The following is a 57671-nucleotide window of genomic DNA, read 5'->3' as shown; positions in this document are numbered from 1 at the left end:
ACCCAATACAAGGGCGTTGTAAATCTTTGGGACAACTCGTTTCGTTGGGTGCCTCTTGTGCAGCAGTATGAGTTGTGAAACATAGCGCTAAAAAACTTAATAAAAAGCGTTTCATTATAAGTTGTTTTTATCTTTGTTGGTGCAGGTATGGTTGAACAGCAATGCATTAACTATGACTAGCCTTTTTGACTATGGCAAGCGTGTTTTTATATGTAAGCGGTGAGTAAAAGTTAACCTTCCCGGGTAAAAGTAATGGTAATTAAGGAAGGTTGTTCTAGCTAAGTTTTCTAGTTGTATTAGAGGATCGTTACATCCTGTTTCAAAAATATCTTGAGCTGAACACAAAATAACCAATTCTGTGGGGCTTAGTAGCTGTTTTCTTTTCTAGACCTCATTAACCAGAATGGTGTCTTTAGTTACAAAAAATTGACTTTAGTGCGACGGAATCATTTTGGGAGTCTAGGTTTCACGAGGGCGTCATGAAATATATTGTTGTTCAGAATCTCAGCATACTCGTTGAGTTAGATAATGTAGATGGCACGTGGACCTTTACGCCAAATCTGCACGAGAACCAATCGATTATTTTTACGTATGATGTCGCCGACGATAGTATGAATGCTGCTATATACGGTATTGTCGGCGATCACACCCTTTCTAGCGGTATAGGAGATGATCTACTAGTAGGCGGGAAAGGTACCGATATCTTAACTGGCGGTGGGGGTGTAGACACATTTAAATTCGTGACGAATGATGAAAATACTACCGTAGAATTTTTACCGATACGATTGCTAATTTTGAAGTAGGCACCGACCATATCGATTTGACTAAATTCTTACCTGAAGACAGCTTAAACTCAGGCTCCTCTGACTTTATCGACTTGAGCGAAGATGAGGATGGCAACACCGTTCTATCGATTCATACAGGTGGCGATGGTGCTGATGTTGATCAAGAAATTAAGATTGAAGGCGTTTCAATGGATGAGATCTACGGTGCTGATACCACAGGTATCAGCGAAGTCGATATTTTGCAGAAGACGCTTGAAGATCAGAACCTGTTGAATGGCAGTATGTAAGTGCTTGATAGAAATCCGGAAGAAGCTAAATGACTTAGCTTCTTCCGAGTGTTTTGCGCGGTAGCTAAACACTAAGAAACCAAACACGCTACCAAAGACTCTTCCCAAGTGGCATCAACGTCATCGCAAATGATTTCAATGCGGCTTTCGTAGGCTTCGCCAATCTCGAACAATGACAGTTCATTGTCGGCGAGATTAAAGCCACAAACACCTTGATTGGTAATGAATACGGCTTTCATGCGCTCGACATTTAAGCTGCCCAAAAAAGCCTGCAGTTTGACTAGGTCGAATTCGTCGCTTGGTGGAATTGTCCATCCGACGCTTTTAAACCCTTCACCAGAATTTTCGGCTTTGTTGATTGCACCTTTGCTTGAATTAGGATTTGAATCATGCTGATGGTCGTGGTCGTGGTCGTGGTCGTGGTCGTGGTCGTGGTCGTGGTCGTGGTCGCAAGCCTCTGCTTGTGACTTTCCAAATGCGGTTTCGCCAACTAGCCACTCGGTCTTTAATTCTGCAAAGGCGCTGTATTCAATCGGCGTAAGTCCAAGACCTTGTTCGAATAAAAATGTCTTGAGCGTTTGCTTGTTGTTTGCGTCATACAAATCGCTTTTATTCGCTACGATTCGATCGGCAATGTGAAGCTGTTGCAAGAAGGTTTCATGGGTGGTGTAGCGCGTGTCATCCAATTTTCGCGCATCAACAAGTGTAATCGTTTGCTGGATATCGATCACTTTACGATTGAATTCATTAGAGAGTGTTTCGAGCACTTCTACTGGATGACCGAGTCCTGTTGGCTCGATGAGCAGGCGATCAGGCTTGGCGCGACTAATGAGCTGATTTAGCGCCATTTGCATGGGCAGACCATTCGTACAGCACATGCAGCCGCCGGGTAGCTCTTTAATGAAGATGGCGTTTTTGTCTGAGTTTAAGCCTTCGAGTAACGCGCCATCGATACCAATTTCACCAAATTCATTGACGAGTACGGCCCAACGTTCGTTCTCAGGTTTCTGCTTTAGTAAGTGAACGATAGCGGTGGTTTTTCCAACGCCTAGAAAACCGGTGATGATGTTGCAGGGAATAGGTGCGATGTGGTCGTGGCTGTGGTTATGATTACTGTCTTGCAAAGGTGTTTAGTCCGCGAAAGTTAGGCAGTCTGTGCGTTGCATACTGGGCAACGGCAGCTCATTTCGATTTGGGTACTTTCTAGTGTATAGCCCGCATCGGTAACATTGTTTTGGAGTTGCTGAATAATGTCATTGGGAATCACGACTTCGGTAACGCTATTACAGTTATTACAAATCAAAAACTGCGGGGTACCATGATCATGCCCACAGGTAATATGCGCGCAGGCAACATACTTATTGGCAATGTCGAGCTTATGAACAAGTTGCTCTGTCTGAAGGAAATCAAGAATACGATACACTGACATCGCGGGCAGAGGGGCTTTAAATTCATCTTTGAGGTAATCAACAAGCTCGTAAGCAGAGAGTGCTTTTTTTGATTCAATCAACGCAGAGAGGACTTGTTTTCGCTTATCGGTTAAGCGAACGCCTTTAGCTTTACACTGTTGCTCGGCGCTATTGATGATCTTGTTTATTTGGCTCATTAGAACTACTTAAGTCGTAAGGATGTTCACGATATAACATATCATTTATAGCCGCAATGACTCTTTTCTAATCAATGCTGAGACTTGTTTAAGTCTGATTTTTGATGGCTTTTTGAGGGAATCTTGGTACCACTGATACATCGCCTCGTATTCTCTCATTTGTAAGTACTCGTTTGATTTGTGCTCACACCCAAGAGTATCAATCCATATAAGTATCGCAATGTATTCAATGCTGTACTGCTCGCTTAGCGCATAAGTATTGTTTTGAAGCTCTCGCACCTCAATTATCTGATGGAAATCGTCCGCAAAGTATTGAATAACGTCGTTTCGCACAGCGAAAATGTTTTAAAAGACCAGTGTAGATTAGTTGCAATAATAGTAGGTCTGGCTATTTTGATAAGGTTCTGACCCTGCTTTCGTTGTGTTTTTTATCAGGACACAGAGCATGATAGCCAACTAGCTATTTCAGGATAATCTAGAGTCACGCTACAATCTGGAATCATAATTCTAGAGACGCTTTGATGAAAACCTTTATTCTTCGTGCTCGTGCAGCTCCTACCGATGCTAATAAATTTTTGGCGGGCGTTGGAAAAGATGCCCACACAGAAATTCTCGCCCATACTTTAATGAATGCAATGTTCGTTGCCAAGTCTCACCGCCATGATGTTGTTGTGCATTTGGTGCTTGAAAGTACGCAGGATTTTTCTCGGACTGTTACATTTACCTCATCTGAACTGAGTAACATTGGCGGATTTCACGAAGCTGCATTACTCGACAAAATTGCTAAGGCTTTAAAGATGTCTGCTGGTATGGAGAAAGAGAGGTTCAAGCAGGTAGAAGCAGGTATTTCCGTTCAAACCATGAGTTTTGAAAAATTAATCAAAGAGCTCGCTAAGACTAATGAGCTATATATGATGGATGTTAAGGGAAATTCGATACGTACGATGGACTTCAAAGAAAATCCTTGTTTCATTTTGACGGACCACATTCCGATGCCCAAGAAGAGCTTTAATAGTTTGAAGCGCCTAGGTACAGAGAAGATTAATGTCGGCCCTAAAATGCTTTTTGCCTCGCAATGTGTGGTGTTGATACATAATGAACTAGATCGTCTCTAGATAAGGGTTCTAAATACAATATTGACGGATATATTCGTTTAGAATGATGTCATTCTGAGAGATGTCATGATGATCGAAACTTGGTATTGAAATCAGTTAGTACATCACTAACTTTGATCACGTACATGTTTTTCATGCGTCTTTTCAATGGCAATCGATGCTATATTTTCTAATAAATCGCCCAATTTTAATAGTTAGGCAGCGAGTTAATTTCTTTGTAGTGCCATCATTGTTGGGATTTAAGTTATCTTATTTTTTCAGTCCTAACGCCTCGTTGGAGTTACTTCGTCATTATTTTTTTAGCTTTTATTGTTTGATTTTTATACTACTCTACAATTCAAGAAGTAATAACGATAAAAAGGAAGAAGGATGTCAATAGAGAAAGTTGCAGTAAGTCGGAAGCAAATCGGCGGTGAAGTACCGATGGTGGTCTCTGAGATTATCGAAGATGTGCTTTACACGGGATTGTTTGGGTCGATAGACTCAGCAAGAATGGCTCAGATCACTGATCTCACAACTCAAAAATGTAATGAGCTTCAATCAAAAATAGTAATCGTCGATTTAATGAATGTTGATGCGATTGATTCGGCTGTGTCCGCGCATCTGATAAGTCTTAGTAAGGTACTCACTTTAGTTGGTGTAGACCTCATCTTTTGTGGCATTAATGGCTCGCTTGCTAGAACTATGGTTGCCGCCGAGGTTCAATTTGTCGGTTTGAAAATTGTTCGCGACCTTAAGGAGGCAGTTTCTCAGGCACATGCTTTAACAGGCTATCAAGTTGTCAAAATAAGCTAGCTGTGAACGATAAATTGAATGCATCAGGCCTGGTTAGTTATTGCCTGGATATTTTAATTCCTTCCGATGCATACGCGGTAGCAAAATGTTCAAGAGAGATGGCCTCAGCAATAGGGTTTTCTCGGTACGAAGTTGGCATGATATCAATTGCTGTTGCGGAAATTGCCACTAATGTTATTCGATATGCCCTACCGGGAAAAGCATCAATACGCACGATATGTGCGGGAAAAGGAATTGAAATTACCATAGAGGATGCAGGGACTGGTATTCCAGATATCGATGCAGCAATGGTTGACGGTTTTTCAACGCACAGTGAGCCAAGTATTGGTAAGGGTTTGGGCGCTGCAGCTCGGAGTGTCGAGGAGTTTATATTTAATAAGAGTGACCTGACCGGCACCTCCATTACGCTTAGACATTTTTTGAAACCTGTGCTTGATGATACCGAAGTCTCGGTAAAATCTTTCCCTGCGGTGAACGCTTTTTTCAATCATGATCAATACATAATTAAGCCCTTTCATGCAGAAAATCTGCTGGTAGCTTTGTCAGACTTTAGAGAATTTGGTGCCCAATCTTCGTCTTATGCGTCAATATTTAAGACGGTTGTTGAAAGTAATTACATGGATTCGCTTGATACTCTGCTACAAAAATGTCAGCTTGCACTCAGGGAAAACAACGGGAAGTATTTATCGCAAACGTTGTTGATGAAAGTATTTCCTGACCGGTTTGAAGTGATTAGATGCGGAAATATTGGGCTTTATGTTGGCTCTGAGGTTATCCAAAGGAAGCCGATTGATCCAAGCCTTTTTTTATTGAACGGTGAGGTGGTTACCAATGGTTCGCTGGTTGAGGTCTTTCCAAGACGAACTGAAACTACGGTTCTAATACATTCCGATGGCATTAGTTTACCCAATATTTTGAACATGGAACGTAATACATCACTTGATCAACAAACGAGATCTCTTTTTGATTTGTCTGCTCTTGATGATGATGATGCGACACTGCTAGTGGTTCGAGGGAAATATGCATGCTAATTTAAATCAAACATCTACGTTAAGGCAGCAATTGTCAAGCATTGTTGGCGCGGTGCCGTTTGGAATTATTGTTATTTCACACCAAAAAGAGATCGAAATTATCAATGCGAGAGCATTGGAGTTCTTGGGTCTTGAAGATGCGCTTCCTTCAAATTTTGTGGATGAAAGCTATCAAATTTTAAAGGCAAGTATTCCTGAGGTCGTAGATAAATTTGAAAAACTAATTTTGTCACGGAAAAGGCGGCATTTTTCGCATCCATGCAGTAGTCCGCTGAATGACTTAGAATTGTTTATAACTTGCAAAAGTATGTTACACGGTACGCTCCTTATCATTGAGGATCGAACTGAAAAGAAGGCATTGATGCATCAAAATTCCCATGATCATCTTACGCAAGTATTAAATCGACAGACTTTCGAGAGACGCGTTGATACTGTTCTGCAAAGCTCGCTTGAGAGCACTAAGACTAGTGTGGTCGTGTTTATCGACTTAGATCGGTTTAAGCTAGTCAACGATTTGGCTGGCCATTCAGCAGGCGATGAAATACTTAAACAAGTATCTACGATTATTTTAAGTTGTGTCAGAAATAGAGACTCGGTCGCACGAATAGGTGGCGATGAATTTGCATTGTTACTCGAAGATTGTTCACTTAGCAAAGCACAAGACATTGTTAATCTTATTCTAAAAAAAGTAGAAAAGATTAATTTAGTTCACCTAGGCCGAGCATTAAGTGTGAGCTTATCGGCTGGCATCGCTCCAATTGATAAGGCACTTTATTCTGATGTCAGCCAACTTATTAACGGCGCCGACGCGGCGTGCCGTTATGCAAAAGGCGATAATGAAAATCGTATTCATGTCATGGATTCATCAAAAAGTGAGTATGCCTTATTCATGCAAGATAGGAATTTGCTAAGTATTTTAGATGAGGCTATTGCGAACGATCATTTTTTTCTGATGTTTCAGAGAATCAGCCCTGTAAACGACAGCAATAATCGATGCCATTACGAAGCGCTCCTGCGCCTTCAATCGGAGGATGGTGAGAACATTCCTCCCGGTTTATTTATACCAGTGGCTGAGCGTTCAAAGCTAATGCCGAAAATAGATCGCTGGGTAATCGATCGGGTCTTTTCGCAACTTACACCAAATATGCATGTGGCAATTAACTTGTCAGGGCAGTCAATTTCCGATCGGAAGTTGGGTGATTTTATTTTGTCCCTTGCCCACAAATATACCGTTAAACCTGAGCAAATTACGTTTGAGATAACAGAAACTGCTGCTATTGAAAATATTGAGAAAACTCAAGAGTTCATTGCCATGTTACGATGCGAAGGGTATGCCTTTGCTCTGGATGATTTTGGAACGGGGCTCTCATCTTATCAGTATCTAAAGAATCTGCCGATTGACTACATTAAAATTGATGGCATGTTTGTGAAAGAAATCGATGAAGATGAGTTCTCCTATGCAATGATCAAATCAATTAACAGTTTCGCACATACCATTGGTTTGAAGACTATCGCAGAGTTTGTTACTAGTGCACCTATTCATGAAAAATTAAAAGAAATTGGTGTCGATTTTGCGCAAGGCTTTTATTTACACAAACCCCAAATATTGGAACAAATAATAAAAAACACAGAATTGGATGTTCCCCCTGAAGATAATGTTGTTCTGGAGCTAAAGGGTAGTGTCCGTTGCGCCCCAGTTTGAGTTTTTTTAGGTGAGAGCTCCGGCTTCATAGTATGTCGGATAAAATTTTAATATGCCCTCATTTCTCTGAGTCACTTCTTGCGTTTTAAAAACTTTGATTTAGCACTGGATGGTTTTGTCTCTATGCATAGAACAAAATAATTGGCGCTGTCTTAATTATAGAATTTACAAACCTGACTATATCTAGTGATGCAATTGCTTATCAACTTAGTTATACATTTATTATTTCTAAGAGATAACATTCCTTATGATTCCCTTATATAAACAAACTGGAGATATAGATTTGAACTTATATAGGGCGGTAGAGAGCATGGTTTTGGTATTAAGTCTTCCTAAGTCTATGCTCTAACTTTCTTAACAAACCGTATAGCCTGCGAGCGCCGATTTGCTAGGAAAGCACAGGGTGCTTCGTTAATATGCTGCGGGTAATATAAATACTAATAAACAAATATGTAGAGCCTTATGTCTGATAGCCGACGTCACCCAAGAATCCCGATGAAAGCGCGAGTTAAAATCTCTCATGAGAGCTTTGGAGAGGTTGTCGCCTCAACCAAAGATATCTCTGATGGAGGGGTTTTCCTACTCACGGATAATTCTGATATGCCTGCCATTGGTACTGTGATTCAAGGGCAAGTTCAAGGCTTAACAGGTGATGCCCCGATTCTGAATATGGAAATCATGCGCAGAACAGAAGAGGGCATTGGCTTACGTTTTATTTTGGATTGATCGCCGAATTCACTTCTTAACTTTTTACATAATTGCATGGAGGTTGCGATGCGAGCGCATATTGCATTTATCTCTGCGACAGCAATGGTCGCTTCATTAGGTTTTTCCCATATTTCTCACGCCCAAGAAAATGTTCGCGCGAATTACAACGAGCCAACCAGAGGCTTTTATATCGAGCATGGAACGGTTGCAGATCATCGTGAGGCGTCTATCGAATTGCACTCAGGATCAGACAATATCAATGCGGGTGGTGGCGTTCGATTAGGTTTGCCAGGAGCAGAATTGATTCTGAATAGCGGCCTAAATAGCTATGACGAAAACCAAGTAATGTTGAAATATGCAATGCCTGACTTAACGCTCGATGAGAGTGGAGCGCATCCATTTAGATGGAGTGTGATCGGTGCGTTTTCGCATACTGATTTAGAGAATGAGCAAGGCCAGACAGTGCTCGATCAATCTAATTTAAAACTTGGCGCAGCCTTCACTGTTGATGCTGATGCGGGAACATTTACCATTGCTCCACGTTTTGTATATGCAGATGGTGATCAGAAAGACGATAACTTTTTGGAGCTAGATGTCGGTGCATATGTTGGCATTATTGATACGCAAGCGGGGTTGTTTTCTGCAGGTGTTGAAGCCTTAATGACAACCGCGGATAACACCGATAATACTTATACTTTAGGTGTGCGTTGGGCTTACGATCAGAAGTTGAATGTTGATATTGTCCCTGTGGTTTATAGTAATGACGAACTGTTTGGCGTACCGGGCTTAGTTCGTGTGAACTATCAGCTTTAAAATGAGATTTCATCAAAAAAGGCAGCCAGTTGGCTGCCTTTTTTGCATCTGAGCGTTTGATCAGTAATTAGTGCGCTACATCCCAGCTGTCGCCAATTCCCGCTTCGACAATCAGTGGCACGTCAAGATTTGCTGCGCCCATCATGAGCTCACTGAGTAAGCTTGCAATCTCTTCGACTTGATCTTCTCGTACTTCGACAATGAGTTCATCGTGTACCTGCATGATCATCTTCGCATCAAGCTCACTAGAGGCTAGTGCGGTTTCAACATCTAACATTGCGCGTTTGATGATATCTGCAGCGGTTCCTTGCATAGGTGCGTTGATCGCGGTTCGCTCGGCTGCTTGTTGCATCATTTTATTACGCGCGTTGATATCAGGAAGATACAAACGGCGACCAAACACGGTCTCAACATAGCCATCATCATGTGCTTGCTTGCGAATACGATCCATGTAATCGAGCACGCCTGGATAACGCTCAAAATAACGATCAATATAATCTTGAGCTTCGTAACGCTCTACCTTGATCTGCTTAGCTAGACCAAAGGCAGACATTCCGTATATCAAGCCAAAATTGATGGCTTTTGCCTTGCGTCGTTGATCACTAGTGACCTCTTCGAGCGCTACTTCAAATACTTCTGCCGCAGTTGCCTTGTGAACATCAGCACCGTGAGCGAAAGCATCTAACAAACCTTTGTCTTGAGAGAGGTGGGCCATGATGCGCAGTTCAATCTGAGAGTAGTCGGCTGCAATGAGCTTATAGCCTTGCTCTGCAACAAATGCTTGCCTAATACGGCGTCCTTCAGCGGTACGAATCGGTATGTTCTGAAGATTTGGGTCGCTTGATGATAAGCGTCCGGTGGCCGTAACTGCTTGGTGGTAAGACGTATGAATGCGCCCAGTGCTAGCATTGATCAGTTGCGGAAGTTTGTCCGTGTATGTGGATTTGAGCTTCGCAAGGCTGCGGTGCTCTAAAATCAGTTTTGGAAGAGGGTAATCGAGAGCGAGCTCTTGTAAGACCGGCTCTGCCGTCGATGGTTGGCCCTTCGGCGTTTTTTTGATGATCGGCAATTCAAGCTTTTCAAAGAAGATGGCTTGTAATTGCTTGGGAGAAGCCAAGTTGAATTCTTCTCCAGCAAGCTCATAGGCTTCTTTCTCAAGCTCGCTAATGCGTTGTTCTAACTCTTGGCTTTGTTGTGCAAGCTTGTGCGCATCGACCTTTGCTCCGCGACGTTCGATGTTAGAAAGCACGCGAACAAGTGGCTTATCAATTTCTTGGTAGACAGACAGTAAACCTTTTTCTTCTGATAATTGCGGGAACAAAGCTTCGTGAAGTTGCAAAGTGATGTCAGCATCTTCGGCTGCGTAAGGCCCAGCTTTCTCTATATCAATCTGATTAAAGGTAAGCTGCTTCGCGCCTTTTCCCGCGATATCTTCATAGTGAATAGTGGTTCGATTTAGATATTTTTCTGCCAAGGTATCCATATCATGGCGCGAGCCGGTCGAGTTCAATACATAAGACTCAACCATGGTATCGTGCTCAATACCTTCGAGTGTGATGCCATGATTCAACAGCACATTGCGGTCATACTTTAGATTTTGACCAAGCTTTAAAACAGCTGGATCTTCAAGTAAGGGTTTCAAGCTTGCGAGTACTGCATCTTGATCTAATTGTTGCGGTGCGCCGAGATAATCATGTCCAAACGGAACGTAAGCGGCCTTTCCGGCTTCGCAGCTAAATGAAACGCCAACAACGCGTGCTTGCATGTAATCAAGGCTGGTTGTTTCGGTATCGAATGCAAAATATGGTGCAGCCTTTAAGCGTGCAAGCCAATCATCGAACTGTGCTTGCTCAAGCACAATGTCGTATTCTTTTTTTACCTCGACGGCTGGCGCCTTGTTTTCTGAATCAGATCCTTCAGAGGGGGTACCCGTTGCGTCGAGAGCGTTTAGAAGAGATTTGAATTCAAACTCGGTATATAACTCACGCAATGCATCTAGGTTTGGTGACTCTTGCGTAATATCACCTAGATTTTGCTCGAGTTCGATATCGCATTTAATGGTCGCAAGTTCATAAGAAAGTGGCAGCAGTTCTAAGGCATTACGGAGATTCTCTCCAATTTTTCCGCCCACGCTATCTGCGTTTTCCATCACGCCTTTTAAGCTTTCATATTGCCCCAACCATTTCACGGCAGTTTTTGGACCACATTTTGGAACACCAGGAATGTTATCAACCGTGTCGCCGACGAGCGCTAAGTAATCGATAATTTGATTTGGTTTAACACCAAATTTTTCGACGACGCCTTCCTCATTCATATAGGTGTTGGTCATTGTATTCATCAGCGTGACATGCGGCGTGACAAGTTGCGCCATGTCTTTATCGCCGGTCGATACAACCACATCATGCTGCGTGTCTGTAGCTTGTTTTGCTAATGTGCCAATGACGTCGTCAGCTTCAACGCCCGGAATAACGAGTAGCGGTAATCCCATAGCCTGAATAATGTCGTGAATCGGCTGAATTTGGGAACGTAAGTCGTCCGGCATTGGGGGACGATTGGCTTTGTAGTCCTCATACATTTCATGACGAAAGTTTTTTCCTTTGGCATCAAAGACAACAATGATCTTAGAGTCAGGATAATCGCTTTGCAGACGCTTCATCATATTGATGACACCTTTGATTGCGCCTGTGGGTTGTCCTTTTGAGTTGTTGAGCGGAGGAAGCGCGTGATACGCGCGGAATAAATAAGATGAACCGTCAACGAGAACGGTAGGTGCCGATGTTGTCATGAAATTGGTCTGAATAAGTCGTTGGGAAAGTTTGCTATAGTAAGGAAAAACGTGCCAAGCTTAAACCTCAATTCCATCTACACTTTGAGTTAATTTCCTCTCGAGAACTTATTATGCAAACCCTATTAAAATTCTGTGCAGTCGCTGCAATTATGTTGGCTTCTTTTTCGGTTCCACATCTTAGTGCGGAAGACTTAGCGACTGGTGAGCAGCCTGATATCGTGATTCGAGAAGAAGAGGATAAAACGTTCTACGAGTATCGTGTAAATGGCATATTAAAAGAGATCAAAGTCGTGCCAAAAGTTGGCTCTGAGTATTACTTAGTTCCTGCCGATGGCGAGGGCTGGATTCGTGAAGAACGCTCACAAATGTTAGTGCCTAAATGGGTTCTTTTTGAATGGTAAGAGAATAATCTAAAACTTAGTATGATTATTCTAAACCTGCTTGTTACTCTGTCTTCAACTTAGGGAGTTGCTCGAAAAAACGAGACTGCCTTGTTATTACGAAATCTAGGGATGCTTAATAAGCGAGGAAAATATCATGGCGAATATCAAAAACTACCAAGAACAAGCTCAAGAAGTTGTAGCAAAAGCAATCGACGCAGTTGAAGGTCAATACAAGGCTCTTGCTGGTGCGTCTTTCGGTTATGCTGAGAAGTACTACAACGTAGAAACCGTTAAGACTAAGCACGATGAGTACTTGGCAATCGCTTCTGACAAAGCGCGTGAAGTAAACAAAACTGTTGGTTCATTCGCAGCAGATTTGATTGCTAAGTTTGAAAAAGAAGCTCCAGTTGCTAAGAAACCAGCGGCTAAAAAGCCTGCTGCTAAGAAAGCACCTGCTAAGAAAGCGGCAGCGAAAAAAGCGCCTGCTAAGAAAGCAGAAGCTGCAGCTTAATCTGTAGTCAAAACGAAAAAGGAGGCCTAAGCCTCCTTTTTTTTGTGTCTGAATATTTCCTATCTGTCTATTTATCTTTCTAGCGAGCGCCGGCTTGCTGCGCGGATATACCTTCAAACGAAACGCGTGCGTTTACGTTTAGCTCAGAGAGGTACGCGTTTATAGCGTTTGCGCGCTCCTTCTCTAGGGAGCGATGCATTTGATTATGCACGTATTCGTTTTGAACATTCTTCCTCATTAGAACAAACACCTCGACGTTCTGATCCGAATTCCAATCGGCAAACAAATCTTGGAATGCTGTGCTTGCAGAGCGATTCAATGCACTCGCCCCTTCAGAGAATAGCAAAGCACTATCAATCACTACTTTGGGTGTTGGCGCATTTTTTTGTATTTCTACATAGTGGCTTAAGTTGTATGAGCTCGTCCGCTCAATTAATAGCTTTGATATATCGGGCGCCGGTGTTGCAAGCTGTTTACTTATAGACTGGTCGCTTACGGTTGGAGCAGCATGCGTGGCATCTTCATTTACCAAGCTTGATTTGATTGAGCTCAGGTAGATGATCAAGCAGACAACTAACGATAGCGCTGCAAGGTTTATGATGCTGTTGTCGCTGGTTTTAGTTCTAGCATGAAAGCTGAAACGTGCTGAATCGATCGCGATGCTCATGTTATTTTTTAGGAAGCTTTACGTGTTGGGAAAATAAAGCTTGAAGGCTTTTTAGCTACTTTGTTTGCCGGCTTGACAGGCCCTTTGATGTGATCGAGCCCGTTTGTCATGGCTTCAAGCACGGATCGAATTTGTGCCGGCGTTTGGCCTTGGCTAATCATCATGATGCCTTCAGCGTGAATATTTAAGGCGTCATGATGTATTTCCATTTGACGATACAAGCGTTCAATCAAAGGTTTGCAAACAAAGCCCTGTACACACAAAGCGAACGCTAATGTTGTTAGCGGCGCAAGAGCTAATTCAGCTCCTTGTAGAGACATGAATTGAAGCTGTCCGATGAGCGTCATGACTGCTACAAATATAGCAATAGTTAGTAAGTTTGTATTAAGAAGTTCCAACTTATTGATATGCTGCTTTCGAGCTTGAATGGCTGATTTTAGCTGCCATTGAAGGGTTTTTTGCAATTCGTCTTCTCCGTATTCCTCACGCACAGCGATGAGTCCTGTGCGCAATAAACTTGGCGACATATTGATGAGTTCGCGATCGATAAAATTGAATTGTTTGCGAAACCAAAGCTTAGAAAATGCCACGATTTGTATGAGTGCTTGTTGCTCGTCGGCTTCAAGTTCTGCGTGATCCTGACGCAGCTCGGTGTAAGCGGACTTCGCTTCTTTCCATGAAAGTGTTGCGATAATAAAGATCGAGCACAAAACAATAAAAATAAAGATGCTCAGTAGACTTAGCCACATGGTCGTTGCTCCAGTGATATGACAGCATTTTGACAAAAAGAAATATTTGTCAAAATAAAGCAAAAACTAAGCCTGTTTTATGCGAGTCGATTTCTTAAGGTTTCGAGACGACTTGGTGTACCAACATCTAGCCAGTACCCATCTAATGTTGATGCCTGCAGTTGATGAGATTGCGCTAGCTCTTTAAGCATTGGTCCCAAGGGCGCTTTTCCTTCAGGCAGATTTTTAAACATGCTTGGCCGGTATAGGCCAATACCGGAATAAGTATGTGATAGAGGCGCGATGAGCGTGGCGAGTATCTGTTTGCTGTTAGTGCTATCGATTCCGAAATCACCCTTAGTATTGTGCTCCGGGTTTTCGCACAGAAGGATGTGCGCTTTTATCTCTTTACCGATCTTGTTTTCTAATAAAGACGTGAGAGGCGCTTCTGTGTAGACATCACCATTGATCAGCAGAAATGGCGTATCGGCCTCTGAATTTAAAAAAGAGAGGGCGTTACGGATGCCTCCAGCCGTTTCTAGCAGTGAGGCTTCATTGAATAATTGAATATTGAGTTGGTTACGCCAAACCGCATCGATATGACTTTCTATTTTCTCTCCAAGCCAATGGGTGTTAATAGCGATGTCTTTAATCCCAAGAGCTTCTAGTCGTTCTAAGTGAAGATCAATCAGGGTCTTGTCGCCGACTTTCAATAAAGGTTTTGGGCAAGTGTCTGTAAGTGGGCGCATTCTGGAGCCAAGCCCTGCCGCAAGAATCATTGCTTTCATGACGCTGTATTTTCTTGTGATTGTGCTTCGACGAAGGTCAGCATAGGTTCCTTGATGTGTTCCTCGAGAAGTTCTCCAAAGGCATGTAAGTCTTCATATGAATTGCACGCTTCGACAATGTAGGAGAATGTTCTTGGGATGTCTTTGAGATAGCCATACTTGCCATCACGAAGAGCAAGTCGCGCAAAAATACCTGCCGCTTTCATATGGCGCTGAATACCCATCAAATCAAACTGCTTTTTGAAAAGCTCTGGGGCAATGTTTGTGAGTGTTGAATGAGTGCCTGCAAATTCTGTCATGAGCTGCTCGACTAAGTCTTGATCAAGCTTGATATAGCAGTCTTTCAAAAGTGAAACCAAATCGTATGTGGCTGGACCGAATACGGCGTCTTGGAAATCAATGATGCCCACTTGATCTCCTTGCATTATGATGTTTCGTGAGTGGTAGTCGCGATGCACCAAACATTGTGTCTGCTCTAACGCACTTTTTATCAAAAGGGCTTGGGCGTTTTTCAGAGTAGTAAGTTGTTCTGGAGTTAAGGCGATTGAAAGAGCTGAGTCGATGAGCCAGTCACTGAATAAATCTAATTCGCGCTGCAAAAGCGCTTCATCGTAACTTGGCAGTGTCTTGTTGTTTGGCAATGTTTGAATGCGTTGTAATTCATCGAGCGCCAATGAATAGATGCGGTGTTGCGTTGTTTTGTCTTGTTGTGCAACACATCCATAGAACTGTACGTCACCAAAATCTTCAAGTAACAGAAAGCCATTTTCTAAGTCTTGTGCAAATAATTCGGGAACTCGAATTCCTTGAGCGCGCCATTGCTGTGTAATTTGAATGAAAGCCGTGCAGTCTTCTTTTTCTGGAGGTGCGTCCATCACGATATAGCTTCTTTGCTCTGCAGCATGACTTGCGCGGAAATAACGCCGAAAACTGGCGTCCCCAGCAACGGGTGTCAGTTCGATGTCTTGAGCGTTTTGTGGAGATAGTTGTGTCTTTAGCCAGCTTTCAAGAAGCTGAATTCTTTGAGGCATGATTTGAATGTCCGAATCGAGCGTGTGATATTTATATTTTGCGCTATGTTTTGCTCATTCTGTAACGCTCAGGCCAAGCATCCTAATCAAAAAGTTAAATGACATCAAAGGTGCCAAGGTTTATCATTTGCGCATTCAAACCCTCCCTCGTATTTTGCCTAGTTTTATTTGAGGTTCTACATGCCTTTTAGTTTGAAGCGTCCGAGCTTCTTTGTGTCGATGTGCGTAACATCGATGATGTTAGCGCATGTAGAAACGACATTGGCAGATTCCGCTAATTCAGCCTGTGCAACACCTGAAATTCCTGTGCTTTATCCTCAAGCTATGGGTGAGAGTTTGGGTGATCTATCGTTCGACCCAACTGTTACTGTGCATGCTGATTATGTCGAGTACAAAGAGAATAATCGTTTGGAGTTAGAAGGCCAGGTAGAGATTATTCGAGAGGGCTATTACGCAAGAAGTGACGCGGCGGTTATCGATCAAAAGCAGAACCAAGCCACCATGCAAGGCCATATTGTTATTCAAGGCCCGCAAATGCATATGACGAGCGATTCCGCGGATGTTGATTTGAACGAGGGAAGTGCGAAACTTCATAACGCCAAGTTTATTGATCCTGATACGGGTTTCCGTGGTGGAGCCGAACTGATTGATCAAAAACATGAGACGCTTCTAAGTATTGAAGACGGCAGTTTTACGACGTGTAATGGTGAAGAGCCTGATTGGTCGTTTTATGCGTCTGAGATTGAATTAGATCAAGAGCAAGGTTTCGGTACGGCAAGTCATGCTCGATTTACCATCAAAGATGTTCCAGTCTTTTATGTTCCTTGGTTTACGTTCCCGATTGATGAGCGTAGAAAATCAGGTTTTTTATATCCCACGATCGGCACCTCAAACGTAGGGTCGGGGCTTTATATCTCGGCTCCGTATTACCTGAACTTAGCGCCAAACTACGATGCGACTATTACGCCTAATTGGATTGGTGGGCGCGGCGCTTATGAAGAAGCTGAGTTTCGATACAAAAGTGCACTGCAAGAAACAACGCTGACTACCGGATACATCGACGAAGATAAGGCCTATATCAAAGATCAGGCAGCACTTGGTAATTTTGATGAAAGTGGCGAGCGCTGGGGTTGGAGTATTGAGCAAGATTGGTCGCTCGATACTGTGTATACCGACACCTCAGCTTATCTCAGCTATACCCAAATCAGTGACGATGATTATTTGGATGATCTTGATCAAGGCTTACAGGTCACGAGTGACGACCTACTAGACAGACGTTTGTCGCTGAGCCACACCGGCGAAAATTACCGCTTTGATGCCTTACTGCAACAATATAAATCTCTGAATATTAATACCTTGGCATCGGAGCAACCATATCAGCGACTGCCTGAGCTGAACCTTGATATCTATCAGGCATATCAGCATCTCGATGTCGACTGGAATAGCCAGTATGTTTATTTCTATCGTGAAAAAGATGACTTAGTTGGTACAGAGCGAGTGCGCGGTTCGCGCGCGCGTCATCAACCTCGATTGAGCGTACCTTTGCGTAATAGCTGGGCATATGCGACGCCAGCACTGAGTATTGACCATACCGACTATTATTTAGAAGACTCTGGTTTAGAGGATAAATACCAGTCTCGCACTGTTCCAACCTTAGAGCTCGACGCAGGCATGGCGTTTGATCGCACGCCAACGATATTGCCTGAAACCTACACAAACAGCCTCGAACCGCGTATCTACTACGTATATTCAGATTATGTTGATCAGAGCGATCTACCAAACTTTGATTCGACGATTCCGAGTTTTAATTACGATAACTTGTTTCGCGCGAATCGCTTTACCGGTGGTGATCGCGTGAGTGATGAAAACCGTTTGACCTTAAGTTTGACTAGTCGTTATACCGATTGGGAACGAGGCTTAGATGTATTGAGTGTGAGTTTAGGGCAGGTCACACAGTTTGAAGAGCAAAAAGTGGGTGCAGCTCAGAATCTTCGCGTATTAGATGGTGATTCCTTATTGGCATCAGAAGTCACTTTACGTCCTGATCACCTTTGGACGTTCCGTTATTCAAACCTATGGGATAGCAGTAAAAACGAGACGCAAGAAAGCGTGACGAGTGCGTCGTATTATAGCGAACACAGCAATACGATATTGAATTTAGCGCACCGCTTTCGACGTGGCGAAATCGAGCAAAGTGATACGTCGGTTATTTACCCCTTAAATGCTGAGGTGAGTGCGCTAGGTCAGTGGCGTTATGATTTAGGTTCTCATCGAACGATAGGCAGCTTGGCGGGTCTTGAGTACACGAGCTGCTGCTGGCGAATACAAGTTTTAGGACAGCGTTACCTGACTGACACGAGTGAAATGGATAATGCGATTTTATTCCGCTTCCAGCTCGGTGGCTTGGGTGGCTTGGGTGTTAATGATGCGAAAATGGACGGATTGATTCCTGGGTATCAACGCCGAGAAGACGAGATTAATTAAGGTAAAACTATGTTTGGATTGATCAAAATGAAGTGGCAGCAAAGTATCGCTCTAATGTTGACGCTTGCTGTAATGATGCCGAATATCGTGCATGCAAACGATGAACCGGAGCTACTAGATCGTGTACTTGTGATTGTTGACGATGACATCGTCATGGAATCAGAACTAAAACAACGACTGCGCCAAATTACGCAACGCTTGCAGGCGCAGGGTACCCGTTTACCTCCACAAGAAATCATGAATCAAAGAGTACTAGAGCAGCTTATTCTAGAAAGCATCCAGCTTCAAAAAGCTGACTTAGCAGGTATTCGTGTGAGCGATGCACAGCTCAACGAGACCTTAGTCAACATCGCAAGCTCAAGCGGTATGACCCTACAGCAATTCCAACAACAACTGGCGAAAGAGGGTGAAACCTATGTCGCAGCGCGAGAGCAAATTCGTCGTGAAATGCTCGTGTCGCGTGTGCAGCAGCGTGAGGTTGATCGTCGCGTCCGCGTGACAGAGCAGGAAATTAATAACTTCTTGAGTTCCAGTGAGGCACGTGAACGTTCAGGAACAGAATACTATATCGGTCATATTCTGATTTCAGTTCCTGAGGATGCTACGCCTGAACAAGAAGAAGCTGCGCAAGAACGTGCCGATGCCGTGTTAGCAGAGCTAAAGAATGGGGCAGACTTCCAACAAGTTGCGATTGCTCGTTCTGATGGCCGCCAAGCATTAAATGGTGGTGTTATTGGATGGCGTAAAGAGAATGAATTGCCATCGATTGCGGCCGATGTACTGCCAAACTTGGTGAAGGGACAACCTTCTGAGTTGATTCGTTCGGCAAGTGGCTTCCACATTATAACCGCTTTAGATAAACGCGGTGGAACAGAGCAGTGGGTTGAGCAGCGCAAGGTGCGCCATATCTTAGTGGCACCGAGTGCAATTCGTAGCGATCGTCAAGCTAAAGAGATTATCGACAAGCTCTACGAGCGTGTGATCAATGGTGATGATTTTGCAGAGCTAGCGAGATCTAATTCGGATGATCCTGTGTCGGCGATAGATGGTGGCGCTTTAGATTGGGTCAGCCCTGGACAAATGGTTCCTGAGTTCGAAGATGTGATGAACGCTACGAAGGTTGGTGAAATCAGTGAGCCATTTCGATCTAATTTCGGTTGGCATATCTTACAAGTTCAAGATAGTCGACAGCAGGATATAAGTGCCTTGGTGCAAGAAAACCAGGCAAGGCAGTTGATCTATCGCAGAAAATTCGAGGAAGAGCTCGTAATTTGGTTGCAAGAAATTAAGTCTGAAGCATTTATCGAGTTTAAAGATGAAACGCTTCGCGTAGAGGGCTTATAAGTGGGCGATACTCGAGCTCATTATCTTGCTGTCACGCCAGGAGAGCCTTCCGGTATTGGCCCTGATCTATGCGTACTTTTAGCACAAGAATCGTGGTCTACACCTTTAGTCTTCATTGCTGATCCTAAAGTACTAGTTGAACGTGCTGAGCAGTTAGGTGTGCCGTTTGAAGCGGTCGAGTATGTTCCGAATACCTCACACCAGTTAAGCTCAGGTCAAGCGTTTGTATGTAGTGTATTGGTTGATCAACCTGTTATGGCTGGGCACTTAGACGCTAACAACGCCGCTTATGTGCTTAGAACTCTCGATCGTGCTATCGAGGGTTGTCTTTCCGGAGAATTCTCTGCGATCGTAACAGCGCCAGTTCATAAGGGTGTGATCAACGATGCCGGAGTGAGTTTTAGCGGCCATACCGAATATCTCCAAGAAAAGTGTGGCGTCGATAAAGTTGTTATGATGCTTGCTAATCGTCATATGAAAGTATCACTTGCAAGTACTCACTTACCCCTTAAGGACGTCTCCCAGTCAATTACTCCTGAATCTTTACAGCGCGTTATTGAGATTTTACTTGCTGATATGCGCGGTAAGTTTGGTGTTGAGAAGCCTCGTATTTTGGTGGCTGGGCTGAACCCGCATGCAGGGGAAGATGGTCATATGGGGCGAGAAGAGATCGATGTCATTCAGCCCGTCATGGCTAGTTTTGAAGATGCGCCTTGCGAGTTAGTTGGTCCTTTACCTGCAGACACTCTGTTTACCCAAAAATATCTTGAAAACGCCGATGCAGTGCTTGCTATGTATCACGATCAGGGGCTCCCTGTTTTGAAGTATGCAGGCTTTGGCGAGTCAGTGAACATAACCTTGGGTCTACCGATTATCCGCACCTCTGTGGACCATGGCACCGCATTAGATTTAGCTGGAACTGGAAATATCGATACGGGAAGTTTGCGTACCGCGATCTCGATGGCTATAGATATGGTCAAAGCCAGTAACAACATTCTTAAATAGGTAAAACGAATATGGCTCAACGAAAGAAGCCCGTTGGTCATCAAGCGCGAAAACGCTTTGGACAGAACTTCTTAAGCGATGACGCGATTATTGCGCGTATTGTCAGTGGCATTAATCCGCGTCCGGGTGACCGCATGGTGGAAATTGGACCTGGGCTTGGAGCACTAACAGAGCATCTGTTAGATGGGCTTGATGGCAACTTACAGGTTGTTGAACTTGATAGAGATTTGATACCGGTTCTGCGTACCAAATTCTTTAATTACCCTGATTTCAACATTAATGAGGCTGACGCACTGAAGTTCGACTTTAATGCTTTAGCTGATGAAGAGCACCCTCTGCGCGTTGTTGGTAACTTGCCTTACAATATTTCGACACCTTTGATCTTCCACCTGCTCGACAATATCAAGCATCTGAAAGATATGCATTTTATGCTTCAGAAAGAAGTCGTAGAGAGAATGGCTGCTGTGCCAGGGCATTCTTTGTATGGTCGATTAGGCATCATGACGCAATATTATTGTCGGGTTCAGCCTTTATTTATTGTTGGGCCTGATGCCTTTGAACCTGCTCCAAAAGTTGATTCTGCGATCGTAAGATTAACACCGCATAAAGAGCTGCCGCATCCAGTCGAATCGCTTGAGCGTTTGCAGACGATTGTTAAAACGGCATTTACTAAGCGTAGAAAGACCTTACGTAATGCTCTATCGGGTGTGATTGAGCTGGAGGCGCTTGAAGAGCTAGATATTGATGCAGGCTTACGCCCTGAAAATTTAAGTCTTGCTCAGTATGCGGCCTTGGCCAACTGGAAGCCTTAGCTTCCAGTTTTCATCATTGCAGCCATTCCAATCACCTCTTCTGGGGCTTCGAATAATGGCAGCAGAGCCTCGTCGGCGTCCTCTTCACTCATACTAAAAAATTCGAACAAATCTTCAGGTGTCTTCTTGATCGTTTGTGGAATCACACCGTGTTTACCCAACATATACTGAGTGATGTGCAGTAACTTTGCGTATTGTGCGTGTTCATCATCATAATCTGGATTTTTCTGATGGCGCAGTGCCACGACCACTTCATCAGGTAAGGTCCAAACATTCATCAACATACTGCCGACTTGTTCACTTGTCAGCTCGAGACAGTAAGCTTCTAGAATCGATGGATCAACGTGTGCATTTGCCTCTTTATAACGACATAGAAGCGCGTGATGAGGTGGGAAAATATGCGCGAGTACTAAATAGCCAAAGTTATGAAGCAGACCAGAAAGATAGGCCATGCCATAGCTAGGGCGATAAGCAGGGCTGATTTTACGAATCAGCGCTGTTGTTCCTAGTGCCATCCACAATGCTTTTTGCCAATAGGGTAAGTAGCGTTCAGGCTCATCCGTGGGCAGATTAAGCGTGCGTCCCAGCGATAAGCCCATTGATAGGTTCATCACTAGATCAAAACCTAGTACGCGTACGATTGCATCGTGCACCGATTTAACTGAGCCGCTTGTACTATAAAACGAACTCGATGCCCAACTAACTACCTGTGCCGAAAGGCTTGGATCTTTTTCTACGATAGTCGACAGTTCTTCGCTGCTCGCGTCGGGATTTGCGCGTAAACGAATAATATCGCGTGCACTTTCCGGAAGAGGAGGAAGCTCTAGAGTATCTTCGATTCGTTGCTTGATACGAATCGTTGTGAACTTCTCAAGAGCCGTGACAATATCGACTTCATCTTTACGTGCGTCCTTGTGTTGATTGACTCTATCAATTGCTACCGAGAAGTCTCCGGTTTGTGCTTTCTGAAGCATCTTGTTGAAAATGCTTCGCTTAATTCGAATGAGATCTTTTGCTAAACCAATGTCAACGAAGGCGTACTCACTGGTATTTTCCTGGAGCGCATTATCAACGATTGTCGGTATGCCCGTGATGTCGGGGATGGCTGGGATCGCGTTAAGTTCATATTGGCTTAACAAGCTATTTTGATCGCTTTGCTCAACCACTTTAAGTTCACGACCCATACAATTATTGAGTAACTCCGGACAAATAAAGCGATCGGCTGGGAAAAGTACTTGGGCACGGCCTAGCATATCTGACATAAGCGTTAAGCAAACGCGATCAGCGTCATCTACATCGTGGCGTGGGATGATTTCTGGTGCCTCATAATCATTATGTTCTGCATATTGATTAAGTGAGTCGATGATAATAGCGGGAATGCTCATAGGCCTTGATACTGCTCCGTGAAATAAATATTGCCGGCATCGATACTGCGTAGCCGAACTCCATGTAGTTTTTAGTGTAGAACAAGATAATCAGACAGGCATAAAAAAGCGCGTCTTTGACGCGCTTTGTGAGCTGGTAAGGTGTTTTAGCAAAAAAACATCTGTGAAAGGTATTCAGAAAGAGCCGCTACATTGTCTGCTTCGGCTTCATTATGAGGTACGAAAATAGGCATAAAGCTCTCCAGTAATTATTGTTTGAAAGGGTTTGTGAACTTGAAATACTACGCAAAGTAAGAGGGCAAGGCTTGACTTGTTGAACCAAGTTGTTGACGATTTGTTTCAATCCTTTTGATGAGAGAAGCGTATTGAGTCAAGGTGTCGCGACTGAAGAATTAAAATCTGAGCTAAGCGTTCAGGCCGTCACTTGTCGCGCGTTATTCCTTCGCTTGATCGATAATGGTTACTCCGAATCCCTCTTACAATCTCGTTATGGGCTTTCCCTTTCTTACTTAGACGCTGAAGAAAATAGAGTTCCATTAGATCGCTATTATGCGCTTTGGCGTGACGCGGTATCGTATACAAAAGAACCGGATCTAGCCTTACAACTTGCCGCTGAAGAACTGTCTCAGAGCATGGGTTTGGTGGGGCATGTATTCTTTAACTGCAAGACCTTGAGAAGCGCAATTGAACACTACCAGCGCTATTATCGCATCGTAAACGAAAGTATTCAGATCGAATTGCAGAGTAACGATCAAGACTTTGCGATTTGTTATCACGTTAAAGAACCCGCGATCTATTCTTCCTATGAAATGGAGTACAGTCTTGCTCTAGCGGCATATCGTGCCAGAAGATTATTGCAGAGTGGTTTAGATATTCGTTACGTGAGTTTTCCTCACTCTAAGCCTGCTTATGCGGCTAGCTACGAAACCTTGTTCCAGTGCCCAGTAAAGTTTGATCAGCCAGTGGCCTCGATTGTATTTAACGCGGCATATTTAGATTATCCAATGCCTCGAAATAGCCCAACCTTGTACCGCGTGTTGACGGTGCATCTCGACCGGATTCTCGCATCTTTGAAAGCGAATCTTTCAATCAAAGAGCAGGTTCGACAAATTGTTGCTAAGAAGCTTTCTGATCCTAATTTAGATGCTGGCACTGTTGCTAGGCGTTTAAATATGAGCCGTAATACTCTATACAGAAGGCTAAAAAAAGAAGGTGTTTCTTATCATGAGATTGTGGATGAGGTTCGTTCTGAATTTGCGATTCGCAGTATAAAAGAAGACAAGTACAGTTTTACCGAGCTAGCTTTTTTATTGGGGTTCTCTGAGGTGAGTGCCTTTAGTCGAGCCTTTAAACGTTGGACGGGGGAATCTCCACACCAATATCAAATCCAAACAAAGTCCTTATAAAAACGAAAGATTTATTTCCATGGAATGGACAAACAATGCTTTTTAATCGAAAAACGCTCCTTAAATATATCGTTCTATTTTTACTTGGTTTTGGCTTAGTAATGAGCTTCCTTCCATTTGTTAAATCAATGAATCCTCCTAAAAATTCCATAGATAAATGGCAGGTGGAGATAGCCGCCTCAAACCTGGACTACGGGGAACTCAAAAAATTCGACAATGAGATTTGGGTGTACAGACGAACACCAGAGCAAATCGAATGGTTAGAAACCTATGAACCCGTCAAAACACAACCTTACATTCTGGAACGTTCCTGGTCAGAGAAATTTGATGGTAATTTTAGGTCGAAAGACAAAGAGTTTTTTGTTTTTAAAACTTGGGAGTCTAGAGGCAGAGTTTTTGTCCGTGAGCATGGTAACTGGGTTTTTTGTGGAGATCTTATTTATCATGGCGGGGCGATAGAGCTATCAAATGGCTTAGTATATGAGGGAGTTATTTCTTGTTCTTTTGGTCGCCAGTCTATCAATTTTGAAAACCATCGCTTCACTTACGATGTGGCTGGTATTTCTTCAAATGAGTATATAATGCCTTTGGCCGTCCCTTATTACGAAATAAACAGGAAAGGTAATATTGTTGTTGGTCCAAAGCCCTAATGCCTTTCTTAAAGGGTCTGACCCCTTGACGGGGTCAGACCCTATTCATACGATCGTTAAACCTCAGCAAATTGTTGTCTATTTCCAACCCAGCGTTCAATTAGCGCGCTTGATTGTCTTGGGTAGCGTTGCATTATTTGAGCAACCTGTTTGACGGTATCTAGCCAAGCCGCATCACGTTGAATGTCCGCAATTCTGAAAGAGACCAATCCGGTTTGTCGTGTCCCTAATACTTCACCGGGCCCGCGAATTTCGAGATCTTTTTCAGCGATCTTGAATCCGTCGTTGCTTTCTCTCATCGCAGAGAGTCTCTCTTTGCCGTTTTGAGAGAGCGGTGGGTGATACATGAGTGCGCAATAGCTCTTATGTTCTCCTCGACCCACGCGACCACGAAGCTGATGTAACTGCGCTAAGCCGAGTCTTTCAGGGTTTTCGATAATGATTAATGAAGCGTTTGGCACATCGACCCCTACTTCTATAACCGTTGTCGCCACGAGTAGGTCTATTTTTCCTGACTTGAATTGCTCCATCATGAACGACTTTTCGTCGGCCTTCATTCGGCCATGAACGAGCCCTACTGTAAGCTCTGGAAGTTGCTCGTTCAGCCATGCAGCGCTAGCTTCTGCAGCTTGGCACTGTAAGGCTTCAGATTCTTCAATTAATGTGCAGACCCAATAAGCTTGGCGACCCTCTTCGCAGATAGACTGTACGCGACTGAGGATGTCCTGACGTCGTGTGTCTGGCAGCACAAAGGTCTCTATGGCTTGTCTGCCGGCGGGTAGCTCGTCAATGACTGAGGTGTCTAGGTCGGCATAGGCACTCATTGCGAGCGTTCGCGGAATAGGGGTGGCCGTCATAATGAGCTGATGAGGTGTTGTGTTTTGCTTGCCTTTGTTTTTTAACGCTAAGCGCTGATGAACACCAAAGCGATGTTGTTCATCGATGATCGCTAATCCCAGTTCAGCAAATTGCACATCCTCTTGAAATAAAGCGTGTGTTCCGACCACTACTTGCGCTGATCCGTCTGCGATGCTGATAAGTTCTTGCTCACGTTTCTTTCCTTTCACTTTGCCGCTAAGCCAGCCAACCCTTATACCTAAGGGTGCAAGCCACGACTTGAAATTAGCATAGTGTTGTTCAGCAAGAATTTCGGTTGGCGCCATGAACGCGACTTGATGACCGTGGGACACTGCGCGCAACGCGGCTAGTGCTGCAACAACAGTTTTTCCAGAACCGACATCCCCTTGGACGAGCCTTAGCATTGGGAATGAATGAGATAAGTCGCCAGCAATTTCATCGCTAACACGTTGTTGGGCTCCCGTTAGCGAGAAAGGTAATGAATTCAAGAATTCATTTTTTATAGCTTCACTATCGCTTGTAGCGACGAATGCAGGTGATGCTTTGCTTTGAATGCTACTTCGAAGTTGCAGAAGGCTGAGGTGATGCGCCAATAGCTCTTCAAAAATAAGTCGTTGTTGATATGGGTGCTCGCCTTCTAGCAAGGCATGTTGATCAGCATCCGTTGGTGGCGCATGAAGGTAACGAACGGCTTCTTGAAGGCTTGGGAGTTGCAGATCTTTTAAGATCGAGCCAGGAATAAGTTCGGTTACTTGGTGTCTGTCTAGATAGCCTAAAGCGCTAGCGCATAGCTTACGTAAACGAGGTTGTTGCACACCTTCAGTGAGCGTATAGATAGGCGTGAGCTTTTCTGGAGGAGAGTGTTTATCACCAGGTTTTAAAACTTGATATTCCGGATGATAAAACTCTAAGCCTGTTTGTCCTAAGCGAGCTTCGCCATAGCAACGCACTCGTGAGCCATTGCTTAATTGTTTCGCTTGAGCAGCACTGAAGTGGTAGAAACGCAGCGCAACTTGCCCAGAACTATCTCTGACGTGTACTTCCAAACTTTTGCGTCGTCCGATAACCACGCGACTGCCTTTTACTTCTGCTTCAAACAGTACATGTTGGCCTACACGTATTTGTGACAAAGGTACAATGCGCGTTCTATCCTCGTAACGAAAAGGGAGGTGGAATATAAGATCCTGCACGCTATGTAAATCAAGCTTACTAAGCGTTAGAGCGAATTTTTCTCCAACACCTTTGAGTTGGGTAAGTGGAACTTCGTTGAGGCTAGCCATTATTGAATTTATTTGCTTGAAGCGTATGAGTATTGTTGGTCGCACATTTCTAGTAATGTTAGAGGGTTTTCATATGGAATGCAGTAGATAAAAGGGTGGGTATGCAGCACAAAAGTTTATTTGTTGGATTTGGACAGATCGCTAGTAAAGTCGCTTTGGGGTTTGAGTCGGAGCGATGTATCGATGTACTAAAGCGCTCGTCTATTGATGCTCCAGACCAATTTGCGTGTGTAGAGCATATGTTTTTGGGAGATATTAGTGAGGCAAGTACGTGGACGAATGTACCTGATAACTATAATGCGATTTTGTTTTGTGTCACGCCCGGCGGTCGGGGAGCGGAAGCGTACCGACGCGTTTTCTACAATGCCCTTACTCACTGCATAACGAAATTTAAAAGTTTAAAGACTCCGCCACACCTCTTTTTTGTCTCAAGTACGAGTGTCTATGCTCAGGATGATGACTCTGTGGTCGATGAGTTGAGTCCTGCCAACGGTATGAGTGAGACGAGTAAAGTGCTGGTTCAGGCAGAAAATTTATTGAGGGATAGCTCCCTGCCGAGCACTATTATCCGCTTTAGCGGAATTTATGGAGGTTCGCGTCGACGCATTATTGATCAAGTTTTGTCTCAAGAGCCTGTATTGAGTGACGCTCTTAGACGTAGCAACCGAATTCATGAAGAAGATGCAGTGGGTTTTCTAACATTTTTGATGAAGTCGCATGCGCAAGGTCAGGCACTGGATGAGCTCTATGTTTGTACTGATGATAATCCTGTCGATATGAACGAGGTGTATGCGTTTATCGCGAACAAACTCGATGTTAATCTGAACGACAGTCGCATTGAGGCAGTGAGGCGCAGGGCGGGAAATAAGCGTTTAAGTAATAAGAGAATGCAGGAGACTGGATATCAACTTAAATTCTCTTCGTTCAAGGAAGGATATGCAAATATGTTGGAAGTGATTGATCAATGAGCGCGCTTTTGTGAGGCGCGCTCACTCTTAATGTTTTATGAAAGGGTAACGATTCCATCCATTTCTACTTCTGCGCCTTTTGGCAATGCAGCCACGCCGATCGCAGCGCGCGCTGGGTAAGGTTTTTGGAAGTAGGTAGCCATTACTTCATTGACCGCGGCAAAATTACCTAAGTCTGTGAGGAAGATATTTAGCTTCACGATATCTTGAAGTGAACCACCAGAAGCTTCACATACTGCTTTTAGGTTTTCGAACACGCGCTTAATTTGATTCTCGATGCCGCCACCAACAAGCTCCATGCTCTGTGGATCAAGAGGAATTTGACCTGAAAGGTACAAAGTATTACCTGCCTTCACTGCTTGCGAGTAGGTACCAATCGCTGCTGGTGCAGCATCTGACTGAATAATTGATTTGTTGCTCATATCTAAACCTTACCTATTGTTGCGCCAAATGTAAATGAGCGCCTTTAGTGATTGATAATTCTTTGAATGCGAATCACCGCTTTAATGTTACGTAGTCGGCGAATCACACGAGCAAGATGGCGTCGACCTTGAATGTAGATGACGGCCTCTATCGTGCTCATATGAGGGTTCTGCTCGCTGACACCAATGTGTTCGATATTTGCCTCGGCGCGAGTGATTGCAGATGCTAACTCGGCAATAATGCCGCGCTGTCTTTCGAGCTCAATACGCAATTCAACCGCAAATTCATCCGTAATATCCTTGACCCAAGATAGATAAAGTCGGTCTGGCGCTTTGCTAAGGCGCAGTGCTTTTTTGCACTGTTCTGCGTGAATGATAAGGCCCGCACCAGAATTTGAATCCGGTAGCCCGATGATAGGGTCGCCCGGAATTGGGTAGCAGCAGGAACTGAAGCTGACTTGCATGCCTTCTGTTCCTTTGATGATCAGTTTTTGTTTTGCAGGCTCTTCGGTTTCGCTACTTATTTGACTTGCATCTTCTGCAGCGAGCTGACGCGCAATGATATAAGGCATGCGCAATCCTTGGCCGACTAGAATCAGTAGCTCATCAAGTGAGTTTGCTTTGTTATGATCGAGCACGTTGACTAAGTGGGTTTCACTGATGTTTTCCCAGCTTAGGTTGATGCTGCTCATTGAGCGTTCAAGCAGGCTCTTACCAAGAGATAGATTTTCTTCGTGTTGCTTCAGCTTGATAAAGTGACGAATACTACTTTTTGCCTTGCCTGTGGTGACGATATTTAGCCATGCAGGGCTTGGTTTTGCGCCTGGAGCCGTAATAATTTCTATCGTTTGACCGCTCTGCAAAGGCTCGCTTAATGAGGCAAGTTGTTTGTTGATGCGACAGGCGACGCATGCATTTCCAATGTCAGTATGAATGGCATAAGCAAAGTCTATCGGTGTTGCGCCAGCTGGTAGTTCGAGAATTGCTCCTTTCGGTGTGAAGACATAGATCTCGTCTGGGAAGAGATCAATTTTAACGTGCTCGAAGAACTCCATTGAGTCGCCAGCATTTTCTCGAATCTCTTTCAGGCCACTCAACCAGCGATCTATACGGGCTTGGTTTGCAAGCGCCATACTGGAGTCGTCTTTGTATTGCCAGTGAGCCGCGATCCCGTAGTTGGCAAGGTCTTCCATCTCTTGGGTGCGAATTTGCACTTCGATGTTCACATGCATACCGAATAGCGTGGTATGCAGTGATTGATATCCGTTTACCTTAGGGACGGCAATATAGTCTTTGAAGCGGAAAGGTAGAGGTTTGTAGAGCGCATGTAAGGCACCGAGAATGCGATAACAATCGTCTTCAGATTCAGCAATAATTCGAAAAGCATATACATCCATAATTTCATGGAAAGAACGATGCTTATACTTCATCTTCTTATAGATGCTGAAAAGATGCTTCTCTCGACCGATAACCTCGCCAGTAAGATGTCGCGTTTTTAGCTGACTCTCGATTTTACCTTGGATATCTTCGATGATTTCGTTATGGCTTCCGCGAAGCTTTTTGACCGCTTTGCGAATGTATTTGGAGCGCATTGGGTAGAGCGCTTGGAATCCAAGATCTTCAAGCTCGGTTCTAATGCTGTTAATGCCTAAGCGATTTGCGATCGGTGCGTATATATCTAGCGTTTCTGTGGCGATCCGCCGTCGCTTTTCATGATGCAATGGACCGAGCGTCCGCATGTTATGAAGGCGATCTGCAAGTTTAACCAATATAACGCGAATATCTTTCGCCATCGCCAACGTCATTTTCTGGAAATTATTGGCTTGAGCTTCAGCTTTAGATTTGAATTCTATTTGTGTGAGTTTACTCACCCCGTCGACCAGTTCCGCAACGGCACTGCCAAACTCTTCGGCTAATTCGTCTTTGCTAGTTTCGGTGTCTTCTATGACGTCATGCAGCAATGCTGCCATGAGTGTTTCGTGATCAAGGTGAAGGTCTGCGAGAATATTGGCGACAGCAATAGGGTGAATAATGTACGGGTCGCCACTGCGTCTATATTGCCCTTCGTGCGCCTCTTTTGCGACGTAATAGGCGCGTTCAATCAGTCTTACCTTGTTGGTGTCTAGGTAGGACTCGGCTCTCTCGATTAAGCCATCAATATCGGGCACGCTTTCTCTGCTCACTTGTGCGGAATGAAGAAATAAAAAAAGCCGAACGGCTAAAGCTGTTCAGCTTTTTATAAGCTCACCCTAATGATATTTGAGCGAGCTGTTTTTTCAAGCGTATTATCGCAAAGAAGTTATTCTTCTTCGCTAAAATCAACATTACCTGCGTTGATATGGCCTTCAGCGATTTCACGAAGCGCTAATACTGTTGGCTTGTCGTTTTCAACAGGAACCATTGGCTCTTGCGCAGTGTTTGCAAGTTGACGAGCGCGCTTGGTCGCAACCATGACAAGTTCAAAACGGTTGTCTACATTTTCCAAACAATCTTCAACGGTCACTCGTGCCATTTAATTTCACCTCTAGAATTCGAATATAGAACTAAGCATAGCTCAAAAAAGAACCGCGCATTCTATGTTAGTTGTACGCTTAAGACAATAGATCGTTGAGTATCTCTTGATGACGTTGTTTTTGATCTACTAACAATAATCTTTGAGCGGTAAATATAGCGCCTAATTCAGCCAGCGCTTGGTCGAAGTTTTCGTTTACAACAAGGTAGTCGAACTCTTCGTAATGACTACACTCTGAAGCGGCTTCTTGCATACGTAGCTCAATGACTTCAGGTTTGTCTTGACCGCGGCCTTCGAGTCTTGCGTGCAGTGCAGCCTTGGATGGCGGAATAATAAAGATGCTCAATGCTTGTGGGAATTGTTCGCGTACTTGGCGGCCGCCTTGCCAGTCAATTTCTAGAATGACGTCTAGGCCTTGATCAAGTCGGCTCTGTACCCATTCTTTTGACGTGCCATAGTAGTTACCGAATACTTCTGCATGCTCGAGAAAGTCGCCTTGATCGATTAAAGATTTAAACGTGTCGGTGCTAACGAAGTTGTAGTTAATGCCGTCTTCTTCACCAGGACGTTTGTCGCGAGTAGTGTGAGAAACAGAGACGGTGATGTTTTTGTAGCGATTCACTAACTCGTGAACGAGACTGGTTTTCCCTGCACCGGAAGGTGCGGCAATTATGTATAACTTGCCTGAAGTATGCGTGGTCGTCATTGATCGCTTATTCCCTACATTAAGAGTAATGCTGCCGCGAAAATTTACGCAAGAGGCTGTAAATCGGCGACTGATTTAAGCCGGCACAGTTTACAGCCACTTTGGCTATAAAGATAGGGAGTAAACGATAGTCTTTACTCGACGTTTTGCACTTGCTCTCGCATTTGTTCTATTAATACTTTGAGCTCAACAGCTGCGCGTGTTGTGTCGGTCACGATTGATTTAGATGAGAGGGTGTTGGCTTCTCTGTTCAGCTCTTGCATTAGAAAGTCGAGTCGGCGTCCAACAGGTTCTTTCTTCTTCAGCACTTTTCGGACTTCTTTTACATGTGCGTCTAGGCGATCTAACTCTTCATCAACATCAGACTTTTGCGCAAGGACGACCATTTCTTGTTCGATACGTTGTTCGTCCAAATCAACACTGAGCTCAGCAAAGCGGTTACGTAAATTTTCACGTTGCTGTTCTAAAATTTGAGGCAGCTTGCCGCGGACCTCAATTACGATGTCGTCAATCTTGCTTAAGCGGTCTTCAAACAGCGGCGCTAGTTGCTCACCTTCGCGCTTGCGATTGTCGATCAGAGTGTCTATCGCTTGCGCAAATGCCGATACGCAGAGCTTCATAAGTTCGCCCTTGTCCGCTTCGGTATGTTCAATGACGCCCGGCCATTGAAGAATCTCTAAGCTTGAAGGTTTGGCGCTGTGCTCAATATTGGAAGAGATCTCGCTCAGCGCATGATTGAGCTGCTTTAAGATGTTTGTGTTAATTGCGATGTCTTCATTTGCATGGTCGTTTGCTTGCCATTTCAATGAGCAATCTAATTTACCTCGTGCCAACTTTTTACGTAGTTGCTCGCGAAGCTGTCCTTCAGCTTCCCTAAATTGTTCTGGAATACGAAAGTTCGGCTCTAAGTAGCGGTGATTTACACTGCGAATTTCCCAAGTCAATGTGCCGCCTTCTGTGTTTGCTTCTTGTCGTGCAAACGCGGTCATACTTTTTATCATGAAGCTTCTCAAAGTGGTTTTGTAAACGTCTGAGAATCATAGTGGAAAGTGAGGGCGCGAGCCACGACAGAAAGTGTTAAACTCGCCGCAAAATTTTTCTAGTTTAGTTTATTTTAAGGGAAATGATATGCGTCCAAGTGGCAGAGCGTTAGATCAAGCGCGCGCAATTAAACTTACTCCAGGATATACAAAACATGCAGAAGGATCTGTGTTGGTGGAGTTTGGTGATACGAAAGTAATTTGTACTGCATCAATTGATGAGTCGGTGCCTCGCTTCTTAAAAGGTGAGGGTAAAGGTTGGATTACAGCAGAATATGGCATGTTGCCGCGTTCAACTGGGTCGCGCATGTCACGTGAGGCGGCGCGAGGTAAGCAGCAAGGTCGAACAGTTGAAATTCAACGTTTGATTGGCCGCTCTTTGAGAGCAGCTGTGGATTTGAAAAAGCTTGGTGAGCGAACCATTACGATTGACTGTGATGTGATTCAGGCTGATGGCGGAACGCGTACAGCCTCTATTACGGGCGGGTGTGCAGCACTTGGCGTGGCGTTAAATGGATTGGTCGAAGCAGGCAAGTTAAAGGAATCTCCGCTTAAGCAAAAAGTGGCTGCAATTTCGGTTGGCATTTATGAAGGTGAAGCTGTCCTTGACTTGGACTATCCAGAAGACTCTGCTGCTGAAACCGATATGAATGTCGTGATGACAGATAAAGGTGGTTTTATTGAAGTGCAGGGCACAGCTGAAGGTGAAGCATTTGAGCAGAAAGAATTTGACGCAATGCTTGCTTTGGCACGCAAAGGCTTAGGGGAAATTTTTGAGCTTCAACAGGCGCTTTTAGACGGTAACGCATAGTACTGAATTGTCAGAACTTAGCTACGTTCGCAGACTAGAGCGAAGTGTCGTGATGCGCTTTGCTCTTAATCTAAAAATGGGTGGTATTCTGATCTAAGTTGCAGAGTAACCGCGAGTGAAAAGAAGATTTAAATGAAGGGTAAGAGTTAGCGTCCGTGCTAATTCTCAGTTACATGATGATGTCGTAGTCGATGATCACTGGAGCATGATCTGAAAACCGCGTGTCGTAGTCGATAAAACCATCTTCAATGACATTGCTGACCGTTGCGCTAGTGATTTGAAAGTCTGTTCGAATCCCTGCTTCGCTTTGCTCTTCACCAGCCTCTTTTGGCCAATATGTGTACTCACCTTTGTGTTTGTTGACCTGACGAAAAGCGTCGACATAGCCGAGTTCGTCAAAGCTTTTATCAAACCACTCGCGTTCATGCGCTAGAAATCCGGCCGCCTCTCGGTCGTGGTAGTACTTGCTCGCATCGGTGACTTGATGGGCTGATTGGAAGTTTCCGGTATAAATGAACTGTCGGCGCTTACGCAGACATTTTTCAAGATGGTCTTGGAATACTTCCATGAATTTATCTTTATCTTCTTGCTGTTCAGCGTTGTGCATAGCTCCGGGGGCAAGCATTGAGGCTACGCTGACGTTATCAAAGTCTGCTTGAATAAAGCGGCCTTGGCGATCTGCTGGTTCGTAAGCGAAACCATACATAATGGCTTTAGGGAAGTGGCGCGTATATATGGCAACGCCGCCATCTTCTGGAAACTCGGCATCAAGGAAGTAAACTTCGTAACCTGGTGGGTGGTAAATGTCATCATCAAAGTCGTAGACTTTACCGCGAATGTCTTGGACGCAAACTACATCGGCATCGATTTCTTGCATCCATTCATAAAAACCTAGTTCAGCAGCTTGCTTCAAGCCATTTACGCTGATTGATACTACACGCATATCTGCCCCTTAATTTGAACGCGTGGTATGATACTCAATTCACATTTTTTGAAAAGAAATAACCGAAAATATTTACATTAAGGCTTTATCTATGTCGTCGAACCAAACTCTTAAACCACATCAACGTGAATTTATTGAATTTGCCCTTCAAAAAAATGTTCTTAAGTTTGGCGAGTTTACACTTAAGTCTGGACGTGTAAGCCCGTATTTCTTCAATGCAGGTTTATTCGACGATGGTCTTTCTCTCGCTAAATTAGGCGAGTTCTACGCTCAAACTTTATATGATGCATCTGCTGACTTTGATGTGTTGTTTGGTCCAGCGTACAAAGGTATTCCATTAGGTGCGGCAACTGCTGTGCAGTTATCTTCTTTGTTCCAGGATAATCGTCCATTTGCTTTCAATCGAAAAGAAGCAAAAGATCATGGCGAGGGCGGTACGATCGTTGGTGCATCGCTCACCGGAAAGGTCATGATCATTGACGATGTTATCACTGCCGGAACTGCCATCCGTGAAGTTATACAAATCATCAAAGCTGCTGGTGCTGAGCCTGCCGGTGTTATCATTGCGTTGGACCGTCAAGAGAAAGGCCAAGGCGAATTATCGGCAATTCAGGAAGTTGAGCGTGATTTCAATATTCCTGTTCTTAGCATCGTCAACCTGGACCAAATATTAGACTTCATCTCAAACGATGCAAGGCTTGGAGAGTACGCAGACAGTGTCGCCGCGTATAGAGATCGTTACGGAATATAACGGTTTGTAACGAGGCGCTTTTTGAAAGCATGGCTATAGTTTATTGAAAGGCTATAAAGTGCTGAATTCATAAAGAATGTGAGTGGAATAAAAATGAATCGAAGTCGTCTATTAATTTTTGTTGTTGTCGGGATGTTAGTTACGACAGCAGCATCGGCAATGCAGTTATATCGTTACAAAGACGATAACGGCAAAACCGTGATGGCTGCTTTGATTCCTCCACACTTAGTTTCTAAAGGCTACGATATTTTAAATGCTCAAGGCCGATTAGTTCAGCGTATCCCGCCTGCGTTGACCGAAGAGCAGATTCGCGAGCGCGATGAAGCCGCAGAAAAAAAGAAGCAAGAAGAACTTGCTGCAGCGAAGCAAGCTGAAGAGGACCAAAAGCTTCTTAAACAATACGGCACGCCTGATGCTGTTGTGAGCATTATGAATCGTCGTCTAGCTGAAATAGATGCAGTGATTGTTTCGCGAAAAGCGGCTATTGAAGCGTCTAAAAATCTCATTACAAAAAGCGAAGAGCAAGCGGCAAACATTCAACGAAGCGGTAAAAAGGTAGGTAAGCGAATTTTAGACGATATCGAAATGGCAAAAAAAGAAATTGCTGTTTCTCAAAGCGTGATTGAGCAGAGTCAAGCGTCTTACCAGCAAATTCTCAGTGAGTTTACTGTTGTCGTAAATCGGCTCGAAGTTCTAACCGGCACCAAAGCAAAAGACTTTCCTATCGAGCGCTAGCCTGTTCTTGTCCGGGCGAGTAGCGATTTAACCAATCGCTAATCCTTTTTTCTAGGAATCCTTCCGAACCGCTGCCTTTAGGGGCGCTTAGTTTTAATTGTCTGTAGTTGGCAAAGCCGCCAACACGAGCTCCAGCATTACGTAGTCGGGCTTTATCTTTTGCTTCGGGGGAAGATTCGTATATATCGAGGATGGGTGCCGGAAATCCTGCGCCTAGTTCGCTAGATAGTTCGATGTTTTGGTGCTGATTTAACTCTGGCGCAATAAATATGAGCGCAAATCCTTTGTCTGAAATTTCTGACTCTTTGCTTTGAATGAAATCAATTGCGAGCCCCGCGCTCTCTCCAATGGCAATCAGCGCTATGTTTTGAAAGCCTTGGCTTGCAAGAGAATTCATGCCCGCTTGAATATGCACGATTGCCCTGTCGTGATAAGGGCCAATTTTTGTTGAAAGTTCTTCGTCTTCTTTAAGATTGATATCGACGCTCTCTGATTCTTCGGGCTCAGCCGCAGGTTCTGCTTCTGCATCTTCAGTGGAAGGTGATTCTGCTTCTGGTGCTTTTTGGGCTCGGCTTCCCAATAAAGTGGCCTTTGTTATTGCTTCGTTGGCAGGGAAGGAGTCAAAAGACTTCGTCTCTAATTCACGCTGAGGGGTTGAGCTCAACTCAAACGTGGGAAGGCTGATCGATAAAGTCTGCCATCCGGTAAACGGAAGATACTCCCGCAAGGAACGAACGATATTAGGCCAGTCTGCATGCTGCGAGGTGTTCGGGATGATTAAAGCTGCGCCCTGAGTAATCGGGCTTTTAGGTTTAATGTTTAAGGCAAGGCTTTGATGAGAGCTCGCTGATCCTGGGTATTTAATGTCTAGCCAGGTAACTTGGTTTTCTGGGCTGGCCGCAGCAAGAAGTTTGGTAAATGCGCGTTCCTGTTGAATTAACGCTGGTAGCGTTGGGCGCATTTCTTCTGCTGAGGGGGCTTGTTCGGGCGCTTCTTGAGATGTGTTTTCATTCGACTGAGCAAGACCAGAGCTAGTTTCTTGGGCGAGAGTATTGGCGCTAACAATAAGGCTAAGACTAATTATTCTTAGATTTGACAGTATCTTGCTTGTTATTTTGTGATTGATTGCATACATTGCGCGCAAACACCTGTTCCCTTACTGATTGAGGTTGTCATGCCAGAATTCAAAATTGCTCCATCTATTTTATCGGCCGACTTTGCAAGACTTGGAGAAGAAGTTGAGCAAGTTTTAGAGTCGGGCGCAGATATTGTGCACTTTGATGTAATGGATAACCACTATGTGCCGAATTTAACGATTGGCCCAATGGTGTGTAAAGCTCTGCGTGATTACGGTATCAAGGCGCCGATTGATGTCCATTTGATGGTTCAACCTGTCGATGATTTGATTGGTCAATTTATTGAGGCTGGGGCTACTTACATTACGTTTCATCCAGAGGCGTCTCAGCACATTGATCGCTCTTTACAGATGATCAAAGACGGTGGCTGCAAAGCAGGTTTGGTATTTAATCCTGCAACACCGCTGCATTATCTTGATCATGTGATGGATAAGTTGGATATGATTCTTTTAATGTCGGTGAATCCAGGATTTGGTGGTCAAAAATTCATCCCGAGCACGCTCGATAAGCTCAAGTTAGTGAAGCAAAAAATTATTGAAAGCGGTTTTGATATCCAGTTAGAGATCGATGGTGGTGTAAAGGTAAATAACATTCGAGAGATTGCAGAAGCTGGCGCAGATACCTTTGTTGCAGGGTCAGCGATTTTCAATACTGATGATTACAAAGTGACGATCGATCAAATGCGTGCTGAATTGGCGGCTGCAAAACTAGGCTAATTGGCTTTCTTAGGGATAACGCGCAAATGAAACTGAGTGACTTTCAATTAGTGATGTTCGATCTAGACGGGACCTTAGTCGATAGTGCGCTTGATTTACATATTGCGTTGAATTTGTCTCTTGAAGAGGCGGGGTATCCATTAGTTTCATTGGACGATTGTCGTTTATGGGTTGGGAATGGGGCTGAAGTTCTCGTTAATAGAGCGCTTCAGCAAACTCTCGATGTGAGCGGTTCCCACTTCGACTTACATCGCGTATTGGAGCTTTTCTATAAGCATTATTCAGAAATTAATGGGCAGCATTCAGAGCTTTATGAAGGAACGCTTGCTTTGCTTGCGCAACTCAAAGAAGCAGGATGCTTTGTTGCCATTGTGACCAATAAGCCTGAAGCCCCTGCGAGGGTGCTGATAGATCAAAAGGGTTTAGTGGTTGATATGTTGGTTGGTGGTGATACGACACAAGAGCGTAAGCCAAACCCTCTGCCTCTTCAGCATTGCATGGCGCATTTTGGCGTTTCAGAAGATGCGTCAGTGTTGGTTGGTGATTCGATTAACGATTTTCAAGCGGCTCACCGTGCAGGAGTGAAAGTTGTCGGTGTAAGCTATGGTTATAATCACGGTCTGCCAATTGACGCAAGGAATCTGGATGCCTTTGTTGATTCGCTTTCAGAGCTGAGTTAATCTCACTCAACTGTGTAAACACACTACAATGCAAACAGAATTTGACGCATTAGCGCTAAGTGTCGGTCATGACGATTTATTCGGATTTTTCATTAATATCTAGTCCCTCTCAATGGAGCTTCTCTGCTTCATTTCGATGGCGATTTTGAGCAGCTGTAACTTACCACATAACACTTTGCCCAAAGATCGCTAGTCAAGGAAATACCATGAACGCAGAACAATTTTATGCCTTTGCCGGAGACGGCTATAACCGCGTGCCAGTTGTACGCGAAGTTCTTGCTGATTTAGATACCCCGCTCAGTAGTTATTTGAAACTCGCGGATGGCCCATACAGTTACTTGTTAGAGTCTGTACAGGGCGGCGAGAAGTGGGGGCGATACTCCATTATTGGTTTGCCTTGTAGACAGGTTTTGAAAGTCTGGGGGAAGACGATTCATCTTGAAGCAGATGGTGAGGTTACGGAGTCATTCGAGCATTCCGATCCATTGGCTTTTGTTGAAGAGTTCCAATCTCGTTTTCGTGTTCCAGAAATAGAGGGGCTTCCGCGTTTTAATGGTGGCTTAGTGGGTTACTTTGGGTATGACATTATTCGTTATGTCGAACCGAAGCTTGCTCACTCTTGCCCAGAAGATCCGCTTGGTACGCCAGATATTCTTCTCATGGTTTCTGATCAGTTGGTCGTATTTGATAATCTCAGCGGCAAGTTGATATTGATTCATCATGAAGATCCAAGTGTGGATGGGAGCTACGAGGTCGCTGAGTCTGTGTTGGGTGTTCTCGTTCATCGTTTAAGAACGATGCAGGCATCAGCGCCCGCGCAAGCAGGTGAGGCTCAGTCTGTTTCAGAAGAAGATTTTGTTTCAGGTTTTGAACAGCCAAAATATGAAGCGGCTGTAGATCGTATTAAAGATTATGTGCTGGCCGGCGATGTCATGCAGACTGTGCTCGCTCAGCGTATGTATATTCCTTATAAAGCTGCGCCACTCGATTTATATCGCGCTTTACGTTGCTTGAACCCGTCGCCATATATGTATTTCCTAAACTTAGGCGACTTTCATGTTGTGGGTTCTTCACCAGAAATATTGGCACGTGTCGAAGATGGGCTAGTCACGGTCCGTCCTATTGCAGGTACACGAAAGCGCGGTATGACCGAAGCAGAAGACTTGGCTTTAGAGCAAGATCTTTTAGCTGATCCTAAGGAGCTCGCAGAACACTTGATGCTGATCGATCTGGGGCGTAATGATGTTGGGCGTGTCGCGAAAACTGGAAAAGTTTCGCTCACGGACAAAATGATTGTTGAACGTTATTCGCATGTCATGCACATCGTCTCTAATGTGACTGGTGAGCTGAAAGATGGTTGCTCAGCCATGGATGTTCTTAGAGCAACATTTCCTGCCGGCACATTAAGCGGAGCGCCTAAGATTCGCGCAATGGAAATAATTGATGAGTTAGAGCCAGTGAAGCGTGGTGTATATGGCGGCGCAGTCGGATATTTGTCTTGGAGCGGCAATATGGACACTGCAATCGCGATTCGAACAGCCGTGATTAAAGATGATGTGCTTCATATTCAAGCTGGAGCCGGTGTCGTTGCAGATTCAGTGCCTTTAAACGAGTGGGAAGAAACCATGAATAAAGGGCGAGCCGTATTCAGAGCTGTGGCAATGGCAACGCAAGGTGTAGACAGTGTTTCTAATGAATCTGCAAAGGGGGATAAGTAATGTTGTTAATGATTGATAACTATGACTCCTTTACATACAACGTCGTGCAATATCTAGGTGAATTAGGCGCCGATGTGCGAGTTTATCGAAATGATGAAATCACTATTAAAGAAATCGAAGCGCTGAACCCCGAGAAAATCGTGATTTCTCCGGGCCCATGTACGCCAAATGAAGCTGGTGTTTCACTGCAAGTACTCGAGCATTTTAAAGGCAAACTCCCTATCTTTGGCATTTGCCTAGGACATCAAAGTATTGGACAAGCTTTTGGTGGATCTATTATCCGTGCTGGCCAAGTTATGCATGGGAAGACATCTCCAGTGCATCATAACAATGAAGGTGTATTTAAAGGTTTACCTAACCCAGTGACAGCAACGCGATACCATTCTTTAGTGATTGATAAAGATGCGCTTCCTGATTGCCTAGAAATTACTGCGTGGACCGAACATGAGGATGGTTCAATGGAAGAGATAATGGGTGTGCGCCATAAAACCCTAGATGTTGAAGGGGTGCAATTTCACCCAGAATCAATTTTGACTGAATGCGGTCACGAGTTGCTTGATAATTTTTTGAAGCGCGAGTCATAAGCAAACACCAACAATAAGAGAGACTAGTCATGGATATTAAAGATGCAATTGCTCAGATTGTTGAGGGGCAAAGCCTATCAACAGAAGATATGAAAGTCGTGATGCAGACGGTAATGACGGGCGAAGCGACCGATGCGCAGATTGGTGCTCTATTGATTGCGTTGCGTATGAAGGGCGAGTCGATTGACGAAATTACCGGTGCAGCGCAAGTGATGCGTGATTTGTCTGCCTCTGTAAATGTTGATGCTCAGCACTTAGTTGATACCTGTGGAACTGGTGGTGATGGCTCTAATTTGTTTAACGTATCGACTGCATCTGCCTTTGTAGTTGCAGCCGCAGGGGGCAGCGTTGCAAAGCATGGTAATCGTAGTGTTTCTAGTAGTACCGGAAGTGCTGATCTTCTTGAAGCTGCAGGTGTTAATTTGGGCTTAAGCCCTGAGCAAGTTGCGCGCGCAGTGCAAGAGATTGGTGTTGGATTTATGTTTGCGCCAGCCCACCATAGCGCGATGCGTCATGCAATTGGCCCACGCAAAGAATTAGCAATGCGTACGATTTTCAATATGTTAGGGCCAATGACAAATCCTGCTGGTGTAAAGCGCCAGATTATCGGTGTGTTTTCGAAAGCACTTTGCCGTCCAATGGCGGAAGTATTAAATCGCCTTGGCAGTGAGCATGTGATGGTGGTGCATTCTGACGACGGCCTTGATGAAATTTCTATTGCGGCTAATACCCATGTTGCAGAATTGCGAGATGGCGAAGTTATTGAATATGAAATTCGACCTGTTGCCTTAGGTATTCAAGAAGCAGCATTAACTGATTTAAGTGTGGATAGTGCGGAGCAAAGTCTTGCTCTCATTAAGTCAGCATTAGGCAAAGATGATGGCGATATCGCGCAGAAGGCGCGTAACATCATTACGATCAATGCGGCTGCTGCGATATACGTGTCTGGTCTAGCAGATTCGTTGAAGGCTGGTGTGTCAATGGCTGAAGACGCGATCGGAAGTGGTTTGGCCTTAGCCAAAATGAGTGAGTTAGCGAGTTTCTCACAAGTATTTAAAGAAGATTAAACGCATTAGCGAGAAGTTACATGAGCAGCAAAGTGAATGACAGCACACCAACGATTCTGCGCAATATTGTTGCGCGTAAGTGGGAAGAAGTAGAGGAGCGCAGTGCTGCGCTCGTGTTGACCGAGCTAAAAGCACAATCGCTTGATAAACCAGAGTGTCGAGGCTTTGTTGCATCGATTGAATCCAAGCTTGCATCTAAGCAGTCAGCCGTGATTGCAGAAATCAAGAAGGCTTCTCCAAGTAAAGGTGTGATTCGAGAAGACTTCCGACCTGCTGAGATTGCGCAGTCTTATGACAATGCAGGTGCTGCCTGTTTATCTGTTTTAACAGATAGAGACTTCTTCCAAGGGCATGAAGATTATTTACAACTTGCGCGTAATGCAGTCTCTCTACCAGTCATTCGCAAAGATTTTATGGTGTCTCCATATCAAATTTATGAGAGCCGCGTTGTAAATGCAGATTGTGTGTTGTTGATCGCTGCATGCTTAACCAAAGACCAGATGCAGGAACTTTCAGGTATCTCACATGAGCTTGGTTTAGATGTATTGGTCGAAGTGCATAATGCACAAGAACTCGACGTTGCGCTTACGCTTGATACTAAGCTTATCGGCATTAATAACCGCGATTTGCATAGTTTTGAGGTAAGCCTAGATAACACGTTTCAGTTACTTGAAAGCATCCCAGAAAATAGAATTGTTGTGACCGAAAGCGGTATTCATACATTGGATGACGTTCAGGATATGCGCAAAAATCAGGTGAATACCTTTTTGGTTGGCGAAGCATTTATGCGAGCCGAAAACCCTGGCGATGAGTTGGCGAGATTGTTTTTTTAAAGGCAATTTTTACAAGTTAACGAACAATCCTATTACGGAGGGTGAAATCCCTCCGAACATCTGATAATTTCTTATTGCGCAAACAAAAATAAAAGGACGCTATCATGAAAGTATTGGGTCTACCCACGCTTATTAAAACCCTTTTTGTTGCTAGTTTCGTTACCTTGATTGCATGTGCCGAACAAGCACAAGAGCAAGCAGTTGTAGAAACGAAAGCAGAAACAATTACTCTTAAGCTTGCTGAAACTTGGGGACCGAATTTCCCTATTTTTGGCGATGCTACAAAAAACCTCGCGACACTAGTCGACAAGATGTCCGACGGACGCCTTCAGATTACGATAGATTCTTCCAACAAACATAAAGCGCCTTTTGGTGTTTTTGATATGGTGAAGTCAGGCCAGTATGACCTTGGGCATTCGGCTTCTTATTATTGGAAGGGGAAAATCCCTGCAACGATGTATTTCACGACCATGCCATTTGGAATGTTGGCGCAAGAACAGTATGCCTGGTTCTATTACGGTGGTGGTATGGAGTTGATGGATGAACTGTACTCTCAGCACAACTTAATGTCTTTCCCAGGCGGTAACACGTCTAACCAAATGGGCGGTTGGTTCCAGAAGGAAATCAAAACGCTAGATGACCTTCAAGGTCTTAAAATGCGTATCCCAGGTTTTGCTGGTGAAGTGCTTGCAAAGCTCGGTGCGAAACCGACGAATATCCCACCGGGAGAGCTCTATACAGCACTTGAACGAGGCACTATTGATGCGCTTGAGTGGGTAGGTCCATCTCTCGATTTGCGCATGGGCTTCCATAAAATCGCACCTTACTATTATACCGGTTGGCATGAGCCTGGTGCTGAATTGCAGTTCTTAGTGAATCGTAAAACTTTTGAAGGTTTGCCGGCAGACCTGCAAGAAATATTGCGTATCGCCATGCGTACAGCAGCCTATGACATGTATATCCAGTCTACGCACGAAAGTGGTAAGAATTGGGCGACGATGCAGGAAGAGTATCCAAACATTCTAGTAAAAACTTTCCCTGAAGAAGTGATGTCAGCCATTATTCAGGCAAACGATGAGCTTCTTAAAGAGAATGCAGCAGCAGATCCGTTTGCCGCGAAAGTTCTTGCTTCCCAGCAAGAATATATGGCGAAAGTACGAGATTGGACCTTGATTTCAGACAAGGCGTATCTTGAAAGTACAAAATAAGTAAGAAGTGAGTATAAGGAGCCCGAACCTTGGTTCGGGCTTTTTTCTATATGATTGAACGATTAGATTGGTTTTGCCGTAAGGCAACTTCGCTATGTGGCTTTGTGGCCTGCATCTTGATGTTGTTCATGCTATTAAACGTCTTTTACGACGTGGTGATGCGTTATGTTTTTAATGATGTCTCTATAGGCATGCAAGAGCTCGAGTGGCATCTATTTGCGGCTGTATTTTTGTTAGGAACCCCCTACGCCATGCAGCGCGATGGTCATGTTCGTGTTGATATATTTTACGAAGGCTGGAGTGATCAGCGTAAGGCTATTGTGAATTTAGTGGGTGCGTTGACTTTCATTTTCCCTTTTGTCGCACTTGTTACCTATTACGGAGCGAGTTTTGCGCATGATGCCTATTCAATTGGTGAGGGAAGTGGTGACCCTGGTGGTCTACCCTATCGCTGGATTATCAAATCGTTAATACCTATCTCTTTTATCTTTATTGGTATCGCAGCTCTCGGCATGATGACTAAAGCTATTTTGGTCTTAAAAGGGCGTGCTCACTATCAGCAAGGCAATAAAGGAATGCTCTCATGATAGGCATTATTATGTTTTTTGCTGCGCTTCTTTTATTGATGCTGGGCTTTCCCGTTGCGTTTACATTTGCAGGCGTCGCACTTGTTTTTGGAGTGATTGCTGAAGGCTTTGATTTGTTTGCTTTCATGCCTTATCGCATTCAAAGCATTATGGAAAACACCATATTAATGGCGATACCGCTGTTTATTTTTATGGGCGTGGTGCTACAGAAAACCAAGTTAGCGGAACAATTACTGGTTTCTATGTCGCAGTTGTTTGGTCGTATGAGTGGTGGTATAGCGATTAGTACAATCTTAGTCGGTGCGCTCTTAGCTGCATCTACTGGTGTTGTCGGAGCGAGTGTGGTCGCGATGGGTTTGATATCGCTGCCAGCGATGTTGAAGTACAACTATGATAAGCAATTAGCGTGCGGCACCATCTGTGCATCGGGCACCTTGGGACAAATTATCCCTCCTTCAATCATCTTGATCATATTAGGCGATGTATTGGGCTTGCCGGTTGGGGATTTGTTCCAGGCGGCCGTTGCTCCAGGTTTGTTATTGATTGCTTTGTATATTGGTTACATTCTTTTTGTCACGCTTAGAAATCCAGAAAAAGCGCCTCCAATGCCACCAACTGAGGCCGTTGGCTTTGAGGCGATTAAAGACGCCTTGTTTTCCATTATTCCTCCGCTTCTGCTAATTGCATTGGTGCTAGGTTCTATTTTTGCGGGCATTGCGACGCCAACCGAGAGTTCTGCTTTGGGCGGTATCGGTGCGCTTGTCTTAGCTATGTTGTATCGGCAATTTAATTTGAAGATGCTTTTAGATAGTGCTCGTGAAACAGTGACCGTTACAGCGATGGTGTTTGCTATTTTGCTGGGTGCTACGGCTTTTTCAATGACATTCAGCTATACCGGCGGTGAAGAGATATTAGAGCACTGGTTAACGAATTTGCCTGGCGAGAAATGGGGTTTTCTTATTCTCACGATGCTTGTCATTTTGATACTAGGATTCTTTATTGATTTCGTCGAAATCTCTTTCATTATTGTTCCGGTGCTGGCACCGATCGCTGAATTGCTAGGAATCAGTATGCTGTGGTTTGCGATTCTCATTGCTATGAATTTGCAGACGAGTTTCTTAACACCCCCTTTCGGTTTTAGTTTGTTTTATTTGAAAGGGGTCGCACCGTCTAGCATTAGAACGAGCGACATATATCAAGGTGTGATGCCTTTCATTTGCCTACAAATATTGGTCGTTCTAGCTATCTTATTCTTTCCAGGATTTTTCGGTTTGCTCTAAAGTAGAACAGTTAGCGTGACGCTAACTGTTCAGATTTGCAGTGAAGATAATGTTCTTCGAATACAGAACCAATTAATAAAGAATCTTTATATTGCGCTGCGACGCTAGCGCCTGACAGCTGAGCGCCATCGCTCATATATAGCAAATTGATTTCACCGCTTACGGTATCGATTTCGTGTGCGATAGAAGGTGAGTGATTGCTGTGCTCAAAGGTATGCATTAAAAAGTAAAGCGCGCTTTGGTGAGAAGCAACTAGAAGCTTACCGGTATCTGACCATTCTAAATTGTCGACGATAACTTCAAGGTCATAGCGTTGAGTCGCTTTCCAACTTTCATCAGTATCTTTTGAATATTGGGTGATTTGAAGCCCGGTCGATTCCGCGACATATATTTTTCCATCTTCATCGATCGTAATGCCATTCGCCATATATAGATCATCCAGTGCAATCGTAGCTTTGCCATCTTTGTAATGAACGACATTGCTATTCGCTAAACGAAAGAAGTCTTCGACTTTTTCTTGTGGTGTGTGACGAGGGGCTCCGTGGTCATTTGTGACGTAGAATTCGTTTAAGGATGTAGCAAAAATGTCGTTAGGCGAAATAAATAAATCGGAGGTGACGCTCTTTAGTAAGGTCGCTTTATGCGAGCTTTCAAGCTCAAAAATATCGATTTGATGAAACGTAGTGCTTGGATGATTTACGACAAACAGATAGCGTTTTCCATTTTCTTTGAGAAGGGAAATTCCATGCGGATGAAATGCCTCTGGATAATTCGCTTCTATTTTAACCGGAGGAGGGTTATCGCTATTCAAGTCTTTTACCCATATAGCTCCTGGTGTTTGCGGGGCTGTGCCATATTTTAGATAGTCGCGGCGAGCGTCTGTGGCAATGAATGCCTCCCCAGTCGCTAGGTCAACAGTGATATCTTCTGGGCCAGCCTCAATTGCGACAGGTGCGCAGTAGTCAGTATTAACGTTAGCGATATCGTAGCCAAGATTCATGATTGGCCAGCTACGCCAAACAAAAACAGCAATGGTTATGAGGAATATGAATAATACGAGTTTTAGGATGTTCATTGTTATTATCTTTTATTGTTATCAACACGAGAAATCCTTATCTCATGCTTATTTCGTTAGCGCTTCTTAGGAGTCCATGCCCATACCATTTCCATTAGAATCGGCTCTTTCCCATCAGCATCTGTGACCGTAACGGATACGGTTGTTTCACCCTTATTGGATGATGTAATAAGCTTTATTTGTTCATCAGTTAAAGAAGCTTCTGCACGCATATTGCCTTTAGCTCGCTTAACATAGTCTGCCTTTATTGTCTTGATTACCGGAACGCAGTCGTCTGAGATGTTCATTCCTATTAGGTAGCCTGTTGCAGATTCTGCAATCAGAATGCTGGCAACAGCATGAACCGAGCCAATATGATTTTGTACAGACTTTTTGTTGGTGAGCGTTACGACCGAACGGTTCGTCGTTAGTTCTTCTACTTTGATACCGGTTGTGCCCGTGTATTTGACAGTTTTTCCGAAAAGCGTGCTTAAGGCTTTTGTTCGCATAAATTCGGGTAATTTATACACATTACTGACAATTGTGTTGAGTTTGTTGGGCTTTGCCACACAGCACTCCTAGTTTGTTTCTATGAATAAGTGTGCCGGCAGTTTGACCATCTGCTGTAGTTCTGTCAACGCAATAGATAAGTCCAAATATGGATCTAAATCACTGTAGATTCTAAGGAATGGTTTGTATAATCAACGCCGATTTTTTCGAGGAGTAATCTAGATGTCAGACTTAAAAGCAAAATTTGAAGAAACAGTAAACTACGTACAAACAGCTGAAGGTGACTTTCAGCCATCGAACGAGCTTAAGCTAAAGATGTACGCTTTGTTCAAGCAAGCTACAGAAGGTGATGTGACAGGTAAAAAACCTGGCATGATGGACTTCGTTGGTCGCGCTAAATATCAAGCATGGGAAGACCTTAAAGGTGCGAGTGCAGATGAAGCGATGCAGCAATACATCGATGCAATTGAAGAGTTAAAAGCTTAGGTCTTTTGAGTATTTGCGTGCTTTGCATAATCTGGTAAAGTGCGCACACTTAAATAAGAAAGATAGTTCAGGCGGTCAACATGGATGCGAAGATTGTTCTAGATGAAGCTCAGCCAGGGCTTGCGGATCGTATGACAAAAGTATGTCAGAAGAACGCTTTATGTGAGCGTACATTCCATACTTACGAGCAGTGGATCGCACAGTATCTTACATTTAATGGATTATCTAACCCCTTTAGCTTGAACGAGAAAAACGTGAAAGAATTTTTGCGACACGTGACGCGTCGTCTGTCTCCTTCGCGAGCTCGTCTTAATCAAGCGCGTCAGGCGCTCGAGTTCTTCTATAGTCAGGTCTTAAAGCGCCCATTAGAAGAGTCTGCTTACGCACTTCCATCTTCCAAATAAGCTTAGCTTTTAGGCAGTCTTAGTTTTTGCTTGAATCGAATAGTGCTTTCTATATTCGCTCGGCGTTTTTGCGCATGCCCTTTTAAACGCTAAAGAGAAAGCGCTGCTTGAGCTGAATCCTACTTTTTCTGAAATTAACTCGATACTGTCATCACTGTGTGAAAGTAGATGCTTGGCTTCTGCGATACGCTGGGTTGCAACTAATGTTCGCCAAGTAGTTTTTTCGTTAAGAAGGTGGCGAGCAAGTGTGCGTGAAGAGACGCATAATGCGTTCGCAGCATCATCGCGTGTCAGAATGTATTGATGTTGTCTCAGTAATTGCCCTATCTTCTCACTCAGACTCATTTTCTCATTTGTGTTGGGGAGAGCAATTTGTGTATAGCAGAGAGACTCTAGTGTTTGACTGGCTTGCGCATTTAACAGTGGCATAGGTAGATGAAGTAGCTTTTCATCGACAGTAATTGACATTACCTTCGATTCCACATTTACATCGCAAGACAATTCCTCGACGATTTCTTTACTTAAGACTTCATCACTTAAGCTCGTGCTCAGCTTCTTGATCGGAATGTTATGACCTGATGAGCGCATGATTGTTAAGCAAGCGCCAAAATCTCTAGAAATGTAGAAGTCTTTTAGCTCTTCATCCTCTGCATGAGCTATTTCCCATTGTAAATCGAAATTGTCGTTCTTAACATGATAATTGATGTTGGTGAAATGAAATACTTCTTGGCTATAACGAAGAGCAATATCAAGCGCGTGCTTGAGACTCGCGCTGCTAGCCATTGCTTGGCCGATTAATCCAAAGCTCGGTAGGCCTACCTTTAAACCGATGGCATAGCCAATGCGTGCAGGCGTTTCGTTGATATGATTGCATAGATTAAGAATGATAATTCGCTCTTGTTCTATGCTTGGCTCACAGGAGACGGTATCAAAGTCTTCGATGTTTAGTTTTGAGTTTTCTAGGCACTGCTCATGCATTAAGCCTTTCTTAAGACCATAACGAAGTAGCAGCCTACATTGCTCCAGTGCTAAACCAGGTGATCGAGTATATTGCGTCATTATGCTTACATCATTTACTGAGTTTTCAATCTAACACTTTGGTCTAATTCTGACTGTGGAAACTTTCTCAGAATTTTTCCTGAATTGATAACAAATAAAAAAAGCAGAGTCTTTACTCTGCCTTTCGCTCTTTAAAGCAGCTTATTAAAGAGTTGGGATCGTGACAGTGTTTTGCTCAGACGTTTTGTATTGGAAGTCTAAGTAAAAGTCTGCACTAGTTGGTGACTTGTAATAAGGATCTTTTGTATCAATCGCCATGACGACTTTGTGGCCAGCAGGGACATCGTAAGCTGTTGTTACCATGTCGAAATCAACGCGGACTTTATCACCCCAGTTCGCATCAGGAAGAGTGATAACGCCGTGTGTAATTAACTTACCCCAGCCCCAAGAATCCATATCGTACAAGTACGCGACGATCTGAGCTTTATTGTAGTGGGGTTGTACGCGAAGGTTCACGCTTGGCGTGCCGCGAATTTCCATTTTTGCATCAAGACGGTCGCTTTCCCAGTAAATCGCACGGAATTCGCTCTCAGCTTTGATGTTAGCAATAACAGGGATGTCTACCTGCTCAAGAAGGTCGCCTAGAATTGGTACGCCAGTTGAGAAGGTTGTCCCGAACCAGCCGTTAATGGTGTCGTCAGTTTCCATGTTGAACCATGACCAGTATTGGTAGGTTTCCATGTCGCCAGTGTCGAAGGTAGAGCGTGGGTGCAAGTAATAGGTTTGCTCAGTCGCTTCTGGAATTGGGTAGGTGTCAAATAGATCGAATTTGTCTTCAAAACGAACCTTCATGTTCACTGTTTTTGCTGACGATAAAGCGTTAGTTTCGCCTTTCAAATGAATGTCGAACCAGTCGTATACGTTTTCCCAAATAACGTTTTCACCCAAGCCAACAAGTGATGAAAGTAATTCAGCAGTTGCGTGTGTACCTGGCAGCAAGTCAACGTACTTAGGTGTAGTAAATTGACTAAACATGTCCATCAGAGTGTTAGGCATAAATAGGTTATCACCATAAGCTTTTGCAAGGTAAACCGCAGTGCCATTTTCATTCAATTGATCAACGTAATTGATCGGTGAACGGATACTTGCCCATTCTACAACGTCTGGAATCGCATCTAGGTTCTGATTTTTTACATTGTTCCAGTGTTGGTCAATGATTGGGTCTGGGTTGCCTGTTAAGCCGCCTGCTAGATTAAGTAGCTCACCCCAAACTTGGCGTGGCGATTGGTCGCCGTACAAAGCATGAACTAGATCGCCCCATGAACTCATTGCTGCAATGGCTTTTACGCGAGGGTCTTGCGCTGCACCTAGTAAGCTGATGCCTGAGCCGTAAGAAATACCCGCTGTTGCGATAGCGCTCTCGTCTACAGGGTAGTTAGCAATCAAATAGTCGATTACTGTGCTGTAGTCGTTCATGTCTTTTGGGCCAGCTGTGTCAATTAAACCGCCAGACTCGCCGAAACCACGCGTTGCATAATTCAGAACGATATAGCCTTTATCTGCAAGCTCTGCAGCTTGTTGTAAGTATTGGTATTCGTTCATTGACCAGCTATTGATGAAAATAATTGCTGGCGCAGTACCTTGAATATCTGTAGGAACAAAGATGTTCGCCGTTTATTCAACGCCATCAAATGCGGTAATGATGATGTCGTCATCTGTTGTGTAGTTCTCTGAATCTGGGAAGTTTGGAGCGCCTAATAAGCCGCCTGCAAAGTCTAGAATAGGAACAGAGCCTGAACCAGTCGCACTAGCCATTTGCGGAGACAAAGCTACCGCAGCACACATTCCGAGTGCAGTAAGGGCTTTTTCATTTTAATCACCTGTCGTATGTGTTTTTTTATATTTATTTGCGGGGGGGAAAGAATAGGAGTTGAATTCCCTAACGACACTTTCCGATTTTTATTTTTATTGTCTAAAAAGCGTAATGCCTTACGCGTTCGTATACTATGCATCAAAAGGACAAACATATTTAGAAAGGGGCATGCTGTATAAAATGGGACGTATTGCTCGGGTTAAGATTACGACTGTTAACTATTGAAGAGGCGTAAAAATAATTCTAAGTTTTTAGAAGGATGCCTGAATATCTGTGCTTTGTGCGCCTGAAAGGCAGGTTGAGTGATTCTGAATTATTGAAGAAGAGAAAAAAGATCGGGCAAGCAAGGCTTGCCGTAGACTCATATTCATTTTGTTATTTTTATTTTCGGAATCAATATTATGGCTTTACGTTACGTAAACTACAGCTCAAATGGACATTGAGTGTATATGACAGGCCAGTCAAAAAATGTGTGCACAGCATCTAGTTGGAGATAGAAAACGCTTGCAGTTGGCCGTCACTCGTTATCGCGAGCAACTCGTTTGTTAGGATGGCTAAATCTTCCACTGATCGCGATACGCCAAATACGTGTTTTCGTTTTGCTTGATAACGAGATACCTCTTCTCCACTGGAGGTGTCAAAGACTTGGATATACCCTTGTTGATTGGCGAGATATACGCGTTGATCATCGTTTGAAAACTTCGCTGCGTTAAAGACCGTATAGCGCTCATTAATCTGGCTTTTGATAGTAAAGTTGGTAGTGTCGATTACAAAGTGGTCCTCTCTGAGCGAGGAGACAAAGGCATGTGCTCCACTATGAGAAAACGCGACATGTCTTGATGCATTGCTGAGGTCTAGGGTTTTAAGCGCTTTCCCAGTATTTAAATCCCAAAACGTGGCGGAGTTGTCATCACTGCCGGATAAGGCAGTATTTCCCGATAGTGCGACTGATCGAATTGCATCAGCATGTTGAAATTCTTTGACGTTATTACCAGCTCGGGTATCTGTGTACCAGAGATCTCCAGATGCTAAACCGATCAGTGCGTGGCTTCCATCTTCACTCAGAGCGATGCTGTTGATATTGCTCGGGGTTTGCCAGAAGTTTTGGGCCTTGCCTGTTTTTGCATCCCATAGAATCCATTCATTATTACGCGCTGTAATTGCAAAATTTCCATTTTTCGACAAATGAGTATGTGTGATCTGAGTATATTCATTACTCTCATGATTCCAGTTAAATACGCGCTCTAAGGGATTCAAGTTCCATAAGCTGGCGCCATGTCGTTGCGAAGCTATGAGAGCAATAGTGCCGTCGTTGCTTATGCTGGCATCAAATAAGCCTTGGCTTGCTAACTCGAAATTTTGTTCTGCTTGCTGAGCGCAGGCCAGAAGTGTGAAGGGGAGAAGTAATAAAAAGAGTTTTCGCATCTCTTACGGTTCGATCAAAAAAGAGGTCATAGAAGTATAGACCTCTTTATTATCGATGCTTGGTCGTTCCTTGTTAATTATACAAGGTCAGCTTGAGAGGTATGAATCGCTTCGATAAGTTGGTCTTCAAACTCAAATCGGATTTCTAAGGTTCTACCTAGACGCTCCAAGCGAGCCACTAACTTGTCGACACCATCATCTACTTTATGAATGTCGTCGAAGCTATCGTTAAAATTTAAGGCAACTTCGGTCGTTTCTTGAATTTGTGGAATTGTCGTTTCGACTAAAACCGTGCCATCTTCGTTATTGAATTCAATGGCTTCGGCAATGAGCTGTTCATAGATTTCGAAGTGGCCAACAGAAACATAGTCTACTAACACTTGGCAAAAGCTTTGAAGTTTCTCAATGGTGTTTTCTTGTGAGCTTGGATGGTTCATCGTGAGGTCGCAGAACTTGACAATTAAGTCTTGACGTTCGACCAACCATTTATCGATGAGCTCATTTACTCCGCCCCAACGTTCTTTTGCATTCTTGCAGTTTTCTAACATGAATCTCTCCAGTATCCGTTTGGCGTGAATCTTCTTTTTAAATTTCAGCCTGCTGGTTCAGCGCTTGAGCGCTTTTTTATTCATCCTGTTGTAGGACTTAAGCTAGCGAATATGCGTATTGCTAGCAATATGTAAATTGTTGCAAAACGTTACGGCGTGTGAGCCTTTCCGTTATTGTTTTTTAAACAGCAATATAATGTTTGCGACTGCAAGACCTGAAAAAGCAACAATGCTCCAAGCAGGAATCGACAGACCTAGAAACTGCCATTGAATTTCTGCGCAGTCACCAGTGCCCATTAACATGGATTGTAATACTTCTATTAACGGGAATACTTCGATCATATATTCAAGGGGCGGGCCGCATGCCGGAACTTCATCTGCTGGCAAATGTTGCAGCCAAACTTGTCGAGCAGCAACACTTATTCCTGCGATTGATGTGAGCAAACCAAGACCCGTGAAAATATTCTTTGCTACTGCGTGTTTGGCAGCGAGCAAAGCTAGTAGGGCAAAGCCCCCGACGCATAAGTAGATTGCTCTTTGCATCATGCACATCGGGCACGGATTCATACTAGCGAAAGGTTCAACATAGCTTGCGACAAGTACTAACGATACGCTCGTTACTATGATTGCTAGCGCGATCAATCGATTGGATAACTGCACTGTATAAGCCTCTATAAAATCTGCTGCCAATGGTGCGAGTTAAGCGCAAAGTTGGCGAGTTAAGTCTTCTTAATTTTTGTGAACTGAGACCGGTCGCTACAAATAGTCACGCATCATTACTTCTTGAATTGGTGGATCGACCTATACTTGATCTATTGACCAATTCTAAGGAAGTAATATGAAAGCGGTACTCGCTCTAATCGGCGCTTTAATGACCATGCAACTAGCCTTTGCAGAGGATGAATCTTCAGAAAAACAAAGAGCTGTTTATCACACCATGAATCCTGCATTTGTAAGTAACTTTGGCGAGCCTCGCAGAAAACTATCTTATGTAAAAGCTGAGATATCTTTAAAGGTTGAAAGCGAAGAGCATGTCGAGTTGGTAAAGCACCATGCTCCTTTGATTAGGCATCAAATAGTAATGTTATTGTCTGAACAATCTAAAGAGGGAATGAGCTCTCACACAGCGCAAGAGACTATTCGTTTGGCTGCGCTTAGCAGAGTAAAAGAAGCTTTAGCTGAGGAAGTAGGTAAGACAGGTGTACAAGACCTACTATTTACCAGCTTTGTTGTTCAAATTTAGGAAGCTAGACGCACGACATTAGGCGTGTCTTGGATGGCAACATCGTTGCCGTCCTCCCAGCCTGCCTCCCACGCGGCAAGCACAACATCGCTCATACCGGGGCGGTCTTCTCTTGTTTTGCCCATAACGCCAGACATATAGCCTTGCTTATAAGCTTTGTTAAGAGATTCTAAATTCCAGCTTAAAGAAAAGTCTTCGGCCATTGGGCCACTCCTTTCAATAGGCTGCCAAGCACTTTCATGCACAGAGCATTGGTAGTTGCTCTGTACAATCGACTTCAAGCGGTTCGGCACGCACAAGTCAACACATAACGGTTTGATAGCGTAGTCTGTATTTTGTGATGCGCTTATCATTTTTGTTCGCTTTAAAAGCAATGCGCGAATACAGGTTACATATATTTACGTTAGTGCAATGAACACTACTCTGCACGCTAAGAATGTGTCTTTATGTTTTTTTAGGTAATACGCTGACACATTTCGTTACGTACAGTTACAAAATTAGCACATGCACGGCAATGCGCAAATTTTGAACGATGAAATATTTGTCAGAAACGGACAGTTCTCAAAAAAGGCGGGGATTAGCTTTACGTAATTGAAAAAACTCGGAAGCGTTTCGCATCCGAGTATGGGTGTTCTTTATGGTGAGACGTATGCATCAAGAAATGCATCGAAGGGTACGTTATCAGCTTGCTTAATGTTTTGAGCATCTTGATGACTTTGCTTCGCAGTCGATTCAAGTTCGGATAACTTTTGCTCATTGATGCTGGATGCTAATAGTTGAGATTTATGCTCAGATGATAAGGCGGTGCAGAGCTCAAGCCACGAAGCAGACTTTGACTGCATATCTGCAAGAACCTTAGCAGAAGGGCATAAGGCACTGTCCTTCACTTTAGCTTGCTGTGCCTTTATAGCGGACTTAAGCGCTGCAGCGTCTTGTTTATTTAGCGCAGAAGACACCTGCTCAATGTTTGCTAGTAATGATGTTGCCCACTCTTTCAAGTCACGCGCTTGATCATTTTGGTTCAGTGAAAGGTTTGGCTTTCGACCTTCATTGGTCACTAAAGTGAAGTTCCGCTCAAGTTCTTCACACGCTTCTGCGCTCAAGAATGGAGAGTCTTGGAGTAGGCAAAACAGAAGAAAACCATCCATAAAAGTAACTTGCTGTTTGTCGATACCTAAAGGTAGGTAGGGGTTTAGATCAAGACAGCGAACTTCAACATATTCTACGCCACGCTCAATTAATGCAGCCGTTGGCTTTTCACCTGAGAATGTCGTGCGTTTGGGGCGAATACTGCTGTAATACTCATTCTCGATTTGCAGAATATTGGTATTCAACTGCGTGTAGTCATGATCATCTTTTAGCCCAATTTTTTCATAGCTTGGGTAAGAGGTATGAATCGCATCGCCAAGTGTTTTAGTGAAGTTATCAAGCGTGTTGAAACAGATATTTAAAGAGCTTTGAGCGTTATTCGTATAGCCTAAGTCACTCATTCGCAGAGAGGTTGCGTAGGGTTTGTAATACGTGCCTTTTTCATCGAATACTTCAAGATCGCTGCTTTTGCCATTCAGAAAACTAGCGTCTAGTGCAGGAGATGCGCCGAATAGATACATCAATAGCCAACTGTAACGTCGAAAATTACGCGTCAGCGCAAAGTACTTCTCAGATTTGTAGGTCTGTAGATCAGTTTGACTATTTTCGGCATCTTTTAACTGCATCCAGAATTCATCCGATAAGGAGAAGTTAAAATGCAGGCCTGCGATACTCTGCATGATTCTGCCATAACGCACATCCAGACCTTTACGATAGATATGTTTCAGTCTGCCAATATTGGAGTCGCCGTACTCAGCGATACGAATGCTTTTATCACCATCTAAATGACAGGGCATTGATCCCGCCCACAAGAGCTCGTCGCCAATATTATTCAAGACAAAACGATGCGTCATTTCGAGTTGTGATAGAAGATTACCCGCGTTTGATTCAACGCCTGTAATCAGCTCTAACAGAGCTTCTGAATAGTCAGTGGTAATGCTTGAGTGTGTAAGAGGATGGCCGAGAGCCTTAGGGTGATCACTCTGTGAAATGTCGCTGTTAGCTAGTGTGCGAAGACCCTCTTTTTCTAAGCCTCTTGAGATAAGAGGCACTGAAGAGGTTTGAACATAAGTGCGAAGAGTGTCGATTCCCGCTTCTAATCCTAGGCATGCGTCTGTCATGTGTAATCCTTTCACCCTATTTGCGGGAGAATATTAAGTCGGTTAGCTTAGTCGTTTAGTCTGTATTTAACTAGCGCTTACTGTTTTTTAGCCTTAGCAAAGGCAGAAGCAAACGCGTTGTTGAGTGGCGCGTTTTGCTGGTTTTTTGCTTTGGTGTTTTTTTGTTCTGATGACTTTGGTGTCGTTTGCTCGGCTGCGTCTTGTAATCGCATACTTAGCGCAATACGTTTACGCTTGGCGTCAAACTCAAGTACTTTTACTTTGACAATATCGCCCGTTTTAACCACGTCTCGAGGGTCTTTCACGAACTTGTTAGCCAGACAAGAAATGTGCACGAGGCCATCTTGATGCACTCCAATATCTACAAAGGCCCCAAAATTTGTCACGTTGGTGACACTGCCTTCAAGGATCATTCCTTCTTTTAAATCGCTTATCTCTTCGATACCCTCTTTAAAGTTTGCTGATTTAAATTCAGGTCGAGGGTCTCTACCAGGCTTCGCAAGTTCGCGCAAAATATCGTTAATGGTATGAACGCCGATGCTATCGGAAGTGAAGGCCGAGGCGTCGAGTTGTGTGACAGACGTTTCACCAATAAGTTGCACTACTTTTTTGTCTTGAGATTTGGCAATTTGTTCAACGACAGAATATGACTCGGGATGCACGGCAGAGGCATCTAGCGGATTTTCGCCATTGTTAATACGAAGAAATCCAGCGCATTGTTCGAAAGCTTTATCGCCTAAACGAGGCACTGATTTCAAATCTTCTTTAGAGCGAAAAGCGCCATATGTATCTCGGAACAAAACAATATTGGACGCTGTGTTGGCTGCGATGCCAGATACGCGTGAAAGTAAAGGTGCAGAAGCTGTATTGACGTCGACGCCAACAGCATTAACACAGTCTTCAATGACCGCGTCTAAGCTTTTTCCAAGCTTGAACTGACTTACATCGTGTTGATACTGACCAACACCAATGGCTTTGGGCTCTATTTTCACAAGCTCTGCAAGCGGGTCTTGTAACCTTCTAGCGATCGATACCGCTCCTCGGATGCTGACGTCAATATCGGGAAATTCGTTCGCAGCGATTTCTGATGCGGAATACACCGAAGCTCCAGCTTCGCTGACGACAATTCGAGAGAGCTTCAAGTCAGGATAATATTTGCAGACATCTGCACAGAGTTTTTCGGTCTCGCGTGAGGCTGTGCCGTTACCGATGCTCAATAGCTCAGCATTGTATTTTTTTGCAAGTTGAGCAATACGTTCT

The 57671-nt window shown here is 44.0% G+C and carries 61 protein-coding genes (1 of these 61 running past the window's edge); 32 read left to right on the top strand and 29 right to left on the bottom strand.

Annotated features, from left to right (window positions below; all coding sequences use genetic code 11):
* Positions 1–115: the beginning of a patatin-like phospholipase family protein gene (locus A3739_RS11575; RefSeq protein ID WP_068501447.1), read on the bottom strand. It extends 2102 nt beyond the left edge of the window; only the first 115 of its 2217 coding nucleotides appear in the window; its start codon is at positions 113–115; its stop codon lies off the left edge, out of view.
* A gap of 364 nt (positions 116–479) precedes the next feature.
* Between A3739_RS11575 and A3739_RS11570 the strand changes: the two genes are divergently transcribed.
* Positions 480–803 carry a cadherin-like domain-containing protein gene (locus A3739_RS11570; protein ID WP_068500968.1) on the top strand — a complete coding sequence of 108 codons (324 nt, stop codon included), beginning with the start codon at positions 480–482 and terminating at the stop codon, positions 801–803.
* Between the two features lie 17 nt (positions 804–820).
* Positions 821–1072, top strand: coding sequence for a hypothetical protein (locus tag A3739_RS11565; RefSeq protein ID WP_068500970.1), 252 nt, complete (start codon positions 821–823; stop codon positions 1070–1072).
* A gap of 71 nt (positions 1073–1143) precedes the next feature.
* On the opposite strand, the gene A3739_RS11560 is transcribed toward A3739_RS11565, so the two are convergent.
* The 3 genes from A3739_RS11560 to A3739_RS11550 are packed head-to-tail and all read right to left on the bottom strand — an operon-like array spanning position 1144 to position 3011.
* Positions 1144–2196, bottom strand: coding sequence for a GTP-binding protein (locus A3739_RS11560; RefSeq protein ID WP_197472286.1), 1053 nt, complete (start codon positions 2194–2196; stop codon positions 1144–1146).
* A 20-nt stretch (positions 2197–2216) separates the two neighbouring features.
* On the bottom strand, positions 2217–2678 hold the full coding sequence (locus tag A3739_RS11555) for a Fur family transcriptional regulator (protein ID WP_068500824.1): 462 nt from the start codon (positions 2676–2678) through the stop codon (positions 2217–2219).
* Between the two features lie 45 nt (positions 2679–2723).
* Entirely contained in the window at positions 2724–3011 is a 288-nt protein-coding gene (locus tag A3739_RS11550) for a hypothetical protein (protein WP_068500827.1), read from the bottom strand.
* 188 nt (positions 3012–3199) lie between these two features.
* Here A3739_RS11550 and trmY point away from each other — a divergent pair, with 188 nt between their 5' ends.
* The 6 genes from trmY to A3739_RS11520 all read left to right on the top strand — a co-directional run bounded on the left by trmY (position 3200) and on the right by A3739_RS11520 (position 8842).
* Positions 3200–3793, top strand: a complete 594-nt coding sequence (gene trmY / locus A3739_RS11545) for a tRNA (pseudouridine(54)-N(1))-methyltransferase TrmY (protein WP_068501444.1) — start codon at positions 3200–3202, stop codon at positions 3791–3793.
* Between the two features lie 369 nt (positions 3794–4162).
* Positions 4163–4588, top strand: coding sequence for an STAS domain-containing protein (locus A3739_RS11540; RefSeq protein WP_068480205.1), 426 nt, complete (start codon positions 4163–4165; stop codon positions 4586–4588).
* Between the two features lie 2 nt (positions 4589–4590).
* The gene (locus A3739_RS11535; RefSeq protein ID WP_068501440.1) at positions 4591–5619 is read left to right on the top strand and encodes an ATP-binding protein; all 1029 of its coding nucleotides are present in this window, start codon (positions 4591–4593) and stop codon (positions 5617–5619) included.
* Positions 5609–7321, top strand: coding sequence for a bifunctional diguanylate cyclase/phosphodiesterase (locus A3739_RS11530; RefSeq protein ID WP_068501437.1), 1713 nt, complete (start codon positions 5609–5611; stop codon positions 7319–7321). The genes A3739_RS11535 and A3739_RS11530 overlap by 11 nt, the downstream gene beginning before the upstream one ends.
* A 462-nt stretch (positions 7322–7783) precedes the next feature.
* The gene (locus tag A3739_RS11525) at positions 7784–8047 is read left to right on the top strand and encodes a PilZ domain-containing protein (RefSeq protein ID WP_068501434.1); all 264 of its coding nucleotides are present in this window, start codon (positions 7784–7786) and stop codon (positions 8045–8047) included.
* Positions 8048–8095: 48 nt separating this feature from the next.
* A complete protein-coding gene (locus tag A3739_RS11520; RefSeq protein ID WP_068501432.1) occupies positions 8096–8842 on the top strand; it encodes a hypothetical protein in 747 nt (248 codons plus the stop codon).
* A gap of 67 nt (positions 8843–8909) precedes the next feature.
* On the opposite strand, the gene polA is transcribed toward A3739_RS11520, so the two are convergent.
* Positions 8910–11627, bottom strand: a complete 2718-nt coding sequence (gene polA / locus A3739_RS11515) for a DNA polymerase I (protein ID WP_068501429.1) — start codon at positions 11625–11627, stop codon at positions 8910–8912.
* A 113-nt stretch (positions 11628–11740) separates the two neighbouring features.
* Between polA and A3739_RS11510 the strand changes: the two genes are divergently transcribed.
* Positions 11741–12031, top strand: a complete 291-nt coding sequence (locus A3739_RS11510; RefSeq protein WP_068501427.1) for a DUF2782 domain-containing protein — start codon at positions 11741–11743, stop codon at positions 12029–12031.
* Between the two features lie 136 nt (positions 12032–12167).
* On the top strand, positions 12168–12524 hold the full coding sequence (locus tag A3739_RS29910) for a hypothetical protein (protein ID WP_068480220.1): 357 nt from the start codon (positions 12168–12170) through the stop codon (positions 12522–12524).
* A 79-nt stretch (positions 12525–12603) separates the two neighbouring features.
* Here the strand turns inward: A3739_RS29910 and A3739_RS11500 are convergent, their stop codons facing one another.
* From A3739_RS11500 to A3739_RS11485, 4 genes are all read right to left on the bottom strand, one after another.
* A complete protein-coding gene (locus tag A3739_RS11500; RefSeq protein ID WP_068501424.1) occupies positions 12604–13191 on the bottom strand; it encodes a hypothetical protein in 588 nt (195 codons plus the stop codon).
* 8 nt (positions 13192–13199) lie between these two features.
* Positions 13200–13940, bottom strand: coding sequence for a hypothetical protein (locus A3739_RS11495; RefSeq protein WP_068501421.1), 741 nt, complete (start codon positions 13938–13940; stop codon positions 13200–13202).
* Between the two features lie 77 nt (positions 13941–14017).
* A complete protein-coding gene (locus A3739_RS11490) occupies positions 14018–14707 on the bottom strand; it encodes a nucleotidyltransferase family protein (protein ID WP_068501418.1) in 690 nt (229 codons plus the stop codon).
* Positions 14704–15738 carry an aminoglycoside phosphotransferase family protein gene (locus A3739_RS11485; RefSeq protein ID WP_068501415.1) on the bottom strand — a complete coding sequence of 345 codons (1035 nt, stop codon included), beginning with the start codon at positions 15736–15738 and terminating at the stop codon, positions 14704–14706. Before A3739_RS11485 ends, A3739_RS11490 begins: the two co-directional genes overlap by 4 nt.
* A gap of 219 nt (positions 15739–15957) precedes the next feature.
* On the opposite strand from A3739_RS11485, the gene A3739_RS11480 reads away from it, so the two are divergent.
* The 4 genes from A3739_RS11480 to rsmA are packed head-to-tail and all read left to right on the top strand — an operon-like array spanning position 15958 to position 21383.
* On the top strand, positions 15958–18222 hold the full coding sequence (locus A3739_RS11480; RefSeq protein ID WP_231877066.1) for an LPS-assembly protein LptD: 2265 nt from the start codon (positions 15958–15960) through the stop codon (positions 18220–18222).
* A gap of 9 nt (positions 18223–18231) precedes the next feature.
* A complete protein-coding gene (locus A3739_RS11475) occupies positions 18232–19566 on the top strand; it encodes a peptidylprolyl isomerase (RefSeq protein WP_197472284.1) in 1335 nt (444 codons plus the stop codon).
* Positions 19567–20571, top strand: coding sequence for a 4-hydroxythreonine-4-phosphate dehydrogenase PdxA (gene pdxA / locus A3739_RS11470; protein WP_068501410.1), 1005 nt, complete (start codon positions 19567–19569; stop codon positions 20569–20571). It abuts the gene before it with no gap.
* 11 nt (positions 20572–20582) lie between these two features.
* Entirely contained in the window at positions 20583–21383 is an 801-nt protein-coding gene (gene rsmA, locus A3739_RS11465) for a 16S rRNA (adenine(1518)-N(6)/adenine(1519)-N(6))-dimethyltransferase RsmA (protein ID WP_068501407.1), read from the top strand.
* On the opposite strand, the gene A3739_RS11460 is transcribed toward rsmA, so the two are convergent.
* Positions 21380–22768: an HDOD domain-containing protein gene (locus A3739_RS11460; RefSeq protein WP_068501404.1), complete on the bottom strand. Its 1389-nt coding sequence runs from the start codon at positions 22766–22768 to the stop codon at positions 21380–21382. The two genes, rsmA and A3739_RS11460, sit on opposite strands and share 4 nt — an antisense overlap.
* Positions 22769–23133: 365 nt before the next feature.
* Between A3739_RS11460 and A3739_RS11455 the strand changes: the two genes are divergently transcribed.
* Both A3739_RS11455 and A3739_RS11450 read left to right on the top strand, forming a co-directional pair.
* Positions 23134–24174, top strand: a complete 1041-nt coding sequence (locus tag A3739_RS11455) for an AraC family transcriptional regulator (protein WP_068501459.1) — start codon at positions 23134–23136, stop codon at positions 24172–24174.
* Complete coding sequence (locus tag A3739_RS11450) at positions 24123–24824, top strand: hypothetical protein (protein WP_156502547.1); 702 nt, start codon at positions 24123–24125, stop codon at positions 24822–24824. The genes A3739_RS11455 and A3739_RS11450 overlap by 52 nt, the downstream gene beginning before the upstream one ends.
* A gap of 56 nt (positions 24825–24880) precedes the next feature.
* Here A3739_RS11450 and recG read toward each other — a convergent pair whose 3' ends face one another.
* Positions 24881–26962 carry an ATP-dependent DNA helicase RecG gene (gene recG / locus A3739_RS11445; RefSeq protein ID WP_068501399.1) on the bottom strand — a complete coding sequence of 694 codons (2082 nt, stop codon included), beginning with the start codon at positions 26960–26962 and terminating at the stop codon, positions 24881–24883.
* 101 nt (positions 26963–27063) lie between these two features.
* On the opposite strand from recG, the gene A3739_RS11440 reads away from it, so the two are divergent.
* Positions 27064–27930, top strand: coding sequence for a hypothetical protein (locus A3739_RS11440; RefSeq protein WP_068501397.1), 867 nt, complete (start codon positions 27064–27066; stop codon positions 27928–27930).
* A 35-nt stretch (positions 27931–27965) separates the two neighbouring features.
* Here A3739_RS11440 and A3739_RS11435 read toward each other — a convergent pair whose 3' ends face one another.
* From A3739_RS11435 to A3739_RS11415, 5 genes are all read right to left on the bottom strand, one after another.
* On the bottom strand, positions 27966–28352 hold the full coding sequence (locus A3739_RS11435; RefSeq protein ID WP_068501394.1) for a RidA family protein: 387 nt from the start codon (positions 28350–28352) through the stop codon (positions 27966–27968).
* Positions 28353–28396: 44 nt separating this feature from the next.
* Positions 28397–30520 carry a bifunctional (p)ppGpp synthetase/guanosine-3',5'-bis(diphosphate) 3'-pyrophosphohydrolase gene (locus tag A3739_RS11430; RefSeq protein WP_068501392.1) on the bottom strand — a complete coding sequence of 708 codons (2124 nt, stop codon included), beginning with the start codon at positions 30518–30520 and terminating at the stop codon, positions 28397–28399.
* 131 nt (positions 30521–30651) lie between these two features.
* On the bottom strand, positions 30652–30864 hold the full coding sequence (gene rpoZ / locus A3739_RS11425; RefSeq protein WP_068480249.1) for a DNA-directed RNA polymerase subunit omega: 213 nt from the start codon (positions 30862–30864) through the stop codon (positions 30652–30654).
* A 79-nt stretch (positions 30865–30943) separates the two neighbouring features.
* The gene (gene gmk / locus A3739_RS11420) at positions 30944–31570 is read right to left on the bottom strand and encodes a guanylate kinase (RefSeq protein WP_068480252.1); all 627 of its coding nucleotides are present in this window, start codon (positions 31568–31570) and stop codon (positions 30944–30946) included.
* A gap of 134 nt (positions 31571–31704) precedes the next feature.
* Positions 31705–32559, bottom strand: a complete 855-nt coding sequence (locus tag A3739_RS11415; protein ID WP_231876703.1) for a YicC/YloC family endoribonuclease — start codon at positions 32557–32559, stop codon at positions 31705–31707.
* A 139-nt stretch (positions 32560–32698) separates the two neighbouring features.
* On the opposite strand from A3739_RS11415, the gene rph reads away from it, so the two are divergent.
* On the top strand, positions 32699–33421 hold the full coding sequence (gene rph / locus A3739_RS11410) for a ribonuclease PH (RefSeq protein WP_068501389.1): 723 nt from the start codon (positions 32699–32701) through the stop codon (positions 33419–33421).
* A 169-nt stretch (positions 33422–33590) separates the two neighbouring features.
* Here the strand turns inward: rph and A3739_RS11405 are convergent, their stop codons facing one another.
* Positions 33591–34364, bottom strand: a complete 774-nt coding sequence (locus tag A3739_RS11405; protein ID WP_068501387.1) for an exodeoxyribonuclease III — start codon at positions 34362–34364, stop codon at positions 33591–33593.
* A gap of 91 nt (positions 34365–34455) precedes the next feature.
* On the opposite strand from A3739_RS11405, the gene pyrE reads away from it, so the two are divergent.
* Positions 34456–35115, top strand: a complete 660-nt coding sequence (pyrE, locus tag A3739_RS11400) for an orotate phosphoribosyltransferase (protein WP_068480264.1) — start codon at positions 34456–34458, stop codon at positions 35113–35115.
* Between the two features lie 93 nt (positions 35116–35208).
* The gene (locus A3739_RS11395) at positions 35209–35850 is read left to right on the top strand and encodes a hypothetical protein (protein ID WP_068501384.1); all 642 of its coding nucleotides are present in this window, start codon (positions 35209–35211) and stop codon (positions 35848–35850) included.
* On the opposite strand, the gene A3739_RS11390 is transcribed toward A3739_RS11395, so the two are convergent.
* Positions 35837–36985, bottom strand: a complete 1149-nt coding sequence (locus A3739_RS11390; RefSeq protein WP_068501383.1) for a DUF3530 family protein — start codon at positions 36983–36985, stop codon at positions 35837–35839. The genes A3739_RS11395 and A3739_RS11390 overlap by 14 nt on opposite strands.
* Before the next feature lie 39 nt (positions 36986–37024).
* Here A3739_RS11390 and rpe point away from each other — a divergent pair, with 39 nt between their 5' ends.
* The 9 genes from rpe to A3739_RS11345 all read left to right on the top strand — a co-directional run bounded on the left by rpe (position 37025) and on the right by A3739_RS11345 (position 45659).
* On the top strand, positions 37025–37702 hold the full coding sequence (gene rpe / locus A3739_RS11385; RefSeq protein ID WP_068475688.1) for a ribulose-phosphate 3-epimerase: 678 nt from the start codon (positions 37025–37027) through the stop codon (positions 37700–37702).
* A 26-nt stretch (positions 37703–37728) separates the two neighbouring features.
* The gene (gene gph, locus A3739_RS11380) at positions 37729–38382 is read left to right on the top strand and encodes a phosphoglycolate phosphatase (protein WP_068501381.1); all 654 of its coding nucleotides are present in this window, start codon (positions 37729–37731) and stop codon (positions 38380–38382) included.
* Positions 38383–38588: 206 nt separating this feature from the next.
* The gene (trpE, locus tag A3739_RS11375; protein WP_068501379.1) at positions 38589–40100 is read left to right on the top strand and encodes an anthranilate synthase component I; all 1512 of its coding nucleotides are present in this window, start codon (positions 38589–38591) and stop codon (positions 40098–40100) included.
* The gene (locus tag A3739_RS11370; RefSeq protein WP_068480277.1) at positions 40100–40684 is read left to right on the top strand and encodes an aminodeoxychorismate/anthranilate synthase component II; all 585 of its coding nucleotides are present in this window, start codon (positions 40100–40102) and stop codon (positions 40682–40684) included. Before trpE ends, A3739_RS11370 begins: the two co-directional genes overlap by 1 nt.
* A gap of 29 nt (positions 40685–40713) precedes the next feature.
* A complete protein-coding gene (gene trpD, locus A3739_RS11365) occupies positions 40714–41751 on the top strand; it encodes an anthranilate phosphoribosyltransferase (RefSeq protein ID WP_068501376.1) in 1038 nt (345 codons plus the stop codon).
* A 20-nt stretch (positions 41752–41771) separates the two neighbouring features.
* On the top strand, positions 41772–42584 hold the full coding sequence (trpC, locus tag A3739_RS11360; RefSeq protein WP_068501373.1) for an indole-3-glycerol phosphate synthase TrpC: 813 nt from the start codon (positions 41772–41774) through the stop codon (positions 42582–42584).
* A gap of 104 nt (positions 42585–42688) precedes the next feature.
* Positions 42689–43792 carry a TRAP transporter substrate-binding protein gene (locus A3739_RS11355; protein ID WP_068480283.1) on the top strand — a complete coding sequence of 368 codons (1104 nt, stop codon included), beginning with the start codon at positions 42689–42691 and terminating at the stop codon, positions 43790–43792.
* A 29-nt stretch (positions 43793–43821) separates the two neighbouring features.
* Positions 43822–44379: a TRAP transporter small permease subunit gene (locus A3739_RS11350; RefSeq protein WP_231876645.1), complete on the top strand. Its 558-nt coding sequence runs from the start codon at positions 43822–43824 to the stop codon at positions 44377–44379.
* Entirely contained in the window at positions 44376–45659 is a 1284-nt protein-coding gene (locus tag A3739_RS11345; protein ID WP_068480289.1) for a TRAP transporter large permease subunit, read from the top strand. The genes A3739_RS11350 and A3739_RS11345 overlap by 4 nt, the downstream gene beginning before the upstream one ends.
* Before the next feature lie 10 nt (positions 45660–45669).
* Here the strand turns inward: A3739_RS11345 and A3739_RS11340 are convergent, their stop codons facing one another.
* Together A3739_RS11340 and A3739_RS11335 are read right to left on the bottom strand one after the other, a co-directional pair.
* Positions 45670–46734: an SMP-30/gluconolactonase/LRE family protein gene (locus A3739_RS11340; RefSeq protein ID WP_068501367.1), complete on the bottom strand. Its 1065-nt coding sequence runs from the start codon at positions 46732–46734 to the stop codon at positions 45670–45672.
* Positions 46735–46790: 56 nt separating this feature from the next.
* Positions 46791–47282: a DUF4442 domain-containing protein gene (locus tag A3739_RS11335; RefSeq protein ID WP_231876704.1), complete on the bottom strand. Its 492-nt coding sequence runs from the start codon at positions 47280–47282 to the stop codon at positions 46791–46793.
* Positions 47283–47445: 163 nt separating this feature from the next.
* Here A3739_RS11335 and A3739_RS11330 point away from each other — a divergent pair, with 163 nt between their 5' ends.
* Positions 47446–47709, top strand: a complete 264-nt coding sequence (locus A3739_RS11330; protein ID WP_068474019.1) for an acyl-CoA-binding protein — start codon at positions 47446–47448, stop codon at positions 47707–47709.
* An 80-nt stretch (positions 47710–47789) separates the two neighbouring features.
* On the top strand, positions 47790–48113 hold the full coding sequence (locus tag A3739_RS11325; RefSeq protein ID WP_068474017.1) for a phage integrase N-terminal SAM-like domain-containing protein: 324 nt from the start codon (positions 47790–47792) through the stop codon (positions 48111–48113).
* A 9-nt stretch (positions 48114–48122) separates the two neighbouring features.
* Here A3739_RS11325 and A3739_RS11320 read toward each other — a convergent pair whose 3' ends face one another.
* From A3739_RS11320 to A3739_RS11300, 6 genes are all read right to left on the bottom strand, one after another.
* Positions 48123–49172 carry an AraC family transcriptional regulator gene (locus A3739_RS11320; RefSeq protein WP_082869200.1) on the bottom strand — a complete coding sequence of 350 codons (1050 nt, stop codon included), beginning with the start codon at positions 49170–49172 and terminating at the stop codon, positions 48123–48125.
* A gap of 144 nt (positions 49173–49316) precedes the next feature.
* Complete coding sequence (locus A3739_RS11315; protein WP_156502546.1) at positions 49317–50777, bottom strand: CocE/NonD family hydrolase; 1461 nt, start codon at positions 50775–50777, stop codon at positions 49317–49319.
* Positions 50778–50786: 9 nt separating this feature from the next.
* On the bottom strand, positions 50787–50957 hold the full coding sequence (locus tag A3739_RS28785; protein ID WP_156502545.1) for a hypothetical protein: 171 nt from the start codon (positions 50955–50957) through the stop codon (positions 50787–50789).
* A 511-nt stretch (positions 50958–51468) separates the two neighbouring features.
* Positions 51469–52410: a WD40 repeat domain-containing protein gene (locus A3739_RS11310; RefSeq protein ID WP_068501364.1), complete on the bottom strand. Its 942-nt coding sequence runs from the start codon at positions 52408–52410 to the stop codon at positions 51469–51471.
* A gap of 77 nt (positions 52411–52487) precedes the next feature.
* Positions 52488–52958: an Rsd/AlgQ family anti-sigma factor gene (locus tag A3739_RS11305; protein WP_068480302.1), complete on the bottom strand. Its 471-nt coding sequence runs from the start codon at positions 52956–52958 to the stop codon at positions 52488–52490.
* 171 nt (positions 52959–53129) lie between these two features.
* Positions 53130–53618: a disulfide bond formation protein B gene (locus A3739_RS11300; RefSeq protein WP_068501362.1), complete on the bottom strand. Its 489-nt coding sequence runs from the start codon at positions 53616–53618 to the stop codon at positions 53130–53132.
* A 178-nt stretch (positions 53619–53796) separates the two neighbouring features.
* Here A3739_RS11300 and A3739_RS11295 point away from each other — a divergent pair, with 178 nt between their 5' ends.
* Positions 53797–54201: a flagellar basal body-associated FliL family protein gene (locus A3739_RS11295; RefSeq protein WP_068480305.1), complete on the top strand. Its 405-nt coding sequence runs from the start codon at positions 53797–53799 to the stop codon at positions 54199–54201.
* On the opposite strand, the gene rmf is transcribed toward A3739_RS11295, so the two are convergent.
* From rmf to A3739_RS11280, 3 genes are all read right to left on the bottom strand, one after another.
* Positions 54198–54404 carry a ribosome modulation factor gene (gene rmf, locus A3739_RS11290; protein ID WP_068480389.1) on the bottom strand — a complete coding sequence of 69 codons (207 nt, stop codon included), beginning with the start codon at positions 54402–54404 and terminating at the stop codon, positions 54198–54200. The genes A3739_RS11295 and rmf overlap by 4 nt on opposite strands.
* 432 nt (positions 54405–54836) lie before the next feature.
* Positions 54837–56411 (bottom strand): glutamate--cysteine ligase, encoded by a 1575-nt coding sequence (gene gshA / locus A3739_RS11285; protein WP_082878374.1) that lies wholly within the window; start codon positions 56409–56411, stop codon positions 54837–54839.
* A 77-nt stretch (positions 56412–56488) separates the two neighbouring features.
* Positions 56489–57671: helix-hairpin-helix domain-containing protein (locus A3739_RS11280; RefSeq protein WP_156502543.1), on the bottom strand; the 1183-nt coding region annotated here is incomplete at its 5' end.

The sequence above is a fragment of the Oleiphilus sp. HI0067 genome, assembly GCF_001635735.1.
This window is presented reverse-complemented; position numbering and strand designations above follow the sequence as displayed.

Coding starts and splice junctions, on each gene's coding strand:
- A3739_RS11500 (WP_068501424.1), bottom strand. CDS start 13,191: ATGAGCATCGCGATCGATTCAGCACGTTTCAGCTTTCATGCTAGAACT.
- A3739_RS11330 (WP_068474019.1), top strand. CDS start 47,446: ATGTCAGACTTAAAAGCAAAATTTGAAGAAACAGTAAACTACGTACAA.
- A3739_RS11305 (WP_068480302.1), bottom strand. CDS start 52,958: ATGTTAGAAAACTGCAAGAATGCAAAAGAACGTTGGGGCGGAGTAAAT.
- A3739_RS28785 (WP_156502545.1), bottom strand. CDS start 50,957: ATGTGTGCTGCGGTAGCTTTGTCTCCGCAAATGGCTAGTGCGACTGGT.
- A3739_RS11520 (WP_068501432.1), top strand. CDS start 8,096: ATGCGAGCGCATATTGCATTTATCTCTGCGACAGCAATGGTCGCTTCA.
- gmk (WP_068480252.1), bottom strand. CDS start 31,570: ATGACGACCACGCATACTTCAGGCAAGTTATACATAATTGCCGCACCT.
- trmY (WP_068501444.1), top strand. CDS start 3,200: ATGAAAACCTTTATTCTTCGTGCTCGTGCAGCTCCTACCGATGCTAAT.
- recG (WP_068501399.1), bottom strand. CDS start 26,962: ATGGCTAGCCTCAACGAAGTTCCACTTACCCAACTCAAAGGTGTTGGA.
- A3739_RS11435 (WP_068501394.1), bottom strand. CDS start 28,352: ATGAGCAACAAATCAATTATTCAGTCAGATGCTGCACCAGCAGCGATT.
- A3739_RS11395 (WP_068501384.1), top strand. CDS start 35,209: ATGAATCGAAGTCGTCTATTAATTTTTGTTGTTGTCGGGATGTTAGTT.
- A3739_RS11525 (WP_068501434.1), top strand. CDS start 7,784: ATGTCTGATAGCCGACGTCACCCAAGAATCCCGATGAAAGCGCGAGTT.
- A3739_RS11490 (WP_068501418.1), bottom strand. CDS start 14,707: ATGAAAGCAATGATTCTTGCGGCAGGGCTTGGCTCCAGAATGCGCCCA.
- trpE (WP_068501379.1), top strand. CDS start 38,589: ATGAACGCAGAACAATTTTATGCCTTTGCCGGAGACGGCTATAACCGC.
- A3739_RS11480 (WP_231877066.1), top strand. CDS start 15,958: ATGTGCGTAACATCGATGATGTTAGCGCATGTAGAAACGACATTGGCA.
- A3739_RS11405 (WP_068501387.1), bottom strand. CDS start 34,364: ATGCGTGTAGTATCAATCAGCGTAAATGGCTTGAAGCAAGCTGCTGAA.
- A3739_RS11345 (WP_068480289.1), top strand. CDS start 44,376: ATGATAGGCATTATTATGTTTTTTGCTGCGCTTCTTTTATTGATGCTG.
- A3739_RS11570 (WP_068500968.1), top strand. CDS start 480: ATGAAATATATTGTTGTTCAGAATCTCAGCATACTCGTTGAGTTAGAT.
- rmf (WP_068480389.1), bottom strand. CDS start 54,404: ATGGCCGAAGACTTTTCTTTAAGCTGGAATTTAGAATCTCTTAACAAA.
- A3739_RS11320 (WP_082869200.1), bottom strand. CDS start 49,172: ATGACGCAATATACTCGATCACCTGGTTTAGCACTGGAGCAATGTAGG.
- gshA (WP_082878374.1), bottom strand. CDS start 56,411: ATGACAGACGCATGCCTAGGATTAGAAGCGGGAATCGACACTCTTCGC.
- A3739_RS11530 (WP_068501437.1), top strand. CDS start 5,609: ATGCATGCTAATTTAAATCAAACATCTACGTTAAGGCAGCAATTGTCA.
- A3739_RS11475 (WP_197472284.1), top strand. CDS start 18,232: ATGTTTGGATTGATCAAAATGAAGTGGCAGCAAAGTATCGCTCTAATG.
- A3739_RS11370 (WP_068480277.1), top strand. CDS start 40,100: ATGTTGTTAATGATTGATAACTATGACTCCTTTACATACAACGTCGTG.
- A3739_RS11495 (WP_068501421.1), bottom strand. CDS start 13,940: ATGTGGCTAAGTCTACTGAGCATCTTTATTTTTATTGTTTTGTGCTCG.
- gph (WP_068501381.1), top strand. CDS start 37,729: ATGAAACTGAGTGACTTTCAATTAGTGATGTTCGATCTAGACGGGACC.
- A3739_RS11540 (WP_068480205.1), top strand. CDS start 4,163: ATGTCAATAGAGAAAGTTGCAGTAAGTCGGAAGCAAATCGGCGGTGAA.
- A3739_RS11485 (WP_068501415.1), bottom strand. CDS start 15,738: ATGCCTCAAAGAATTCAGCTTCTTGAAAGCTGGCTAAAGACACAACTA.
- A3739_RS11355 (WP_068480283.1), top strand. CDS start 42,689: ATGAAAGTATTGGGTCTACCCACGCTTATTAAAACCCTTTTTGTTGCT.
- A3739_RS29910 (WP_068480220.1), top strand. CDS start 12,168: ATGGCGAATATCAAAAACTACCAAGAACAAGCTCAAGAAGTTGTAGCA.
- rsmA (WP_068501407.1), top strand. CDS start 20,583: ATGGCTCAACGAAAGAAGCCCGTTGGTCATCAAGCGCGAAAACGCTTT.
- A3739_RS11510 (WP_068501427.1), top strand. CDS start 11,741: ATGCAAACCCTATTAAAATTCTGTGCAGTCGCTGCAATTATGTTGGCT.
- A3739_RS11295 (WP_068480305.1), top strand. CDS start 53,797: ATGAAAGCGGTACTCGCTCTAATCGGCGCTTTAATGACCATGCAACTA.
- A3739_RS11555 (WP_068500824.1), bottom strand. CDS start 2,678: ATGAGCCAAATAAACAAGATCATCAATAGCGCCGAGCAACAGTGTAAA.
- A3739_RS11460 (WP_068501404.1), bottom strand. CDS start 22,768: ATGAGCATTCCCGCTATTATCATCGACTCACTTAATCAATATGCAGAA.
- rpoZ (WP_068480249.1), bottom strand. CDS start 30,864: ATGGCACGAGTGACCGTTGAAGATTGTTTGGAAAATGTAGACAACCGT.
- A3739_RS11415 (WP_231876703.1), bottom strand. CDS start 32,559: ATGACCGCGTTTGCACGACAAGAAGCAAACACAGAAGGCGGCACATTG.
- A3739_RS11310 (WP_068501364.1), bottom strand. CDS start 52,410: ATGCGAAAACTCTTTTTATTACTTCTCCCCTTCACACTTCTGGCCTGC.
- A3739_RS11340 (WP_068501367.1), bottom strand. CDS start 46,734: ATGAACATCCTAAAACTCGTATTATTCATATTCCTCATAACCATTGCT.
- polA (WP_068501429.1), bottom strand. CDS start 11,627: ATGACAACATCGGCACCTACCGTTCTCGTTGACGGTTCATCTTATTTA.
- trpC (WP_068501373.1), top strand. CDS start 41,772: ATGAGCAGCAAAGTGAATGACAGCACACCAACGATTCTGCGCAATATT.
- A3739_RS11325 (WP_068474017.1), top strand. CDS start 47,790: ATGGATGCGAAGATTGTTCTAGATGAAGCTCAGCCAGGGCTTGCGGAT.
- trpD (WP_068501376.1), top strand. CDS start 40,714: ATGGATATTAAAGATGCAATTGCTCAGATTGTTGAGGGGCAAAGCCTA.
- rpe (WP_068475688.1), top strand. CDS start 37,025: ATGCCAGAATTCAAAATTGCTCCATCTATTTTATCGGCCGACTTTGCA.
- pyrE (WP_068480264.1), top strand. CDS start 34,456: ATGTCGTCGAACCAAACTCTTAAACCACATCAACGTGAATTTATTGAA.
- A3739_RS11440 (WP_068501397.1), top strand. CDS start 27,064: ATGCAGCACAAAAGTTTATTTGTTGGATTTGGACAGATCGCTAGTAAA.
- A3739_RS11390 (WP_068501383.1), bottom strand. CDS start 36,985: ATGTATGCAATCAATCACAAAATAACAAGCAAGATACTGTCAAATCTA.
- rph (WP_068501389.1), top strand. CDS start 32,699: ATGCGTCCAAGTGGCAGAGCGTTAGATCAAGCGCGCGCAATTAAACTT.